Origin of the sequence: Streptomyces sp. NPDC088387, assembly GCF_044753385.1 — a bacterium.
In the GTDB taxonomy this organism is placed as follows: Bacteria; Actinomycetota; Actinomycetes; order Streptomycetales; family Streptomycetaceae; genus Streptomyces.
Genome location: NZ_JBIVNC010000020.1, coordinates 111,288 through 153,773, shown reverse-complemented (window position 1 = coordinate 153,773; position 42,486 = coordinate 111,288). Strand labels below are relative to the sequence as shown.

Sequence of the window (42,486 nt, the reverse complement as noted above, 5' to 3'; positions counted from 1 at the left end):
TACGAGGGCTTCCGCCCGGCACGCCGAGAGCACGCACCGGACGCCGCTCGGCCCGCCCTCCGGGCGGACGACGGGACTTTCGAAACACGCCCTAGACGCCCGCCGCCGTCGTGTCCGGCCGCCGCGCCAGCACCGCCGCCGCCGCTCCCACCAACCCCGCGTCCGTGCCCATCTGAGCCGGTGTCACGGTCAGCCGCTGGACGAAGGAGAGCGTGGCGTAGTCGCTCAGGGCCTTGCGCAGCGGCACAAAGAGCACGTCGCCCGCCTTGCCGACACCGCCTCCTACGACAGCGATGTCGATCTCCACGAGGGTCGCGGTGGCCGCGATACCGGCGGCGAGTGCCTGCGCGGCCCGTTCGAAGGAGGCCACGGCGACCGGGTCGCCCGCACGCGCGGCGGCGGCCACGGCGGCCGCGGAGGTGTCGCCGTCGGGACCCGGCGTCCAGCCGCCCTCCAGGGCGCGCCGGGCGATGTTGGGGCCGCTCGCGATGCGCTCGACGCAGCCGCGCGAACCGCACGGGCACAGATCGCCGTCGAGGTCGACGCTGATGTGGCCGATGTGGCCGGCGTTCCCGGTCGGGCCCGGGTGGAGCCGACCACCGAGGACAAGACCGCCGCCGACGCCGGTGGAGACCACCATGCACAGCGCGTTGTCGTGGCCGCGTGCGGCTCCCTGCCAGTGCTCGGCGGCCGTGATCGCCACACCGTCACCGATCAGCTCCACGGGCAGCCCGCCGGCCGCGTCCCGTACCCGCGCCACCAGCGGGTAGTTCCGCCAGCCCGGTACGTTCACCGGGCTCACGGTGCCCGCGGAGGCGTCCACCGGGCCCGCGCTGCCGATGCCGAGGGCGTCCGCGCGGTCCCACAGCGGCGACAGGGTCAGCTCCCCGACCACCGCCTCGACGGCCCGCATCACGGTGTCGCCGTCCTCCTTCGCGGGCGTCGGACGCTGCGCGCGGGCCAGGATCGTGCCGTGGCCGTCCACCAGCGCTCCGGCGATCTTGGTGCCGCCGATGTCGAGCGCTGCCACGATGTCGGTGTCCATCAGTGTGGGTTCTCCCCGTCAACCAAGTCAGTGCTCCCCGTCGAGCGCGGGGAACGGGCAGGCCGGTCCAGCGGTGGGGCGCAGGGGCCGAAGATTGCGGTGGACAGTCTCTCCCGGTCGTGACAACGTTGTCCAGGCCTTATGCTCGACGCCACATCCTCATACATACCAATGCTCCACGCATCCCCGCGGACCACAGGACAGGACACCACATCGTGCCCGACACGCACCGCCGAGCAGATGGCCACCCCGCGACCCGTTACGGCAGCCGTCCCACCATGAAGGACGTGGCGGCGCGAGCGGGGGTCGGCCTGAAGACGGTCTCCCGTGTCGTCAACGGCGAGGCGGGGGTGACGCCCGAGACGGAGCGCCGTGTCCAGGAGGCCATCGACGCGCTGGGCTTCCGGCGCAACGACAGCGCGCGTGTGCTGCGCAAGGGCCGTACCGCCAGCATCGGCCTGGTCCTGGAGGACCTCGCGGACCCCTTCTACGGGCCCCTCAGCCGGGCGGTGGAGGAGGTGGCCCGCGCCCACGGGGCGCTGCTGATCAACGGTTCCAGCGCCGAGGACCCGGAGCGCGAGCAGGAACTGGCGCTGGCGCTGTGCGCGCGACGCGTGGACGGACTGGTCGTCATCCCGGCCGGAGACGACCACCGCTATCTGGAGCCGGAGATCCGCGCGGGCGTCGCCACGGTCTTCGTGGACCGTCCGGCCGGGAAGATCGACGCCGACGTGGTGCTGTCGGACAGCTACGGCGGCGCCCGGGACGGCGTGGCGCACCTGATCGGGCACGGCCACCGCCGGATCGGCTTCATCGGTGACATGCCGCGCATCCACACCGCCGCCGAGCGTCTGCGCGGCTACCGCGCCGCCATGGAGGACGCCGGTATACCGGTCGCGGACTCCTGGATGTCGCTGGGCGTCACCGACCCGGAGCGGGTGCGCCGGGCGGCCGAGGAGATGCTCGCCGGACCCGACCCGGTCACCGCGATCTTCACCGGCAACAACCGGGTGACGGTCACCGTGATCCGGGTGCTCGCCGAGCAGCCCCGGCGGATCGCCCTCGTCGGCTTCGACGACATCGAGCTCGCCGATCTGCTCCAGCCGGGCGTCACGGTCGTCGCGCAGGACGCCGCGAGCCTCGGCCGCACGGCCGGGGAGCGGCTCTTCCAGCAGCTGGACGGAAGTCTCGTCGCCCCCGAGCGCATCGAGCTGCCGACCCGCCTGATCACCCGCGGCTCCGGCGAGCTGCCGCCCGCGGACTGACGGCCCATGGCCGACGGCTTCCACCGCCCTGGCCCCGGGCACACCCTGGAGGAGCTCGGCCTCGCCGACGCGCCCCGGGACCGCCCGCTGACCTACCCCGGTGCCTGGCCACGGGGATCCGGGCTGCTGTCCGGGGACCGCTGGCTGCCGCTGACGGGTCCGGTGGGCGAGGGCCGGGTCCCGGTGCTGGCCGTCGGCTCCAACGCCTGTCCGGCCCAACTGCGCCTGAAACTGGCCGAGTCCGCGATCACCACACCGGTCCCGATGGTCCGGGTCAGGGTGACCGGCATCGACGTCGGTGTCTCCGCGCACGTCAGCCGGATGGGATACGTCAGCGCCTCCCCGTTCGAAGCGCCGGACACCGTACGGGAGTTGTTTGTCACCTGGCTGGACGCCGAGCAGCTGGCCGTGGTGGACGCGAGCGAGGGTGTGCCGCTGCCGGAGGGCAACTACCGGCGGGCCTGGCTGCCCGCACCACACGTCCGGATCGCGCCGGCGGACGGCGGCGAGCCGCTGCCGGGCGCCTTCGTCTACGTCAACCGGCGTGGTGTCCTGCACGACGGTACGGGTGCGCCCCGCCGCCACGGGGAGCAGCGGGCGCTGCTGACCGAACTGCTCCTCGCCCTGCCCCGGTTGCGGGAGCTGTTCGGGGTGACCCCGGAGGAGTTCTGCGACCGGGTGCGCGCCGATCCGGCGCTCGGCGCACAGGGCACCCGGCTGTTCGCGGAGGAGAAACTGGTGACGGCGTCCGGCCTGGAGCGGTACGTACGTCCTCAGCAGACCGGGAGGCCGGGCAGCGGGGCGTCGTTGTCACCGCCCTGGATGTAGACGTCGCTGACATAGACGTTGACGTTGCCGCTGTCGTCGTCCGTCCTGGCCCACCAGATGTTGGTCCACTCGCCGTAGGTCTCGCGGCGGCCCAGGTTCTGCTGGCAGTAGAAGTAGTTGGTGCCCGCGTTGAGGATGCCGGCCTCGGCTCCGGAGGCGGTGTAGGACTTGGCGGTGCGCCAGACCTGGCAGTTGTACTTGCCGCCGCCGATGGGGTGGCAGACGGGGTCCGGGGAGGACGCGCCGCCGCTGTTGCCGCCGCCGGTCGTGGTGGTGCCGCCGCCGCCCGTGGTCCCGCCCCCGCCGGTGGAACCGCCACCGCCCGTGGAGCTGCCGCCGTCGGAGCCGCCGCCGGTGGATCCCGCGCCGGAGGTCTTGGTCGGGTCGGGGTCGGCGCCGCCGGGGTTCTTCTCGGTCGGTTCGTCCTTGCCGTCGGCACCCTTGCTCGGCCTGCCGTCCGCGGACGGGGACTTCTTCTCGCCGTCCTGGGCGATGGAGTCGGGCCGGTTCGAGAGGTCCGCGTCCGGGGAGCCCGTCACCTCGGAGCCCTCGCCGCCGACGGCGGAGGACGAGGAGCCGCGGTCACCGGCCTCCGCGTCGCCGTTGTCGAGCAGGGCGACGGTCACACCGGTCGCGGCGAGCACCACGGCCACGGCCACGGCGGCGAGCAGGGCGCGGCCCTTGCGCCTACGGGTGGTGGTGGTCGTGACCGGGCCGGTGGGGGTGGCGGTGTGGGGCGCGGGGGCGCCTGTGCCGTACGGGCTCGGGGAGTGCGCCGGGTCCGGGCCGCCGGGTGCGCCGGGTGCGCCGGGTGCGCCGGGTGCGGCTGACGTTCCGTGGGCATCCGGGGTGACGGGTGCGCCGTAGACGCCGTACGCGCCGGAGGCGTTGGTTCCACCGGTGCCGGGGGCCCCGGTGGCAGCGCTCCCACCTGCCGCGCCCTGCTCGGCGGGGCCCTGGGCCGGTGTCCCCGACCCGGCCGGTCCGAAGCCCGGCGGTACCGACGGCACGCTCAGTTCGGTCTCGCTGCGCCCGGAGGTGCTGCCCGCGGCTCCGCGCAGATGGGCGGTCTGCACGTCCGTGGCGCCGCCCGAGACGGACTGGAGCAGGTCACGGGCCTGGTCGGCGTCGGGGCGGGACTCGGGCCGCTTGTCCATCAGGCTGCGCAGCGCCGGCGTGAGCGCTCCGGCCAGGCGCGGCTCGGGCAGCGGCTCGGAGACGATCGCGGTGAGGGTGGAGAAGGTCGACGTACGGCGGAAGGGCGACGCGCCCTCGACCGCGGCGTACAGCGTGGCGCCGAGGGCCCAGATGTCGGAGGCCGGGCCCGGTCCGGCGCCCTGGGCGCGCTCGGGCGCCAGGTAGTCGAGGGAGCCGACGAGTTCGCCGCTGCGGGTGAGGTGGGTGGCCGAGCCGTCGCCCGGGTCGTCCATGGTGGCGATGCCGAAGTCGGTGAGGACCACGCGTCCGGTGCGCTCCAGCAGGATGTTGCCGGGCTTGACGTCGCGGTGCAGCACACCGGCGAGATGGGCGGCGGCCAGCGCGTCGGCGACCTTGGCGCCGATGCCGGCCGCCTCCCCCGGTTCGAGCGTGCCGCGCACCCGCAGCACGTCGTCCAGGGAGGGGCCGTCGACGAGTTCCATGACGATCAGCGGGCGGCCGTCGACCTCGGCGATGTCGTGCACGGCGACGACTCCGGGGTGCCGGACCCTCGCGGCGGCGCGGGCCTCGCGCTGCATCCGCACCCGCAGGTCGGAGAGTTCGGGCCCGTCGGCGTCCGTGTACGTGCGCAGTTCCTTGACGGCGACCTCGCGGCCGAGAACCTCGTCGACGGCTCTCCAGACTACGCCCATGCCGCCCCGGCCGAGCTGGGCCACCACTCGGTAGCGCCCTGCCAGCAGCCGGCCGATCCCGTCCGTCTGTGCGTTCTCCCCCGAAGACACCGCCGCCCCGTTCCTCTGATCATCGTGTGAACCGACTTGGTCGGTCACAGACTACGGGGCCGCAGTGACTGCGGAAGACTCGGTGGACGGCCGTGACAGACCCGCTACTTGGCCGAGGCCGTCAGGTCACCGCGCCGGGGTCCCGCGAAGCTCTCCAGGTCGGCCCGGGTCAGTCCGGTCAGCCGGGCCACCTCGGCGATGTCGAGAGCGCCGCAGTCCAGTCCGCGCAGCAGATATCCGCTGAGGGCCTTGGCGGTGGCGGGCTCGTCCATGACGTCGCCGGCGGTGCGGTTGGCGTAGCGGGCGAGTCGGGCGGCGGCCTGTTCGAAGCCCTCGCGGTAGAAGGCGAACACGGCCGCGTAGCGGGTGGGGATGTGGCCGGGGTGCATGTCCCAGCCCTGGTAGTAGGCGCGGGCCAGGGCACGGCGGGTGAGGCCGTAGTGCAGCCGCCAGGCGTCGTGCACCTTCGCCGTCGTACCGATCGGCAGGACGTTGGTGGAGCCGTCCGAGACGCGTACGCCGGTGCCCGCGGCGGCGACCTGCATGATCGCCTTGGCGTGGTCGGCGGCGGGGTGGTCGCCGGCCTGGTAGGCGGCGGAGACGCCGAGGCAGGCGCTGTAGTCGAAGGTGCCGTAGTGCAGTCCGGTCGCGCGGCCCTCGGCGGCCTGGATCATCCGGGCGACGGTGGCGGTGCCGTCGGCGGCGAGGATGGACTGGCTGGTCTCGATCTGGATCTCGAAGCCGAGCCTTCCGGCCTCGAGCGCGTGGGCCTTCTCGAAGGCCTCCAGGAGCCGGACCATGGCGGTGACCTGCTCGGGGTAGGTCACCTTGGGCAGGGTCAGGACGAGCCCGGCGGGCAGGGGTCCGGCCTCGATCAGACCGGTGAGGAAGACGTCGAGGGTGCGGATGCCGCGGTCGCGGACCGGCGCCTCCATGCACTTCATGCGGATGCCCGTGTACGGGGCCGCGGTGCCGTCCGCGTACGCCTCGTGGACGATCCGGGCCGCGCGGGCGGCCGCCGCGTCCTCCTCGGCGTCGGGGCGGGGGCCGTAGCCGTCCTCGAAGTCGACCCGCAGGTCTTCGATCGGCTCGCGCTCCAGCTTGGCGCGCACGCGCGTGTAGACGGGCTCGGCAAGGTCGTCGTCGAGTCCCAGGACTGCGGCGAACGAGGCGGCGTCCGGGGCGTGCTCGTCGAGGGCGGCGAGCGCCTGGTCGCCCCAGGAGCGGACGGTGCCGGCGTCGAAGGCGTCACCCGGGACGTAGACGGTGTGGACGGGCTGGCGGGTGCCGGGGTCTCCGGGGTAGCGGCGCTCCAGTTCGGCGTCGACCGGTGCGAGGGAGGCGCTGATCTCCTCGCTGACGGTGCCCGCGAGGCTCGTCGCCACCTGCTCCTGCTGACCCTGACCCATTCCACACCCTCCTGTTTTCCGCTCTGCGGAATCAATTATCCGCAGTACGAAGTTATCTGCCGGTCATCCGCAGGTCAACACCCTTCCGAACCCGGCCACTCCCGGATATCGGCATGTTCACGTCCACCTCATACGGCGGTAGAACACTTCGGTACGGAAGACTCGCCCGGCAGTTCCGTCCTCAGTGAAGGAGCCCCTGTGCCGAACGACAGCCGAGTCACCCGCCGCCTCGGCCTGAAGACGGCGCTGGCCGCGTCCGTCGCCGTGCCTCTCTCCAGTACAGCACTGTCCACCCGCGCCGCTTCCACGGTCGCGCGGCAGGGCCGGCGCCTGGAGGTCATGTCGTTCAACGTACGGTTCGCGAGCGATGCCGAGCCCCACAGCTGGGCCGTGCGCAGGCCGGTCATGCGGAAGCTGCTCCGCGACGCCCGCCCGCACGTCCTCGGCATCCAGGAGGGCCTCTACCAGCAGGTGCGCGACATCCGTGGTGATCTCGGGCCGCGCCACGAGTGGATCGGCACGGGCCGCGCGGGCGGCAGCCGCGACGAGTTCATGGCGGTCTTCTTCGACACCGGCCGTCTCACCCCGGTCGAGTACGACCACTTCTGGCTGTCCGACACCCCGGACGTGATCGGCTCCAACACCTGGGCCGGCGGGTGGATCCGCATGGTCACCTGGGTCCGCTTCCGAGACCGCCTCGACGACGACCGCGAGTTCTACTTCCTCAACACCCACCTCGACAACGCCAGTCAGGACGCACGCGCGCGTGCCACCGCCCTGATCATCGAGCGCATCGGCGGCTTCGACCCCACCCTGCCGGTGATCGTCACCGGCGACTTCAACGTCCCCGCACACGGCAACCCGGTCTACGACACACTGCTGGGCGCCGGTCTCACCGACACCTGGGACACGGCCGCCGAGCGCGGTCCGCTGTACGCCACCTACCACGGCTACCGGCCGCTGAGGCCGGACGGCAACCGCATCGACTGGATCCTGGCCACACCCGGCGTGACGGCACACCGCGCGGCGATCAACACCTTCTCCGCCGACGGGCAGTTCCCCAGCGACCATCTGCCGGTCCAGGCGACCCTGACCCTGGGCTGAGCGCCGGACGGTGACACACCGAGGCCCCCGCGACCGCGTACCGGTCACGGGGGCCTCGTACAACAGCCGTGCGGATCAGCCCTTGCGGGTCTTGACCTCGTCGGTCAGCTGCGGGACGACGTCGAAGAGGTCGCCGACGACGCCGTAGTCGACCAGGTCGAAGATCGGGGCCTCGGCGTCCTTGTTGATGGCGACGATGGTCTTCGAGGTCTGCATGCCCGCGCGGTGCTGGATCGCGCCGGAGATACCGGCGGCGACGTACAGCTGCGGCGAGACGGACTTGCCGGTCTGGCCGACCTGGTTGGTGTGCGGGTACCAGCCGGCGTCCACCGCGGCGCGCGAGGCGCCGACGGCCGCGCCGAGGGAGTCGGCGAGCGCCTCGATGACCGCGAAGTTCTCGGCGCCGTTGACGCCACGGCCGCCGGAGACGACGATCGCGGCCTCGGTCAGCTCGGGGCGGCCCGTGGACTCGCGCGGCGTGCGGCCGGTGACCTTGGTGCCGGTCGCCTTGTCGGAGAAGGAGACCGAGAGCGCCTCGACCGCGCCGGCGGCCGGGGCGGCCTCGACGGCGGCCGAGTTCGGCTTGACGGTGATGACCGGGGTGCCCTTGGCGACCCGGGACTTGGTGGTGAAGGCGGCGGCGAACACCGACTGGGTGGCGACCGGACCCGCGTCGCCGGCCTCCAGGTCGATGGCGTCGGTGATGATGCCGGAACCGATGCGCAGCGCCAGACGGGCGCCGATCTCCTTGCCCTCGGCGGAGGACGGGATCAGCACGGCCGCCGGGGAGACGGCCTCGTAGGCGGCCTGAAGGGCCTCGACCTTGGGCACGACCAGGTAGTCGGCGTACTCGGCGGCGTCGTCGGTGAGGACCTTCACCGCGCCGTGCTCGGCCAGGACGGCGGCGGTGTCGGCAGCGCCGGCGCCGAGCGCGACGGCGACCGGGTCGCCGATGCGGCGGGCCAGCGTCAGCAGCTCCAGGGTGGGCTTGCGGACGGCACCGTCCACGTGGTCGACGTAGACGAGAACTTCAGCCATGGGACTTCTTCTCTCCTGCTTGCGAAGGGTGCGGGGGCGGTGGGCGATCGGGCCTCGGAGGAACGTCCGGCCCAGGGAGCCTCGGACGGACTACCGGCCCGGGATGCCTCAGACGAACTTCTGGCTCGCGAGGAACTCCGCGAGCTGCTTGCCGCCCTCGCCCTCGTCCTTGACGATCGTGCCGGCCGTGCGGGCCGGGCGCTCGGTCGCGGTGTCGACCGCGGTCCAGGCGTTCTCCAGGCCGACCTCGTCGGACTCGATGTCCAGGTCGGACAGGTCCCAGGCCTCCACCGGCTTCTTCTTCGCCGCCATGATGCCCTTGAAGGACGGGTAACGGGCCTCGCCCGACTGGTCGGTGACGGACACGACCGCCGGCAGGGAGGCCTCCAGCTGCTCGGAGGCGGCGTCGCCGTCGCGGCGGCCCTTGACCGTGCCGTCCTCGACGGAGACTTCGGAGAGCAGCGTGACCTGCGGGACGCCGAGGCGCTCGGCGACCAGCGCCGGGACGATGCCCATGGTGCCGTCGGTGGACGCCATGCCGGAGACGACCAGGTCGAAGCCGGCCTTCTCGATGGCCTTGGCCAGCACCAGGGAGGTACCGATGGCGTCGGTGCCGTGCAGGTCGTCGTCCTCGACGTGGATCGCCTTGTCGGCGCCCATCGACAGCGCCTTGCGCAGCGCGTCCTTCGCGTCCTCGGGGCCGACCGTCAGCACAGTGACCTCGACGTCGTCGTCCCCGTTCTCCCGCCGGTCTTCAGAGATCTGGAGCGCCTGCTCGACCGCGTACTCGTCCAGTTCGGAGAGCAGACCGTCCACGTCGTCACGGTCGACGGTCAGGTCATCGGCGAAGTGCCGGTCGCCAGTGGCGTCGGGCACGTACTTCACAGTGACAACGATCCTCAAGCTCACGCCGGCTCTCCTACTGCAATCGTCATTTTTCGGCTGCCTCTAGCAGGCAGCATAGGCGCCTCTAGCGGCCGATCCCGGTCGGGGCGGCCCACGCTCCGAACGAAATATTACTCGTCAGTACACCCAGTTCATTCCCACTAAGCAAGCGCTTTGAACTGTGACCTGTGCAACGCAGCGTAACCGGAACTCGACACTCGCGCAGGCGCGCGGGCACGTGATCAATCCCGCAGAGCCGTGAACTGCCCCTGGTGGTACAGAAGTGGGCGGCCGGCGCCCGCGGGGTCGCCGAGCACCACCTCGGCCAGCACGATGCGGTGGTCGCCCGCGGGTACGCGCGTGACGACCCGGCACACCAGCCAGGCGATCACACCGTCGAGGACCGGAACACCCTCGGGTCCCTCGTGCCAGCGCGTGGGTGCGGCGAACCGGTCGGCGCCGCTGCGCGCGAACGTGGCGGCCAGCTCCCGCTGCTGCTCGCCCAGGATGTGCACACCGACATGGTCCGCGCGGGACACGGCCGGCCAGCAGGAGGCGCCCGTACCGATCCCGAAGGACAGCATGGGCGGGTCCGCGGAGACCGAGGCCAGCGACGTCGCGGTGAATCCGACGGGCCGGCCGCCCGGCAGGCCTGTGTCACGGGCGGTGATCACCGCGACTCCGGCCGCGTGCCGCCGGAAGACGGAACGCAGCAGTTCGGGCGAGCCGAGCCGAGTGGTGTCCACCTCGGGCGTGGCCGTCATGGGGCGCTCCTGCACATACGGTCAGACTGACGATAGGTGGTGCTTACAGTCAAGTGCGCCCCCGTCCTTGCGAGATGGGTCACCGTCCGGACGTGACGCATCCGACGGTCCCTCAGACCGCCTCGCCCAGCGCGGCGATGACGTCCGCCTTGCGGGGCTGTCCGGTGGCCCGCCGCACCACGCGTCCGTCCGCGTCGAGCACCAGCACCGTCGGCGTCTTGAGGATCTCCAGTTCGCGGACCAGGTCCAGGTGCGCCTCGGCGTCGATCTCGACGTGCGCGACCCCCGGCACCAGCTCGGCCACCTCGCCCAGGACGCGCCGGGTCGCCCGACAGGGTGCGCAGAAGGCGCTGGAGAACTGCACGAGCGTGGCCCGCTCCCCCAGTTCCGCGCCCAGCCGGTCGGCGCCCAGCCGTTTGTCGTCGTCGCGCCCGCGCACGCGTACTCTCCCGCTCCGCCGCTTGTGCAGCACTCCGTAGGCGCTCGCCATCACGAGCACCGCAAGGCACACCATCAGTCCGGTCATCGGTCGTGTCAGCGTTCACGAGACTGCAAAGATTCCCGGACCGTCGAGCCGGTCCGGGTGCGGAATGCTTGATTCATGGACATCGACGTGCGGGGACCGCGTTTCGGGGCGGCCGTGACGGCCGTGGTCCTGGTGGTCGTGCTGATCACCGGGAGCGCCTGGCTGCTGGCCTGGCAGACACTGGCGTTCGCGCTCGGCGCGGCGGGCGGGGTGGGCAGGGCGCCCTACGGCTGGGTGTTCCGCCGGTTCGTGCGGCCCCGGATCGGGCCGCCGAGCGAGTTCGAGGCGCCGGAGCCGCCCCGCTTCGCGCAGGCCGTCGGGTTCGTCTTCGCGGCGCTCGGCCTGGTCGGCTACACGCTGGGCCCGGACTGGCTGGGACTCGCGGCGACCGGCGCGGCGCTGGCGGCGGCCTTCCTGAACGCGGCGTTCGGGTACTGCCTGGGGTGCGAGATGTATCTGCTCTTTCGGCGGGCCACGGTCCGCTGAAGTAAGAGAACGATAAAAGTGCAGGTCGATCAGCGGGCGGACGTGACGAGGATTACGTCGAGGACGGGCACCAGGGGTGGCTACCCGTCCGTTCTTCGGGCACCATCTGCGAGATGCCGTAAACCTACGGCTGCGTAAGTTCCCCGCCGGGAGTCCCCCTTCCCTGGCAGAGCAGGAAGGGTCCCACACGTCCATGGCAGAGCTTGTGTACCGTCCCGTCATCGGCCTCGCCCGCACGTTGTTCAAGGCGTGGGACCTGAAGATCGAGTGCCAGGGATCGGAGAACATCCCGCGCACGGGCGGTGCCGTTCTGGTCAGCAACCACATCAGCTACCTCGACTTCGTCTTCAACGGCCTCGCGGCGCTGCCGCAGAAGCGGCTGGTGCGCTTCATGGCCAAGGAATCGGTTTTCCGGCACAAGGTGTCCGGTCCGCTGATGCGCGGTATGAAGCACATTCCCGTGGACCGCAAGCAGGGCGAGACGGCCTACGCGCACGCGCTGGAGTCGCTGCGTTCGGGCGAGATCATCGGTGTCTTCCCCGAGGCGACGATCTCGGAGTCGTTCACGCTGAAGAGCTTCAAGACGGGTGCCGCGCGCCTGGCCCAGGACGCCGGTGTGCCGCTGATCCCGATGGCCGTGTGGGGCACCCAGCGGTTGTGGACCAAGGGCCACCCGCGCAACTTCAAGCGCAGCCACATCCCGGTCACCATCCGGGTCGGCGAGGCGCTGGAGGCCACCCGCGACGAGTACGCGGGGGTGATCACCCGCCGGCTGCGCGCACGGGTGGGCGAGCTCCTCGAAGCCGCCCAGCGCGCGTACCCGGTGCGGCCCCGCAACGCCGAGGACACCTGGTGGATGCCGGCCCACCTCGGTGGTACGGCGCCGACCCCCGAGGCGGTCAAGGCCGCCGAGTCCCGCTGACCCCCGCGCTCAGCGGCCCGGAGCGGGCGCGCCCACCACGATGTCCGCTCCCGGGCTGAACTTCCCCAGCAGGCCCGCGAGTTCGTCCGCGGCGGACACCACGTCCGCGACGGGCATCGGCGTGAGGCTCTCCAGCAGGAAGATGCCCGACGTCGTCACCTCCCCGAGCCGGGTACGCGGGCCCTGGCGCCAGTTCCAGCGGCGGCAGGTGACACCGAGGTCGTCCCGCCACACCACCTCGCCGGCGTCCGGGTGCTCCACGGTCTCCTCGCCGCCGGCCACGGTCACGAACTCCTCGTCACCGGCCGCACGTACGAGCCGCATACCACCCTCGATCCGGTCGATGTCCTCTCCCCCGACCGGGATCAGGTGGGCGACGCTGACGGCGTTGTAGACGTCGACCAGGAGGTTGATCCGGGGCAGACCCGCCTCGGTCGGCGCACGCCTGGCCAGCGCCTCCGCGGAGTTGCGGGTCCGTGAGGGCTTGGAGCCGAACGCGGTGTAGGTCTCGCGCCAGGCCGCCATGTGCGGGTCCTCGTGCGGCGCCCGCCCGTCCAGCCGTACGGCGAGCCGCGCGGCGGCCTCGTCCAGCAGCGCCGAACTGGCCTCGGTGCTGGGCCCGTTGACGAGTCCGTGCGCCTCGACGGCGACATGGGTGAAGCCGGGTGCGAGGGCACGCACCTCGTCGGACACGGTCAGGGAGAACGTCATGGTGGGCCTTCAGAGTGCGGTGGGGAGCGTCTGCCAGAGGTGCGATCGATCCCGGGCGGCTTCGAGGGCGCCCAGTACGGCCGGATGCGGTTCAGCGTACAGGACCGGATAGTCCACCTCACTGGACTCCGCACTGACCGGAAACGCGAGCCGCTCACCTTCCAGCGAGAACCGGGCGTCCACACCGGGTTTGTTGCCGCGCGGATCCTGCCGGTGCCAGGCCCCGTTGAACCGCACGGCGACAAGACCATGGACGAGATGGCCGCCGCCGTCGCCGTTCAGCAGCCGCTGGTAGCAGAACGCCGTCGGGATGTCCTCGGCGCGCAGCAGCGCCGCGAGGGCGTGGGACTTGGCGTGACAGATGCCGGTGCGCAGTTCCAGGACGTCGGAGGCGCGCCAGGTGACACGCGGATCGCCGGTGTCGGCGGAGTGCGGGACGCCGTCGCGGACGAGTTCGAAGGCGGCGCGTGCATAGGCATACGAGTCGGACGCACCCTTGGCCAGCCGGGCGGCGGTCTGCCGGACCAGTGGGTGTTCATGGTCGATGACCTCGTCGGCGGCCAGATAGGCGGAGAGGTCATCGGTTTCCTGGATGAGCTGCATGCCTGTGGAGCGTAGAGATCCATGACACTCTTCGTCAATGAATTTACGGATCACAACATACATATGCATCGCCGCCGATCCGAAGCCGACCGGCGGCGATCGTTGTGAACTAGCGCGCCATCTCCTCCTTGAGCGCGGCGACGAACGTGTCGACGTCCTCCTCGGTGGTGTCGAAGGCGCACATCCAGCGGACGTCACCCGCGGCCTCGTCCCAGAAGTAGAAGCGGAACCTCTTCTGGAGCCGGACGGTCACGTCGTGCGGGAGCCGGGCGAAGACGGCGTTGGACTGCACCGGGTGAAGAAGTTCAACACCGTGCACGGCACGGACGCCCTCGGCGAGGCGCTGGGCCATCTCGTTGGAGTGGCGGGCGTTGCGCAGCCACAGGTCGCGGGCGAGCAGCGCCTCCAACTGCACCGACACAAAACGCATCTTGGATGCGAGCTGCATGGACAGCTTGCGCAGATGCTTCATGTGGCTGACGGCGTCCGGGTCGAGCACCACGACGGCCTCGCCGAACAGCGCGCCGTTCTTCGTCCCGCCCAGCGAGAGGAGGTCGACGCCGGCGGCGTTGGTGAAGGCCCGCATCGGGACGTCCAGCGACGCGGCCGCGTTGGCGAGCCGAGAGCCGTCCAGGTGGACCTTCATTCCGTGCCCGTGGGCGTGCTCGCAGATCGCGCGGATCTCGTCGGGTGTGTAGACGGTGCCGAGTTCGGTGCTCTGGGCTATGGAGACGACCTGCGGCATCGCCCGGTGCTCGTCGTCCCAGCCGTACGCCTGCCGGTCGATCAGCTCGGGTGTGAGCTTGCCGTCGGGGGTGGGCACGGTGAGCAGCTTCAGTCCGCCGACCCGCTCCGGCGCCCCGCACTCGTCGACGTGGATGTGCGCGCTCTCGGCGCAGATCACCGCACCCCAGCGGTCGGTGACCGCCTGGAGCGCGACGACGTTGGCGCCGGTGCCGTTGAAGACCGGGAAGGCCTCCGCGCCCGCCCCGAAGTGGCTGCGCACGACCGTCTGGAGATGGTCCGTGTAGTCGTCCTCGCCGTACGCGACCTGGTGTCCGCCGTTGGCCAGGGCCAGGGCGGCCAGCACCTCGGGGTGGGCGCCGGCGTAGTTGTCGCTGGCAAAACCGCGGATCTCCGGGTCGTGGTGGCGGCGTGCGTCGGTCTTCCGGGGATTCACGGCTTCTCGGTCAGCCACAGACGTTGTCCGTTCACTTCGGCGGCGGGCTTGTCCCAGACGCCGACGATGGCCTCGGCGAGGTCCTCGACGTCGGTGAAGCCCGCGAACTTCGCGTTGGGCCGGTCAGCGCGCATCGCCTCGTGGACCAGCGCCTTCACCACCAGGATCGCGGCCGCCGCGTTCGGGCCCTGCTCGCCGCCGGCCTTCTGGAAGTAGTCGGCGAGGGCCAGGGTCCATGCCTCGGCGGCGGCCTTGGCGGCCGAGTAGGCGGCGTTGCCCGCGGTGGGCTTTCCGGCGCCGGCGGCGCTGATCAGCACGTACCGGCCGCGGCCGCTGCGCTCCAGCGCCTCGTGGAAGGCGAGCGAGGTGTGCTGGACCGTGCGGATCAGCAGCAGCTCCAGCAGGTCCCAGTCGTCGAGCCGGGTCTTGGTGAAGGTCTCGCTGCCGCGCCAGCCGCCGACGAGGTGGACCAGGCCGTCGACCCGGCCGAAGTCCTTCTCGATGCGGTTGGCCCAGTCCTGGGCGGCCTGCCGGTCCAGCAGGTCGACGGTGTCGCCGACGACGGTGGCGCCGCCGTGCGCGTAGCTGGCCGCGTCCACGGCCTCGGCCAGCCGCTCCGGGTCGTTGTCCGAGCCGACGACGATCGCGCCGGCCTCGGCCAGCCGGTGCAGCGCCGCGCGTCCGGCGGGTCCGCCCGCGCCGGCCACCGCGATCACCGCACCGCTGAGAGCCCCGTTCCCCATGTTCTTCGCCTCCTGAGCAGCGTTCCGAGCAGCCTTCGTGGTGCGGTCGCTCACGCGGCGACGCGCTCTGCGGTGTCCGCCGTGATGCCCCGGGTCGAGGCAATCACGTTCTTGAGCTTCTTGGACAGCGCCTCATAGAACATGCTCAGCGGAAACTCGTCGGGAAGCACGTCATCGACCAGCTTGCGCGGCGGCTGGGTCAGGTCCAGGGCGTCCGGGCCCTTGGCCCAGCGGGAGCCGGGGTGCGGGGCGAGGTAGGTGGAGACGAGCTCGTACCCCTTGAACCAGTGGACGAGTTTGGGGCGGTCGATGCCCTCGCGGTAGAGGGTCTCGATCTCGGCGCACAGCTGGTTGGTGACCTGCGGCGCGCGCTCCCAGTCGATGGAGAGCCGGTTGTCGGTCCAGCGGACGACGTCGTGCTTGTGCAGGTAGGCGAAGAGCAGCTGGCCGCCGAGGCCGTCGTAGTTGCGGACGCGCTCGCCGGTGACGGGGAAGCGGAACATCCGGTCGAAGAGGACGGCGTACTGCACGTCACGCGCCTGCGGGATGCCGTCCTGCGCCAGCTTCACGGCCTCCCGGAAGGCGGTGAGGTCGCAGCGCAGCTCCTCCAGGCCGTACATCCAGAACGGCTGGCGCTGCTTGATCATAAAGGGGTCGAACGGCAGGTCGCCGTGGCTGTGGGTGCGGTCGTGGACCATGTCCCAGAGCACAAAGGCCTCTTGGCTGCGCTTCTGGTCGTCGACCATCGTGGCGATGTCCGCGGGCAGTTCGAGGCCGAGGATGTCCACGGCGGCGGCGGTGACCCGGCGGAAGCGGGCGGCCTCGCGGTCGCAGAAGATGCCGCCCCAGGAGAACCGCTCGGGGGCCTCGCGCACGGCGATGGTCTCGGGGAAGAGGACGGCGGAGTTGGTGTCGTAGCCGGCCGTGAAGTCCTCGAAGGTGATGCCGCAGAACAGCGGGTTGTCGTAGCGGGTGCGCTCCAGTTCGGCCAGCCAGTCGGGCCAGACCATCCGCAGTACGACCGCCTCGAAGTTGCGGTCGGGGTTGCCGTTCTGCGTGTACATGGGGAAGACGACCAGGTGCTGGAGTCCGTCCCTGCGGTCGGCGGCCGGCTGGAAGGCGAGCAGCGAGTCCAGGAAGTCGGGCACCTCGAAGCCGTCGTCGGCCCAGCGGCGCAGATCGGCCACCAGGGCGGCGTGGTAGGCGGCGTCGTGCGGGAGCAGCGGCGACAGCGTCCGTACGGCGTCGACGAGCCGGTCCACGGCGCGTTCGGCGGCCACGGGCTGCGGGGCGCCGTCCGCGGTGAAGTCGATCGAGCCGTCCTTGGACTGCCAGGGCCTGATCTGCTCCACGGCGTCCTTGAGTGCGGTCCATGCCGAGTGCTCGACCACCCTGGGCACTGAAGGATCCTGCCCCTCGGTCGTCGTCTGCACAAGAATTTCCGTCATGTCCCATCCTCCACGGGAGAACCTCGCGTATGGACACCGTATGCGGACGAGCTTCCTTCCAGCAAGAGGAACCTCGGGAGATTATCCTGCGCCCCCTCATGGTCACCGCACTTTTTCCTGTCGGACAGGTGCACGACGGGCGGGCCGCTGTCAGCGTCGCGTACGGGGGCGCGGGGCCGGCGGGTCAATGTGTCCGGGACTCGCCCACCCCGGGGTGACCCGCCGTGTCCGGACCGCGCAGGTCCGCCGGTCCGGTGGGGCGGATCCCCGGTGTACGTGCGGGTTCATCTCGCGCCCCGGCCATTAGAGTGCGGACCCAGCCGTGCGGACGGCCGCTGTCCGCTCGGCCGACCACCCGTCGACGGAAGCGAGCCGGACCTTGAACTTCCTCACCATCGGTCACCGCGGAATCATGGGCGTCGAGCCCGAGAACACTCTGCGTTCCTTCGTCGCGGCCGAGCACGCCGGCCTCGATGTCATCGAGCTCGATCTCCACCTCAGCAAGGACGGTGCGCTGGTCGTCCTGCACGACGAGGACGTGGACCGCACCACCGACGGCACCGGCCCGGTCGCCGAGATGACCCTCGCCGAGCTGCGCGCGCTGGACGCCGGGCGCGGTGAGCGGATCCCGGTCTTCGAGGAGGTCCTGGACGCCGTACGGTCGCCGCTCCAGGCCGAGATCAAGGACCTGGCGGCGGCCCGTGCCCTGGCCGGGGTGCTGCTGGAGCGGGACCTGGTGGAGCGGGTCGAGGTGTCGTCGTTCCACGACGAGGCGATCACCGAGATCGCCCGGCTGGTGCCGGGGGTACGCACGGCGCTGATCGCCAGCAGGTACGGCACGGACGTCGTGGACCGGGCCGTCGAGGCCGGTGCGAGGACGGTATGCCTGAACATCCGCCGGATCACCCTGGAGGTCGTGGAGCACGCGCGCAAGGCGGATCTGCGCACCATCGGCTGGGTGGTGAACACGCAGGAGCACCTGCGGCTGGTCCGGGCGCTGGAGCTGGACGGCGCGACCACCGACCATCCGGACATCAAGCGCACCGGCCGCTTCACGGCCTGACGGTGGCGCCCCGGCGACGGGACACCACCGCCCGCGCGGCTAGCCGAGCTTCTTGACCAGCAGTTCGAACTGGAGGTCGTCGCGCTGCGGGATGCCGAACCGCTCGTCGCCGTACGGGAACGGGGTCATCCGCCCGGTACGACCGTAGCCGCGCCGCTCGTACCAGGCGATGAGGTCCTCGCGTACGGAGATCACGGTCATGTGCATCTCCGTGGCGTTCCAGGTGTCGCGGGCCTGCCGCTCCGCCTCGGCGATGATCAGCTTGCCCAGGCCCGCGCCCTGGAACTCCGGGTTCACCGCGAACATGCCGAAGTAGGCGTGGTCACCGCGGTGTTCGAGCTGGCAGCAGGCGACGGTCCGGCCGTCCCGCTCCACGACCAGCAGCTTGCCGTCCGTCGCCCTGATGACGTCCCGGACGCCCTCGGGGTCCGTGCGCTGCCCCTCCAGGATGTCCGCCTCCGTCGTCCACCCGGTACGGCTGGAGTCCCCGCGGTACGCCGACTCGATCAGCGCGACGAGGTCGTCCACGTCGGCGTCGGTGGCGTCGCGGTACGTCAGTTCCGGGGTGACGGGTCTGGCTTCCATGGGGCGTTTCTCCATCTGGCACGGGTGGCTCGGCTCGGCTCCGTCGAGCCTAACGCGTGGCCGATCTCCGCCGCCGGGCCCGTCCGCGCTCCTACGCTCGTCCCATGGTCCACGTACTGAGCAGCCGTGTCCTTCTGCACCCCACCGACCCGGAGCGGTCCCGCGCCTTCTACGGCGGGCAGCTGGGGCTCTCGGTCTACCGCGAGTTCGGGACGGGCCCGGACCGCGGCACCGTCTACTTCCTCGGTGGCGGATTCCTAGAGGTCTCCGGCCGGGCCGAGGGGCCGCCGGCCGGCCATGTGCGGCTGTGGATCCAGGTCCCGGACGCGGCCGCCGCCCAGCAGGAACTGATCGCCAACGGTGTCGAGATCGTGCGGGCGCCGGTGCGCGAGCCCTGGGGTCTGATCGAGATGTGGATCGCGGACCCGGACGGCACACCGGTGGTGCTGGTGGAGGTGCCGGCGGACCATCCGATCCGGTACCGGCCGGGCATCTAGGCCCGGCCGGTACCGGGACGGGGCCGGTCCCCTGTCTCGCGCCGCCCGGTCATCGGTCGCACGCTGTTGGTGAGGACTGACCGAGCGGACCGCGGGTCCGCGCTGCGGAAGGAACGCCATGGAGTGCGAACGGCCGGTGACCGGCGGACCCTGCTGGACGGAACTCGGCACCAGCGACCTCGAGGCCGCCAAGGCGTTCTACACCGAGCTGTTCGGCTGGCGCCCGGAGGCCGATTCGCGCCAGACGGCCGGCGCCTACGCGATGGCCTACCTCGGCGAGGCCCCGATCGCCACGCTGACCCCGCTCTACCACGACTCGCAGCCCGTGGCCTGGAGCGTGTCGTTCTCGGTCGCCCACGCGGACACGGCCGGCCGCGCGGTGACGGAGGCCGGCGGCACGGTCGTGGTCGGCCCGACCGAGGTGTTCGACTACGGCCGTTTCGCGGTGGCCGCCGATCCGTCCGGCGCCACGTTCCAGCTGTGGCAGCCGCGCACCTTCGAGGGCGCGGGACTCCTCAACGCGCCCGGCACACTGGGCTGGGTGGAGCTGCTGACCCGGGATCCCGAGCGGGCCAGGGCGTTCTACCGGGACGTATTCGGCTGGACCGTGTCCGACTCGGCGCGCTACCCGCGGTGGGGCGTCGCGGGCGGCGAGTTCGGCGGCATGATGACGATGGACGACAAGTTCCCGCCGGAGGTGCCGCCGCACTGGCTGCCGTACTTCGTGGTCACCGACGTCGACGCCTCGGCGGCCGTCGCGGCGGACGCGGGCGGCGTGGTCCTGATGGCGCCCACCACCGTCCCGGACGGCCCGCGGATCGCGGTGCTGCGGGACCCGCAGGGCGCGATGTTCGGTGTGTACGTCCGCGACGGCAGGGGCTGAACCTCTCCCAGGGGCTTGACCTCTTCCACCCAACCCGCGCCCCGCGCACGGGACTTCGGGCGGGTCAGGCCCGCAACCCGCCCAGCCGACCCTCCAGCCGGCTCAGCAACTCGCCCAGCAGCCCGGCGAGTTCGCCCTGGGCGTCCGGGTCCAGGACGGACAGGACGGCGGTCTCGTAGGCGAGTTGCTCGGGCATGATCCCGTCGACCAGTTCGCGTCCTGCGTCGGTGAGGCTGAGGTGGGCGACGCGGCGGTCGCGGTCGTCCCCCCGGCGTCCGACGAAGCCGCGTTCGGTGAGGTGCTTGAGGCGTTTGGTGACGGCGGCGCCCGACGAGAACGTCTCGCGGGCCAGTTCGCCGGGGGTCAGCTCGTGTCCGGTGCGGCGCAGCGCGCCGAGCAGCTCGAACTCCGGGCGGCTGAGTCCGGCCCGCCGCAGCGGGGCGTCCTCGGCCTGCTGGAGGAGCGCGGCGCAGCGGTTGACCCGGCCGATGATCTCCATGGGTCCGGTGTCGAGCCCCGGGTGGACCGACGCCCACTGCCGGACCACCGCCGCGACCGTGTCGCCCCCGTTCACCGGCTGCCCGTCCGCTGCCGTCATGGCCGTACGTCCTCCGTCGTGTCGTCGGCGCCGCGGTCCGGTCCCGCGGACAGTCCCTGGCGCCGTACCGTCGCCGCGAGCGTACGGTGTCCCGTCCGCTCGGCCGACACGACCCGCTCGTACGGCAGGGCGCGCTGCCACCACTCGCCGGACGCGGCGTCGGCGGTGGCGCGCAGGTCGGCCAGTGCCGCGGCGAGCGTACGCCGGGCCGCCGCCAGCTCCGCGGGCGCGGTCCGGGGGCCGGCCAGCAGACGGGCGGTGTGTTCGCGGGCACGCTCGGCGGCGCTCAGCGCATGTGCGAGGTGGTCGCCGGCGCGGCGGTTGGTGACGGCGATCGCGGCCACGAACCCCACGAGCGCGCCGATGACCGTGTCCGTCGCCCGCTCGGTCATCAGCACACCCGGGTCCTTCAGGCCGGGGAACTCGACGACGAGCAGTGCCATCGGGGTCACGCAGAGGCTGCCGAGCCAGTAGTTGCGGCTCATCAGCGCCTCGGCGCCGAAGTTCAGGGCGAGGCAGCACAGCACGAGGGCGAGCCGTCCGGCATGCGCGAGGGGCACCAGGGCGGCGAAGACCAGCACACCGCCGAGATTGCCGACGACGCGCTGCACACCCCGGCTCCAGGTGAGGGTGACGTTGGCCTGGTAGAGGGCGGCGGCGGTGACCAGGGCCCAGTAGGGACGTCCGACGCCCACGGCGAGCGAGGCGTATCCGGCGAGGGCGCAGCCCAGTGCCGTGCGGGTGGCGATCGGGGCCAGGGCGGTGATCGTGCGGCGCAACGGGGGTCGCGGGGCGGCGAGTTCGACGTCGACGCCGAGCAGTTCGCGGGTGGCGGCGGTGTGCTCTCCCTCGGGTACGGGGACCGGTCCGGTGCCGCGCAGGGCGCGGGCCCAGGTGCGCAGCCGGGCCGGGTCGGTGTCGGCGGGGGCGGCCAGGGCGACCTCGGCGCGGACGACGAGGAGTTCGAGGGCACTGCGGGTGGTGGAGCGGGCGCCGGCGGTCAGGACGGTCCCCCAGGCGGCCTGTACGGCGGCTGCCGCAGCGGCGCGGGCGTGGGTCCCGTCGCCCGCCGCGGCCGCCTCGACGTGGGCGGCCGCGGCCGTGAGGGCCTGTGCGGTGGCGCGCCGCTCGGGTCCGTGCGGCCGGACCAGTGCCGGCGCCATGCCGACGAGCCACGCCCAGGCGCCCGCGGCCAGGCAGAGCGCGAGGTGGCCGGGGACCCGGCCGGCGGTCTGGGGCGCGAAGAGGGCGGCCGAACTGACGAAGGTGAGCACGACGTTGCCCGGCGGGCCGATCCGGGTGGCGTCGCACAGGGCCTTCTGTACGGCGGCCAGGAGCGCGCCGACGGCCACGAGCAGCAGGGCGTTGGTGGTCAGGGACGCCGTGAGCAGGGCGACGGCGAGACCGCCGAGCATGCCGAGCACCACCAGGGCGAGCACGCCGGCCCGTGCGCGGTAGGGCCGGTTGTGGGCGTACAGGGCGCACAGGGATCCGGCCATCGTGTACATCGCGAGGTCGAGCCGGTCGAGGGCGACCAGGGTGAGGTTGGGCGGCGCGACGGCCACCAGACCGCTCAGCGCGGGCTTGAACCAGATGTCGGAGGGACGCCCCGCCCGCAGGACGCCGGAGAGCGGGAGCGGACGTGTGCGGCGGGTCGGGGAGGCGGGTGTCGTACTGCTCACGAACCTGCTGATGAACCTGCTGATGAACCTGCTCACGAACCTACTCATGGGCAGATACGTTAGCGGGTGTTTTACCTGCAAACAATAATTCCGGTACCGCGCTCACCTGCCGTGCTCCGGCGAATGCTCCCCGTGTACGCCCATGCGCTCGCGTGCGCGCCGCGCGGCTCGGGCATCGCATTCGTGGACAGCGTGTCGAGGAGCGAGCGGGGAGGGGCGTGTGCACGGACCGGCTTCGCTCGGCTGGCTGCTGGTCGCCCTGTGCGCGGCGACTGGCGCCTACTGCGTGCTGCGGATGCGCAGTGGGGTCGAGGAGCAGCGGCGGGCCGCGGGCGACGAGGCGGTGATGGGGTTCGGCATGGCCGCGATGGCCGTACCGGCGGCCGTGTTCACCCCGCCGTCGTGGACGTGGGCCGGCTACGCCGCGCTCTTCGGCGCGGTCGGGCTGCGCGCACTGTGGACGGCCCGTACCGGCGCACACCATCTGCATCACGCGGTCGGCGCGCTGGCGATGGTGTACGTCGCGGTCGCCATGACCGTCTCCGCGGGCCCCGGCGCCGGCCACGCGCACGGTGGCTCCGGACTGCCGCCGGTGACGGGGGTGTTCCTGCTCTACTTCACGGGATACGTCCTGCTGTCGGGCCCCCGGCTGGTGCCGCTGCCCGGCATGGTGGGAGCAGCGGCCACCGCACCCGTCCCCTGGGGCGACCGACCGGAGCTGGCGCGGGCGTGCCGGCTGTCGATGGGCATCGCCATGGTGGCGATGCTGCTGCCCATGTGAGGCACGGACGGGCTCGGTCCGGGCTCCCGCGGGGGCAGATCGCGCCGGGCCGGGCTCCTGCCGGGGCGGAGCACACTGGTCCAGGCTCCCGCGGGGACGGATCGCGCCGGGCCGGAGGCGCTACCCTCAGTACCATGAAAAGAAGTAGCAGTTCCAGCACCATCGCGGCGACCCTCCGCCAGGAGCTCGAACGCTACGCCCCGGGCGAGCGGCTTCCGTCCAGCCGCTCCCTCGTCGAGCGCTTCGCGGTCAGCCCGGTCACCGTCTCCCGCGCGCTGGCCGCGCTCGCCGCCGAAGGACTCGTGATCACGCGGCCCGGAGCCGGCGCCTACCGCGCGCACCACGGCGTCGTCGACACACAGGCCGTCGACACCTCCTGGCAGCAGATCGCGCTGACCGCCGAGGACCAGCAACACGCCGATCCGGCCCCGCGGATCGTCGACGCAGCCTGCGTCTTCGCCAGTCTCGCAGTTCCCCCGGCCGGGATGATCGCCTTCAACGGCGGCTATCTGCACCCCTCCCTCCAGCCCCAGCAGGCCCTGAGCGCCGCCTTCGCCCGCGCGGTCCGGCGTCCGGACGCGTGGGAGCGGCCACCCCTGGACGGCCTGGCCGGGCTGCGCTCCTGGTTCGCCCGCGAGGTGGGCGGGCCCGGCGGCGGCGTCATCCCCTCCCAGGTGCTCGTCACCGGCGGCGGCCAGGCCGCGCTGACCACCTCCCTCCAGGCGCTCGCTCCCCCGGGCTCGCCGGTGCTCGTGGAGTCACCCACCTATCCCGGCCTGCTGGCCGCCGCCCGAGCCGCCGGGCTGCGCCCGGTGCCGGTGCCCGTGGACGACGGCGGTGTGCGCGTCGACCTCCTGGCCGACGCCTTCGCCACCACCGGGGCCCGTGTCTTCTACTGCCAGCCGTTGTTCCACAACCCCACGGGAGTGGTCCTCGCTCCCGACCGGCGCCGCCGCGTCACCGAGATCGCGCACGCCGCGGGCGCCTTCGTCGTCGAGGACGACTTCGCGCGCCGCCTGGGTCACGGCGGTCAGCTCCCGCCGCCGCTGGTGGCGGACGACGCGTACGGCGCCGTTGTGCACATCAGCTCGCTCACCAAACCGGCCTCGCCCAATCTGCGGGTGGGCGCGCTGGTGGCCCGCGGGCCGGTGATGGAGCGGCTGCGGGCCATCCAGGTGGTCGACAGTTTCTTCGTACCGCGACCGCTCCAGGAGGCCGCTCTCGAGCTCGTCGGCACTCCGGTCTGGCCCCGCCATCTGCGCACCATCGCCTCGGCCCTGGAGGAGCGCCGCGAGGCCATGCTCGCCGCGCTGCGTCGCTACCTGCCGGACGTCGCGGCCACCGTGCGCGCTCCCGCCGGCGGCTACCACCTGTGGCTCCGCCTGCCCGACGGCGCCGACGAGACCGCGCTCACCGCCGCACTGCTGCGCGCCGACGTGGCCGTGTCGCCCGGCCGTCCCTACTTCGCCGCCGAGGCACCGGCCCCGCACATCCGGCTCAGCTTCGCCGACATCGCGGGCACGGACGAGATCACCGAGGGCATCCACCGCATCGCCACGGTGTTCCACACCGCGGGCCTGGCGACGGCCCTCTGACCGGGCGGCCACGTATCGCTATCCAGAATAATCGATAGCGCTACCGCTTATTGCGCTATTTGACAGTAGCGATTCTCTCGCCGAGACTGTGGATACGTGGTTACCCGCGAGTAGACCCGTCTTCGCGGACCGACGCTGAGGAGAATCCCCGTTGACCCCGACCACCGTTTCCGGCGAGTGCTACTACCAGCGCATGGGGGAGCATCTCTACAAGCCCACGGCCCATGCGGGAGGCGCGTGGAACGCCGGGGAGCACCATTTCGGCCCCCTGGCCGGCCTCGTCGCCCACGCCGTCGACCGGTATCGCGCCGCCCGCCCCGCCGACGGGCTGGTCCTGGCCCGGATCAGCTACGACATCCTCGGTTTCCTCCCCCTCGACGAGTGCGAGGTCACCGTGGAGACCATCCGTCCGGGCCGCACGGTCGAACTGCTGGAGGCCGTTGTCACCGTGGCGGGCCGTCCGGTGATCCGTGCCCGCGCATGGCTGCTCACGGCACTCGACACCGCTGCCGTGGCCGACACTCCCTTCGCGCGGCTGGCACCGCCCGAGACCTTCCCCGGCTGGCCGATGCACGAGGAGTGGGACTGCGGGTACGCCCGCTCCCTCGAAGTGCGCCGGCGGACCTCCGGCCGCGGTCGCGCCGCCGCGTGGGTGGCCACCGACGTGGGCCTAGTCGCCGACGAACCGGCCGGCGCGCTCGCGTCCTTCGTCGCCCGCGTGGACGTCGTCAACGGCATGGCCGTACAGCAGCACCGCACGAAGTGGACGTATCCCAACATGGACATGACCCTGCACTTCCACCGCCAACCCGAGGGAAGGTGGACCGGACTGGACACCACCGTCAGCTTCGGCCCCACCGGACACGGCCTCACCAGTGCCGTTCTGCACGACGCCGGGGGCCCGGTCGGACACGTCCAGCAGATCCTCACCGTCCGGCCGACGGAAGGCGGCCGACCGTGAGCGCGACCGTCCTTCAGTTGCTGCGCGAGCGCGGGCGGCAGGGAAGCACACCCGGACACCGCCGTGACGACGCGCGACTTGTCCTCCTCATCGAAGGGGGAAGCTCGCGCGGCGCCTACTCCAGCGGTATGGCCGTCGCCATCGAACAGCTGGGCCTCCTGCCCCTGTTCGACGCCGTCTACGGCAGTTCCGCGGGAGCGCTCAACGCGGCCTGGCTGCTGTGCGGGCGCGCCGAGCGCACCATGCACGCGTGGTGGGACGAGACCATCATGGGAACGACCATCGATCCCCGACGGGCACTGAGCCGCCGGCCGGTCGTGGACACCCGCTTCCTGGTCCACACCGTGTACACCGAGATCATGCCGATGGGGTTCGAGGAAATCCTCGGCAGCACCGTCGAGTTCCACCCCCTCGCCACGGACGCCCTCACCGGCCGGTCGACCGATCTGCACGAGCAGATCACCGACCGGGCGAGCCTCCAGGCCGCACTCCGCGCGTCAACCGCCATGCCACTGCTCGCGGGCGACCCCGTCAGGATCAACGGGCGATCGTTCGTCGACGCGGGTGTCAGCGAGGCCGTCCCGGTACGAACGGCCCTGGCGCAGCAGGCCACCCACATCGTCGCGCTCCGGACACGACGCGCGGACGAGACCCCGTCCGCTCCCTCGCTCGGCCAACGCCTCGTGATGTCACGCTGGTTCGCCCGCCGCGCCCCGGGAGCCCTGACGCCGTGGCTGCAACGCGCGGTCATCAGGGGCGAGGAGGAACATCTCCTGGCGTCGCACACCGCGACCTTCCAGATCCGCCCGCCGCTCGGGAGCACACCGATCGGCCACACCGAGCGACGCCCGGGGCCGCTGCGTGCGGCCGTCCACACCGGCCGGCAGGCGGTGTGGGACGTACTCGCGGAATGCCGTGAGGAGCCACTGCCGACGGGTTAGTCCCCGGTGACGGAGAGGGACGTCACGGCAGAAACCGTGGCCTGCGTCACTTTGCGGCCGCGGGCCGTATCACCGGACCACCGCGCGCTCATAGGGTGCTGCGCATGATGGTCCCCGCGGCACTGCTGCTGCTCGGCGCGCTGACCGCCCTCCTCGGCCCCCGGCTGCTGGCACGGGCCGACTGGACGGACCGCGAGCCGGTGGTCGCGCTGTGGGTCTGGCAGTGCGTGGTGGCGGCCGTACTGCTGTGCTGCGCGCTGTCGATGACGCTCAGCGCGGCGGCGGCCTGGCAGGCCGTGCGCGGGCATGTGTTCGCCCCGGCGCCGCGCGGGGTCGTGGAGGCGTACGCGCTCGGTGCGGCCGGTCCCTGGGCGGCGGCGACCGCGGTGACGCTCGCGCTCGGCGGCCTGTGGAGCGGCGCGATGCTGGTCCGCGAGATCGTACGGGCCCGTACCCGGCGTCGGCTGCACCGGGCCGAACTCCTCGTCCGCAGCCCGCGGTTGCCCGGCGAGGAGCCCGGCACGGGCCGGCTGGTGGTGCTGGAGGGCGAGCGGCCGGACGCGTGGTGGCTGCCGGGCACGCCGCCCCGGATGGTGGTGACGACGGCCGCGCTGCGCCGGCTGAAGGGCCGGCAGCTGGACGCGGTGCTGGCGCACGAGCAGGGGCACGCCCAGGCCCGGCACGACTGGCTGCGGCACTGCTCGGCCGCGCTCGCGGTCGGGTTCCCGCAGGTGCCGGTGTTCGCCGCGTTCCGGGACGAGATGCACCGGCTGGTGGAGCTGGCCGCGGACGACATGGCGTCCCGCAGGTTCGGGCGGCTGACGACGGCGCTGGCACTGGTCGAACTCAACGAGGACCGTGGGGTGTTCGGGCCGACCCCGACGTCCCAGGCGCATGTTCCGCAGCGTGTGCACCGCCTGCTCACTCCCCCGGACCGGCTCACCGCGGCCCGCAGGCTGCGGCTGACGGCGGCGGCCTCGCTGGTGCCGGTCGTCCCGGTGCTGGTGGCGTTCGTACCGAGCCTGAGGGCACTGGGCTGACGCGGCACCCGCGCGCACCGGATCGACTCGGCGCCCGGGACCACTGGGTCGACTCGGCGTCCTGGGGCACCTGGTCAGTACGGCGGGCGGGTGGCCCGGACGACAGATCCCGGCCAACGTACTGTCCCGCCGGTGGCCCGAGACCCCACACGTCGGCAAGGATCGCAGTATGCACATCTCGCCCGTCGCCCACCCGCCCCCGCCGACGCGGAGCCCCGTCGCCGGCCGTGCGGCGCTCTCCCTGGCGCTCGTCTCACTCCTGCTGCTGACCCTGGTGGCCGGCGAGTGGGGCCCGCTGATCGCACTGGACGAGGGGATCGCCCGCACCACACACCGCTGGGCGGTCGAGGATCCCGGCACGACGCACTTCTTCCGGATCCTGACCGACTGGGTGTGGGATCCGTTGACCCTGCGCATTCTGTGCGCCGTGGTGATCGTGTGGTTGGTGTGGCGGCAGTCGGCCTGGTTCACCGCCTGGTGGCTGCTGGTCACGGTCGCGATCGGCACGCTGGTGCAGCAGGGCCTGAAGGCCGCCGTCGGCCGTGAGCGCCCCGTCTGGCCCGACCCCGTGGACTCGGCCCACTACGCCGCCTTCCCGTCCGGGCACGCCATGACGGCCACGGTGATCTGCGGACTCCTGTTCTGGCTGCTTCGGCAGTACGGCGCCCCCGCCGGTGTGCTGCGCACGGCCGCGACGGTGGCCGTCGTGTCCGTGATCGGCGTCGGCCTGACCCGCATCTGGCTGGGCGTCCACTGGTTCACGGACGTCGTCGGCGGCTGGCTCCTCGGGGCGATGCTGGTGACCGCCGCGATCGCCGTCCACAACCGCCGGCGGTCCGTCGCCGCCGAAGCGGTGGAGCCGGCGGCCGAGCCGGACCGATCCTCCGGCTCGCGTCCCTGAGCGGCATGGCCCGGCACGGCCTCCGGGTCTCCGGGCCTCCGCGGCGCCGGTGGCGCCGATCAGGCCGGGCGCGTGCCTGGTGAGAGCGCCGCTCCCCGCAGTAGTAGCCTCAGCACACCATCCCGGGACAGAAAACCGCCTGCCTCGGACGATCCCCCGTGTCGCCCGAGACAGACGGCAGCCGAACCAGGCCCTGACAGAAGCCGGTCCGGACTCCCCTGAGTATAGTTGGCTGGCAGCCAGTCAACGCAGGAGTTACAGCATGTCCCCGCGCAGCGCCCAGGTCAATGAAGAGCTGCGCCGCCGTTCGCGGGAGCGGCTGCTCCAAGCGGCGATCGAGCTGGTCAGCGAGCGGGGCTACCAGGCGACGACTTTGGGCGACATCGCGGATCGGGCCGGTTCGGCCCGCGGACTGGTGTCGTACTACTTCCCGGGCAAGCGCCAGCTGGTGCAGTCGGCCGTGCACCGGCTGATGCACCGGACCCTCGAAGAGGGTGTGGAACGCGAGCCGCGCACCGACGACGGCCGGGAGCGGATGGCCCGGGGTATCGACGCGATTCTCGGGCTCGCCCTGCACCAGACCGTGCTGATGCGCCAGCACATGGCGGGGCTGCTCCAGGCCGAGGGGTTTGTGCAGTGCCCGGAGCAGCGGCGCCTCGCCGAGCTGCTGCGGGAGCTGGTGGCGCGGCGCGGCTCGGGGGACGTCGACTTCGACTACCCGATGCTGCGCGCGCAGCTGATGGGCTCCGTCTACGCGATGGTGCTGCCGAACGTGCCGATGCCGGTCGCCCCGCTGCGCGCCGAGCTGTTCCGGCGCTACGGGCTCGACTGGGACATGGGTGTCCCGCCGGACACCGAGGCGCCCGGCGGGACGTTGGAGCAGGATCTCTCACGGTTCTTCACGCCGGACGAGTCGCCCGGCGGGGAACCGACGGCAGGTCAGTCGAAGTAGTCCGGCTGGGTCTGCACGTTGAGCTCGTCCACGTGGACCCGGCGGGCCGGATCGGTGCGGCGGTCGTTGATCTTCAGAACGTCAAGGCCCTTGGCGATGTCGTTCGAGTAGATGTAGCCGTTGTAGTAGTACGCCGACCAGGGACCGGCCGTCGTGAGCTGGTTGACGTTCACCGGCCCGCGCTCGAAGTAGGCGATCTCCTTCGGGTTCGAGGAGTTGGTGAAGTCCCAGACGGAGACACCGCCCTGGTACCAGGCCTGGACCATGATGTCCTTGCCCTTGACCGGGATCAGCGAGCCGTTGTGCGCCACGCAGACCTCGGTGGCCGCCTGGTGACGCGGGATCTTGAAGTAGCTGCGGAAGACGAGCTGACGCTTGTCGCCCTTGCCGACGATGTCGTAGATCCCGTCGGCGCCGCGGTTCGGGCCGATCTCCGCGTTGCAGGTGGCCGCGCCGCCGCCACCGAGCTCGTCGGTGAAGACGACCTTGTCGGCGTCCTGGTTGAAGGTCGCCGAGTGCCAGAACGCGAAGTTCACGTTGTCCTGCACCTGGTCGATGACCTTCGGGTGCTCCGGGTCCTTGATGGAGAACAGGATGCCGTCGCCCATGCAGGCGCCCGCCGCGAGGTCCTTGGAGGGCAGCACGGTGATGTCGTGGCAGCCGGTGGTCTTGGACACGCCCGGGTTGGTGGGACCGCCCGGGTTGCCACCGCCGTCCGGACCCTCACCGGGGAACAGCACCGGGAAGCCCACGACCGCCGCCTTGTGCGGGGCCTTCACCGGCACCTTGATGACCGTGATGCCGTCGTGCGGCGGCTGGCAGTCGGGGTACGCGGAGTTCGGCGAGTACGAGGAGACGTACACGTAGATGTTCTTGCGCTCGGGCACCAGCGTGTGGGTGTGCGAGCCACAGGCGGTCTCGACGGCGGCGACGTACCGGGGGTTGCGCTTGTCGCTGATGTCGAAGACCTTCATGCCCTCCCAGGAGGACTTCTCGGTCGCCGGCTGCGTGGTGCTGTTGCAACTGCTGTCGCTGCGCGAGGAGTCGGTCGACAGGAACAGCAGGTCACCGGAGACGGAGATGTCGTTCTGCGAGCCGGGGCACAGCACCTGCGCGACGGTCTTCGGCGCCTTCGGGTTCTTGATGTCGAAGATGCGGAAGCCGTCGTAGTTGCCGGCGAACGCGTACCTGCCCTGGAAGGCGATGTCCGTGTTCGTCCCCGCCAGTACGTCCTTGGGGATGTTCGTGACATGGCTGATGTTGGCCGTGTGCACGATCTCGTCCTGGCCGGGTATCTCACCGGCGGCTATCGCCGCACGCGCCTCGGCCTGGTCGCTCTGCGAGACTTGCTGCTTCCCGGCCGGTGTGTCGCCCGGGTCGGGCGTGGCGGCGGCCTCTTGAGCCGTCAGAAGTGCGGCAAGAAGTCCGGCCGCGGCTGCGGCGACTCCCAGCCGTCTGTGCCGCGTCCTGGATCTTTTGAACAGGGTCACTGCGTCCTCCCTTTAAGTCCGTTGGCGAGGAAACCGCTTCACGGATCTTCGAAGTATCGTCTGGGTCATGCACAGATCAACAGGGTGCAACGGACTTGTAATGCAGTTTTTTGATCGGTCGAGTGTGGAAGCGTGCTAGGACAGTCATCGGCGCTCACAAGGCGCGCTCCACACGGCAATTGCCGTCCCACCTGCAACAGGAGGTCGCTGTGCCCTTCCGCCGCACTTCCCGCGTGTCCGTCGCAACCGCCTCTTTGGCCGCGCTGGCAGTACTGGTACTGGGTGCCTGCGACTCAGGGTCCGACGACGAGCCCAAGTCGGCCTCGGGCAGCGGGCCCTCGGTGCTGGCCCCGGGCATGCCCGGCGAGGAGAACCAGACACTGTCCGCGCAGGACGCCAAGGAGCACCGCGCGGAGGACGACACCCCCAACTCGGCCGACGTCTCGTACGCCCGCATGATGATCGAGCACCACACGCAGGCGCTGGAGATGACCGAACTCGCCGCGAAGCAGGCCGAGTCGACTTCGGTGAAGGGGCTCGCCGACCGGATCGCCGCCTCGCAGAAGCCCGAGATCGGCACCATGCAGGCCTGGTTGAAGGCGCACGGCGAGGACGAGAAGGCGGGCGACAGCGGGGGCCACGACCACGCGCCGATGCCGGGGATGGCCACCGAGGGCCAGTTGAAGAATCTGCGGGCGGCGCGCGGGAAGGCCTTCGACCAGCTGTTCCTGACGCTGATGATCACCCATCACGAGGGTGCGATCACCATGGCCACGGACGTGAAGGGCGAGGGCAACAACATCCAGATCGAGGAGATGGCCGACGACGTCATCGCCCAGCAGTCTGCCGAGATCTCGCGCATGCGGGAGATGGACTGACGGTCTGGGTCAGCGGCGGGCGTGACGTGGGGTCAGGAAACCCGCGTCACGCGCCTGCGAGATCAGCCTGAGCGACTTGCGGCGGCTGTGCCCGGTCGCGCACATCACCGCGAGCACCGGGTCGACACCGTCCGTCTGCGCCGCCCGGTACTCCTGCGCGACGAGCCACCGCCCCTCGATCCCACGCGGCCAGGCGGGCCGGGCCCGGCGGGAGGCGAGGGGGTCGTCGCCGTCCTGGAGGAGGGGGGCGGGCTCGTACTCGCCGGTGTCGTCGGGAAGTTCGCCTGCGCGGTCGGGAAGTTCGCTTGTGCGGTCCGGATGTTCGGGTGCGCGGTCTGGAAGTTCGGGTGCGCGGTCCGGAAGTTCGGGTGCGCGGTCGGGAAGTTCGGGTGCGCGGTCCGGAAGTTCGGGTGCGCGGTCTGGAAGTTCGGGTGCGCGGTCCGGAAGTTCGGGTGCGTGAGAAGGCAGTTCGGGCACGTCGGAGGGCAGTTCGGGCGTGTCCTCGGGCGCGGCAGCGCGCCGCACCGGCACTTCCCTTCCGCACGCCCTGAACAGCGGGGCCTCGATCCAGTCGGCGAGGCCCGCGAGGTCGCGCGGCGACAGCGCGGGCCGGGCGCGGACGTCCTCGAACGACACGCCCCCGTCGGCGACGACGGCGAGGGCCTCCACCCGGGCGCCGTCCGCGAAGGCCAGCCGCACGGTAAACCACGACGTGGTGCCGCCGCTCTCCCGCACTTCCCACGCGGGCCACACGGACACCGCGCCGTCCTCGCGACGGCGATCGGAAAGATTAAGAAAGGATGCTTCAAGCACATACGCAACGTAACCGCATGATCACATTCCATACGAACGGACACGCACACCGGGCACCCCGTCGGCGCAGCGCCGCGCCCCTCCCCCTCTCGCCGAGGCGGTGCGATGCTGGATCCATCAGCGACCTCCTGCCAATCGCCGGGTGACCGGACAAGACGGACAAGGAGAGTTCCGCCGTGCTGCGTGTCGCCGTCATCGGTTCCGGGCCCAGTGGGGTCTACACCGCCCAGAGCCTGGTCCAGCTCGATCCCGAGGTCCGCGTCGACGTACTGGACCGGCTGCCGTGCCCGTACGGACTGGTGCGTTACGGCGTGGCGCCGGACCACGAGAAGATCAAGTCGCTTCAGAACAACCTGCGGACGGTCCTCGAACACGACCGGGTGCGTTTCCTGGGCGGTGTGGAGATCGGTCCGGGCGGGCTGTCCGCCGGGCGGCTGCGGGAGTGCTACGACGCCGTGGTGTACTGCGTCGGCGCCGCGACCGACCGGCGCCTGGGCATCCCGGGCGAGGATCTGCCCGGGAGTTGGTCCGCGACGCAGTTCGTGTCCTGGTACAGCGCGCATCCGGACGCCACGGAGGACGGTTTCGTACGGGGCGCCCGGTCGGCCGTGGTGATCGGTGTCGGGAACGTCGCGGTCGACGTGACCCGGATCCTGGCGCGCGGCGCGGCGGAGCTGAGCCCCACCGACATACCCCAGGCGGCCTTGGGCGCGCTGGCCGAGAGCCGGGTGACCGACGTCCACATGGTCGGGCGGCGCGGCCCGTCCCAGGCCCGCTTCACCACGAAGGAGCTGCGCGAGCTGGGCGGTCTGCCGGACGCCGAAGTACTGGTGGAAGCCGAGGAGTTGGGCCTGGACCCGGACTACGTCGATCCGTCCGGGCTGACGGGCACCCTGCGGCGGAACGTCGAGACGCTGAGGGGCTGGGCGGAGCGGCCGGCCAGGGGCGCCGCGCGCCGTGTCCACGCGCGCTTCTTCCTGCGCCCGGTCGCCCTTCTCGCCGACGCCGAGGGCGCGCATGTGGCGGCGGTGCGGTTCGAACGTACGCTGCCGGACGGTCGGGGCGGAGTGACCGGCACGGGCCAACACGAGGACATCGAGGCGCAGTTGGTGCTGCGTTCGGTCGGTTATCGCGGAGTGCCGCTGGAGGGGCTGCCGTTCGACGCGAGCAGCGGGACGGTGCCGCATCTGGCGGGACGGGTACTGCGGGAGGGGGCGGTGGCGCCGGGCGAGTACGTGGCCGGGTGGATCAAGCGCGGGCCGACGGGGGTGATCGGCACCAACCGCCCGTGCGCGAAGGAGACGGTGACGTCACTGCTGCTGGACGCGCCCGCCCTCGTAGGGGAACGGCCAGGTGAGGATCCGCTGGGGGCGCTGCGGGCGAGGGGGGTCGCGCCGGTGGAGTGGGCGGGCTGGCAGTCGATCGAGCGGGCGGAGGCGGCGCTGGGCGCCTCGCTGGGCCGCAACGTGGTCAAACTCCCGGACTGGCAGTCCCTGATGACCGCCGCACACCACAGCGCCGGCTGAGAGGCACGGGGAACTGCGCGCCCGGCCGGCGGCGGCCCGCACTCGGCACAGGGCGACCGAAGGCGGGTTCAGACCTCCCCGAGACGGGCGGACTGCCGGGCGGCGGCGGTGAGCAGCGCGTCGAGCAGCCCGGGGAACAGACCGTCCAGGTCGTCGCGGCGCAGGCCGTTGAGCTTGGCCGTGCCGCGGTAGACCTGCTGGATCACACCGCTCTCGCGCAGCACCCGGAAGTGATGGGTGGTCGTGGACTTGGTGACCGGCAGGTCGAAGTGCGAACAGGACAACTCGTCACCGGCCCCGGCGGCCAGCTCGCGCACGATCCGCAGCCGCATCGGGTCGGACAGCGCGTGGAGCACGGCCTCCAGCCGGATCTCCTCGCGCGCGGGGTGCGGCAGCTCGCGGCTGCCCGCGGCGGCGGTGCTGGTCACGGTGGCTCCACTTCGTCGGGGGCGCCCACGCCGGGCGGTCCCATGGCCCGTACGGGTCCACCCATCGTACGAGAACCATCGTAGTTTGACATCCGCCGTACTACGAGGGCTATCGTACGAGGACATCGCCCGCTCCGACGAACGGAGGCGCCGTGAGCGCACTCTTCGAGCCCCTGACCCTGCGCGCAGTGACGATCCCGAACCGCGTGTGGATGCCCCCGATGTGCCAGTACTCGGCCGCACCGGACGGGCCGGAGGCCGGTGCGCCCACGGACTGGCACTTCGCCCACTACGCGGCCCGCGCGGCCGGCGGCACCGGCCTGGTGATCGTCGAGGCGACCGGCGTGAGCCCCGAGGGCCGGATCTCCCCGTGGGACCTCGGCATCTGGAACGACACCCAGGTCGAGGCGCTGCGCCGGATCACCCGCTTCCTGGTCTCGCAGGGCACGGTGCCGGCCATTCAGCTCGCCCATGCCGGACGCAAGGCGTCCACGGGCCGCCCCTGGGAGGGTGGCGGGCCCGTCGGCGCCGACACCGTGGGGTGGCAGCCGGTGGCGCCGAGCCCGGTCGCCTTCGACGAGGCGCACCAGACGCCGGACGAGCTGACCGTCGGGCAGATCCAGGAGATCGTGGGGCAGTTCGCCGACGCGGCCCGCCGGGCGCTCGCCGCCGGGTTCGAGATCGTCGAGGTCCACGGCGCGCACGGCTACCTGATCAACGAGTTCCTGTCGCCGCACTCCAACCACCGCACTGACGCCTATGGCGGCTCGTACGAGAACCGCACCCGGTTCGCCCTGGAGGTCGTCGACGCGGTCCGCGCGGTGTGGCCCGAGGACAAGCCGGTCTTCTTCCGCGTCTCCGCCACCGAGTGGCTGGACGGACCGGGCTGGACCGCCGACGAGACGGTCCGTCTGGCGGCCGACCTGCACGCTCACGGGGTCGATCTCCTCGACGTCTCCACCGGCGGCAACGCCTCCGGTGTCCGTATCCCGACGGGCCCCGGCTACCAGGTGCCGTTCGCCGCGCGGGTGAAGGCCGAGACGCCGATGCCGGTGGCCGCCGTTGGTCTGATCACCGACGCCGAGCAGGCGGAGAAGATCGTCTCCAACGGGGAGGCGGACGCGGTCCTGCTGGGCCGCGAGCTCCTCCGCAACCCGTCCTGGGCCCGGCACGCGGCACGGGAACTGGGCGGTTCCGTACGGGTCCCCGACCAGTACCACCGATCCGTCTGAGCGGGCGCCGTGGGGCGGCGTCTCACGCTCCGTGGACCTGCCCCGTGACCTCTCGCCGGTAGTCCGCGTACGCGGCCCGCAAGGGCTCGCCCGGCCAGTCGGCGGGGAGGAGTTCGGGCGGGAGGACCGGGTCCGCGAGCAGGTGCCGTACGACGGCCGCGAAGGCGGTGAAGCGGTCCGCCCGGACCCGAGCCTCCCCCACGTGGGCGAGCAGGGTCCGGGCCGTGGCGGACCAGCCCTCCAGCGGCCACAGGCGCGCCGCGAGATCGCGGGCGGGCTGCTCCGGGCGGGCCGTGTAGTGCTGGGCCACCTCGGCGAGGTCGGCCGGGAGCGGGCGCAGCAGGTTGGCCGGGCGCAGCCAGACGCCCTCGCGGAGTTCGGCGAGCCGCAGGGCCGTCAGCCGGGCGCGCAGGTCCGCGCGTTCGGCGGGGCCGCGGCCGGTGGCAGTGATGACGGCCATCTCCCAGTCGCCGCCCCACGCGCGCGTGCGGGGCTCCACCGCCGCGTCCTGGCGGCGCTGACGTTCCAGGAGCCGGTCGCTGAGGCCGTACACCCCGTCCGTGCGTCTCAGGTCTCCGGCCGCGACCATCCGGCTCAGGGCGGCCCGCAGGGTGGATCCGGCGACACCGAACGCCTCGACCGCGCCCACCAGGTCCTTCACGTGCAGTTCGGGAGGGTGCACACCCAGGAGCAGACTCAGCACGACCGACCGCGCGGACAGTGGCCGCAACTCGGCGCCGGGCGCGGCGGAGCGGACGGGGTGATTCATGGGCGTACCTTACGCGGGAGATGTTGTTACGCTATTGCTGCGACTGTAGAGATAGTGCAACACTCGCGTATGGCCATCCTCCCCGCGTACGCGTACGACACCGTCCCGGCGGACGAGCAGCACGTCACCCATGACGTCACCAACCAGCCCCCGCCCCTGGCGCCCTACGACGCCTCCGACGACGTCGCCCTGCTGGAAGGGGTGCGGCGTGAGGGTGCCGGATGGGCCGAGGCAGACCTGCGGCGGCTCGGAGCGCGGGCCGGCGGGGCCGAGGCGCAGGAGTGGGGCGAGCTGGCCAATCGCCACGAGCCCGAGCTGCGCACCCACGACCGGTTCGGCAACCGGATCGACGAGGTCGACTTCCATCCGAGCTGGCACCAGCTGATGCGGGTGGCGGTCGAGGAGGGCCTCGCGGGCGCGCCCTGGGCGGACGACCGTCCCGGCGCCCATGTCGCCCGTACCGCGGGCGGGCTCGTGTGGGGCCACAGCGAGGCCGGGCACGGCTGTCCGACATCGATGACGTATGCCGCCGTGCCCGCGCTGCGCCGCCAGCCGGAGCTGGCCAAGGTCTACGAACCGCTGCTGACCGCCCGCGCGTACGACCCGGGACTGCGCGTGCCGACCGAGAAGCGCGGGCTGCTCGCCGGGATGGGGATGACGGAGAAGCAGGGCGGATCCGACGTCCGTACGAACACCACGGCCGCCACGCCGACGGCCGAGCCCGGCGTGTACACCCTGCGCGGGCACAAGTGGTTCACCTCGGCGCCGATGTGCGACCTGTTCCTGGTCCTGGCGCAGGCACCGGGCGGCCTCTCGTGTTTCCTCGTGCCGCGTGTGCTGCCCGACGGCAGCCGCAACCCGTTCCGTATCCAGCGGCTGAAGGACAAGCTCGGCAACCGCTCCAACGCCTCCTCCGAGCCGGAGTTCGACGGCACCGTCGCCTGGCTGGTGGGGCCGGAGGGGCAGGGGGTGAAGACCATCATCGAGATGGTCAACTGCACCCGCCTGGACTGTGTGATGGCCTCGGCGACCCTGATGCGCAGGACGCTCGTCGAGGCGGGCCACCACGTCCGGCACCGCAGCGCGTTCGGCGCCCGGCTGCTGGACCAGCCCCTCATGCGCAACGTACTGGCCGATCTGGCGCTGGAGTCCGAGGCCGCCACGACGCTCACGCTGCGGCTTGCGGGGGCGGCCGACCGGGTCTCCCGGGGCGACACCGCCGAGCAGGGCTTCCGGCGCCTCGCCACCGCCGTGGGCAAGTACTGGGTGACCAAGCGGGGTCCGGCCTTCACCGCGGAGGCGCTGGAGTGCCTCGGCGGCAACGGCTACGTCGAGGACTCGGGCATGCCGCGCCACTACCGGGAGGCACCCCTGCTGTCGATCTGGGAGGGCTCGGGCAACGTCAACGCGCTCGACGTCCTGCGTGCTCTGGGCCGCGAACCCGGCACGGCGGACGCCCTGTTCGCCGAACTCGGCCTCGCGCGCGGGGCGGACGCACGCCTGGACGCCGCCGTGACCCGCCTCAAGGGGCTGCTCACCGGCGCGTCGCCGGCCGGCGCCCGACGGCTGGTCGAGCAACTCGCCCTCACCCTCCAGGCATCCCTCCTCGTCCGGCACGCGCCGCCCGCCGTCGCCGACGCGTTCTGCGCGACCCGGCTGGGCGGTGACTGGGGGCACTCCTTCGGCACGCTGCCGGAGAACGCGGGTGTGGACGCGATCCTGGAGCGGGCGCTGCCGGGCGGAGAGTGAGCGGCCGGGTGACGGCCGCCCTGGGCCGAACGCCCGCCCGCCCGGGGACAGGTGACTCGTGTCCGACTGCACACGCGCTCCGAGCCGGCCGTCCCGGACCGTCTGCACGCGTCGGCCGAAGCAGCCGTCGCCGGCCGCCCGCGCGGCCCCAAAATGCCCTTCCCGGCTGCCCGTGCGGGCACGTGTCACAGATCCCGCGGGCACGCGGCCGGATTCCGGTTCGTTGTCAGTGCCGTGGTGCAGACTCCTGATCGGAAGGCAGTGCGACCACTGCGCCCGGGGGAGGGACGGCGTGTTCACGGGGATCGACGACATCGACTGGGCGTCGCTGCGGCATGCGTACGGCAGCGCGCGGGACGTGCCCGGACTGGTCCGGGGGCTCGCCTCGGACGATCCCGCCGAGCGGGAGACCGCGCTCGACGGGATGTACGGCACGGTGCACGACCAGGGCCGGGTGTACGACTCGACGCTCGCCTGCGTTCCGTTTCTGCTCGCGCTGGCGGCGCGGGAGGAGGGCCGGGACCGGGCCGGGATCGTCGAGTTGCTGGTGAGCATCGGGAGCGGATCCGGGGCCCGGGACGCCGGCACCGGCGCCCACGAGGACGAGGCCGGCGCCCCGGAGGAACAGGCCGGGGATCTGTACGGGCTTGCCCGCGCGGCGGTCCGGGCCGGTGCGCCGGTCTTCGTCCGGCTCGCCGGCGACGCCGACGCGGGAGTGCGCCGCGCGGTGCCGCCCGCGCTGGTCGGCTTTCTCGACGAGCCCGCGCATGTGCTCGGTGTGTTGCGGGAGCGGATCCGGGTGGAGCGGGACGACCGCGTGCTGATCACGCTGACCGAGGGGCTCGGGACGTTCGCGCGCCGCCATCCGCCCTACTCCGGCCCGGCACTGGATCTCCTCGCCGTGCACAGCGCCCCGCCGAACGGGCCTGTACTGCGGCTGGCCGCACTCGGTCAGCTCGCCGCCCACGGGCCCGAGCGGCTGCCGGACGATCTGGTGCCGACGGCCGTACGCCTGCTCAGGGAGCGGTCGCAGGGGCGGTGTGCCGAGCGGTGTCGCCCGGTGAAGGACACGCTGTCCCGGCACGTTCGCCGGCTGCGGCCGTCGGACGAGGAGGGCGCGCGGCTCCTCGGCACCCTGCACTCGGCGCTCGACGATCGAATACCGGACCGCAGGGCGCTGCTGAACGGGCAGTTGAGCAGCCCGAGCGCGTCGGACCGCTGCAACGCCGTGCGGATGGCGGCGGGCCTGCTGCGAGAGTGGCGGGGCGACCACACCGAGTCGGTCAGGTTGATCGGTGCCCAACTGGCCGCCGAGGAGAGCGGACTGCGCGACGCCGCCGTCTCCGTCCTGGTTGATCTCTTCGAGCCGGCCGCGCCCGCCGCGGACGCGCTCCATGAACTGGCGGCCGCCCGCCCCGACCTGTGGGTCCGGGCCTGGGGACGCGGGAGGCCGGTTCTCGGCGGCCCGCTCAAGGCGTTGGCACGCACCGGCGACCGCCGCGCGACACCGCTGCTCGCCAAGGTCCTGGCCGGGCCCGTCGTCCCCGACGACCTGGGTCTCGTACTCGCCCCTCTGGGCCGGGAAGCGGCCCCGCTCGCACCGGCCCTGCGGCGCGAACTGGCCGTCGCGACCCCGGACTCCCCCACCACGGCCGCCCGGATCGCACCCCTCCTGACCGCCCTCACGGACCTCGGCGACGAGGCCGCCGTCTCCGAGGCAGTACGGCTGTTAGAGGACTCCGGCGCGGAGCCGACGGAGCCGGTCGCGCGGGCTGCGATACGGGCCCTGGGGGCGTTCGGTCCCGCGGCGGGTGCGGGGGTGCCGGTGCTGCGCGGGTTGCTGGACGGCGAGTTCGGCGCGGTGGCCGCGGGCGCACTGTGGTCGGTTCAGGGCGACGCGTCGGCCGTACTGCCCGTGCTGCTGCGGGAGTTGGCGGCGGGCGATCTACGGCGGCGCACGGCCGCCGCCGAAGAGGTGGCGCGGCTGGGCCCGTCGGCCCTTCCCGCGCTGTCCGTACTGCGCGACACGATGGATATGGCGGGGGCCGGGGCAGTCCGGGAGCGCGTCGCGGCGGCGTACGCCCTGTGGCGGATCGGCGAGGACGCGGAGCCGGCGCTTCCGGTACTGCGGGCGGCATGGACGCGGAGCCCGTCCGTGCGGGTCAGGATCGCCGAGTGCCTGCGGGAGATGGCTCCCGCAGGGGCGCCCCTGCGGGACCTGGTCGCGGCCGAACGGGCCGCACCGCGACGGCACTTGGCGGGTGTGGACGGCCGCGCCGGTGACGGCGTTCCCGAGGACGAGCGGTTGTTGCGGTTGTGCCGGGAGCTGCTGGAGGGGACGTAGGCCTCACCCCGTCTGCCGTCCCCGTAGGGCGTCGAAGTGGGCCCAGTCCGTGTCCCACTGGTCCAGGCGGCGGCGTTCCATCCTGGCGCGGACCATACCGCCCGCGGCGATCGGCAGCATGGCCGCGCTGAGACCGGCCAGGCAGCCGATCGCCGACGAGCGGACCCTGGCCTGGGCGGCACTGGCGGGCTCGGTGACGAGGCGGCCGTTGGGGTCGGTCCAGACGGTGACCGCGCTGCCCTCACCGCTGCCCGGCACGACCCGGGCCTGTCCGCTGCGGGCGCTGCCGTCCGGCGCGGTCCAGCCGACCTCGGCCCACACCCGGTCGACGCCCGACGAGCCGCGCGCGGTGCCGGGCGCGTCCCCCGTGAGCCGGGCCGTCACCGGCCGCCACTCCGCACGCTCGCGTGCCAGCGAGTGCTCGACGGACCCGGCGGTGGCCAGTCCGCCCAGCGCGCCGACCAGGACGGTGAGTGCCCAGGTGGCGAGCACGACCCAGGCCTCCGTCCGGTCCGAAGGGCGTCTGAGGGGATTGCTCCGCCAGCGCCACAGCCACTTCTGCCGACCCCGGAACGCCATCGAGGGCTTCCCTCCTCTGTCCGATCCGCGCGTGGGCGTGCGCGACCGCCTTTCCACGCGACCGTCCTTCCATACGGGTGCCGGCGGCCGGGTGCTCACGGCGGTCCGAGGTGTGGCGCGTTCCATACGGTCCGCGCCGGCCCTCGCCCCCTCCCCCGGGGGCCGGTTCATCCCGCGCTCCCGCCGGTGCAGCGGCCCGGCAACACGGCGCTGACCTGCGCCGAAGTGACTTCCAGGGGTGACTGTCAGTGGCGGGGTGCAGACTGGCGGGTGTCTGGGACAAAGGCGTCGCGGAGGTGACCGGCATGACCGAGGTACTACTGGCCGTGGGCACGCGCAAAGGTCTGTTCATCGGGCGGCGGCGCGGTGGCTCGTGGGAGTTCGACGAGAGCCCGTACTTCAACGCGCAGGCCGTGTACTCGGTCGCGATCGACACCCGTGGTGACAGGCCTCGGCTGCTGGCGGGCGGCGACAGCGCGCACTGGGGGCCGTCGGTGTTCCACTCCGACGACCTGGGCCGCACCTGGACCGAACCGGCCAGGCCCGCGGTCAGGTTCCCCAAGGAGACGGAGGCCTCGCTGGAGCGGGTGTGGCAGCTGCACCCGGCGGCGGCCGAGCCGGACGTGGTGTACGCGGGCACGGAACCCGCGGCGCTGTACCGCTCGGAGGACAGGGGCGAGACGTTCGATCTGGTCCGCCCGCTGTGGGAGCACCCGACGCGCTCGAAGTGGGTGCCGGGCGGCGGTGGCGAGGGGCTGCACACGGTGATCACGGACGCCCGCGACCCGCGGACGGTGACGGTCGCGGTGTCGACGGCCGGTGTGTTCCGCACGACCGACGGCGGGGCCAGCTGGGCGCCGGCCAACTCGGGTGTCTCCGCGGTGTTCCTGCCGGACCCGAACCCGGAGTTCGGGCAGTGCGTGCACAAAATCGCAAAAGATTCGGCCAATCCCGACCGGATGTATCTACAGAACCACTGGGGTGTCTACCGCACGGACGACGCGGGCGCGCACTGGATCGACATCGGCGAGGGGCTGCCGTCCACCTTCGGGTTCGCGGCAGCGACGCATCCCGCGCGCGGGGACACGGCGTATGTCTTCCCGATCAACGCGGACGCGGACCGGGTGCCCGCCGACCGTCGCTGCCGGGTGTTCCGCACGGCGGACGCCGGGAAGAGCTGGGAGCCGCTGACGGCGGGGCTGCCGCAGGGTGACCACTACGGCACGGTGCTGCGCGACGCCCTGTGCACGGACGACGCCGATCCGGCGGGCGTGTACTTCGGCAACCGCAACGGCGAGGTGT

At 72.2% G+C, this 42,486-nt stretch carries 41 protein-coding genes (1 of these 41 cut by a window edge); 21 read left to right on the top strand and 20 right to left on the bottom strand.

Annotated elements, in window-relative coordinates; translation table 11 throughout:
* Positions 1 to 91: 91 nt before the first annotated feature.
* Complete coding sequence (locus ACIQAC_RS37250; protein WP_402199363.1) at positions 92 to 1,045, bottom strand: ROK family protein; 954 nt, start codon at positions 1,043 to 1,045, stop codon at positions 92 to 94.
* 215 nt (positions 1,046 to 1,260) lie between these two features.
* On the opposite strand from ACIQAC_RS37250, the gene ACIQAC_RS37245 reads away from it, so the two are divergent.
* Together ACIQAC_RS37245 and ACIQAC_RS37240 are read left to right on the top strand one after the other, a co-directional pair.
* Positions 1,261 to 2,310, top strand: coding sequence for a LacI family DNA-binding transcriptional regulator (locus ACIQAC_RS37245; protein ID WP_402199362.1), 1,050 nt, complete (start codon positions 1,261 to 1,263; stop codon positions 2,308 to 2,310).
* 6 nt (positions 2,311 to 2,316) lie between these two features.
* Complete coding sequence (locus tag ACIQAC_RS37240; protein ID WP_402199361.1) at positions 2,317 to 3,138, top strand: hypothetical protein; 822 nt, start codon at positions 2,317 to 2,319, stop codon at positions 3,136 to 3,138.
* Here ACIQAC_RS37240 and ACIQAC_RS37235 read toward each other — a convergent pair.
* Positions 3,084 to 5,078 carry a serine/threonine-protein kinase gene (locus tag ACIQAC_RS37235; RefSeq protein WP_402199359.1) on the bottom strand — a complete coding sequence of 665 codons (1,995 nt, stop codon included), beginning with the start codon at positions 5,076 to 5,078 and terminating at the stop codon, positions 3,084 to 3,086. The genes ACIQAC_RS37240 and ACIQAC_RS37235 overlap by 55 nt on opposite strands.
* 104 nt (positions 5,079 to 5,182) lie before the next feature.
* Positions 5,183 to 6,487: a DUF6986 family protein gene (locus ACIQAC_RS37230; RefSeq protein WP_402199356.1), complete on the bottom strand. Its 1,305-nt coding sequence runs from the start codon at positions 6,485 to 6,487 to the stop codon at positions 5,183 to 5,185.
* Positions 6,488 to 6,685: 198 nt separating this feature from the next.
* Here ACIQAC_RS37230 and ACIQAC_RS37225 point away from each other — a divergent pair, with 198 nt between their 5' ends.
* Positions 6,686 to 7,591 (top strand): endonuclease/exonuclease/phosphatase family protein, encoded by a 906-nt coding sequence (locus ACIQAC_RS37225; protein ID WP_402199354.1) that lies wholly within the window; start codon positions 6,686 to 6,688, stop codon positions 7,589 to 7,591.
* 75 nt (positions 7,592 to 7,666) lie between these two features.
* On the opposite strand, the gene ACIQAC_RS37220 is transcribed toward ACIQAC_RS37225, so the two are convergent.
* The 4 genes from ACIQAC_RS37220 to ACIQAC_RS37205 form a co-directional block, all read right to left on the bottom strand.
* Positions 7,667 to 8,629, bottom strand: coding sequence for an electron transfer flavoprotein subunit alpha/FixB family protein (locus ACIQAC_RS37220; RefSeq protein WP_402199352.1), 963 nt, complete (start codon positions 8,627 to 8,629; stop codon positions 7,667 to 7,669).
* Positions 8,630 to 8,737: 108 nt separating this feature from the next.
* Positions 8,738 to 9,538, bottom strand: a complete 801-nt coding sequence (locus ACIQAC_RS37215; RefSeq protein WP_402199349.1) for an electron transfer flavoprotein subunit beta/FixA family protein — start codon at positions 9,536 to 9,538, stop codon at positions 8,738 to 8,740.
* Positions 9,539 to 9,756: 218 nt separating this feature from the next.
* Positions 9,757 to 10,278, bottom strand: a complete 522-nt coding sequence (locus ACIQAC_RS37210; RefSeq protein WP_402199348.1) for a flavin reductase family protein — start codon at positions 10,276 to 10,278, stop codon at positions 9,757 to 9,759.
* Between the two features lie 112 nt (positions 10,279 to 10,390).
* Positions 10,391 to 10,804, bottom strand: coding sequence for a thioredoxin family protein (locus ACIQAC_RS37205; RefSeq protein WP_402199346.1), 414 nt, complete (start codon positions 10,802 to 10,804; stop codon positions 10,391 to 10,393).
* Positions 10,805 to 10,879: 75 nt separating this feature from the next.
* Between ACIQAC_RS37205 and ACIQAC_RS37200 the strand changes: the two genes are divergently transcribed.
* Together ACIQAC_RS37200 and ACIQAC_RS37195 are read left to right on the top strand one after the other, a co-directional pair.
* Entirely contained in the window at positions 10,880 to 11,290 is a 411-nt protein-coding gene (locus tag ACIQAC_RS37200) for a DUF4395 domain-containing protein (RefSeq protein WP_402199343.1), read from the top strand.
* A gap of 193 nt (positions 11,291 to 11,483) precedes the next feature.
* A complete protein-coding gene (locus tag ACIQAC_RS37195; RefSeq protein ID WP_402199341.1) occupies positions 11,484 to 12,212 on the top strand; it encodes a lysophospholipid acyltransferase family protein in 729 nt (242 codons plus the stop codon).
* Between the two features lie 9 nt (positions 12,213 to 12,221).
* Here the strand turns inward: ACIQAC_RS37195 and ACIQAC_RS37190 are convergent, their stop codons facing one another.
* The 5 genes from ACIQAC_RS37190 to ACIQAC_RS37170 all read right to left on the bottom strand — a co-directional run bounded on the left by ACIQAC_RS37190 (position 12,222) and on the right by ACIQAC_RS37170 (position 16,897).
* Complete coding sequence (locus tag ACIQAC_RS37190) at positions 12,222 to 12,923, bottom strand: B3/4 domain-containing protein (protein ID WP_402199339.1); 702 nt, start codon at positions 12,921 to 12,923, stop codon at positions 12,222 to 12,224.
* A 9-nt stretch (positions 12,924 to 12,932) separates the two neighbouring features.
* Complete coding sequence (locus tag ACIQAC_RS37185; protein WP_402199337.1) at positions 12,933 to 13,526, bottom strand: transglutaminase family protein; 594 nt, start codon at positions 13,524 to 13,526, stop codon at positions 12,933 to 12,935.
* Positions 13,527 to 13,635: 109 nt separating this feature from the next.
* On the bottom strand, positions 13,636 to 14,706 hold the full coding sequence (locus ACIQAC_RS37180; RefSeq protein ID WP_402199334.1) for a threonine aldolase family protein: 1,071 nt from the start codon (positions 14,704 to 14,706) through the stop codon (positions 13,636 to 13,638).
* A complete protein-coding gene (locus ACIQAC_RS37175; protein ID WP_402199333.1) occupies positions 14,703 to 15,449 on the bottom strand; it encodes an SDR family NAD(P)-dependent oxidoreductase in 747 nt (248 codons plus the stop codon). The genes ACIQAC_RS37180 and ACIQAC_RS37175 overlap by 4 nt, the downstream gene beginning before the upstream one ends.
* Positions 15,450 to 15,499: 50 nt before the next feature.
* On the bottom strand, positions 15,500 to 16,897 hold the full coding sequence (locus ACIQAC_RS37170; RefSeq protein ID WP_402199330.1) for a DUF6421 family protein: 1,398 nt from the start codon (positions 16,895 to 16,897) through the stop codon (positions 15,500 to 15,502).
* Positions 16,898 to 17,276: 379 nt separating this feature from the next.
* Here ACIQAC_RS37170 and ACIQAC_RS37165 point away from each other — a divergent pair, with 379 nt between their 5' ends.
* Positions 17,277 to 17,960: a glycerophosphodiester phosphodiesterase gene (locus ACIQAC_RS37165; RefSeq protein WP_402199380.1), complete on the top strand. Its 684-nt coding sequence runs from the start codon at positions 17,277 to 17,279 to the stop codon at positions 17,958 to 17,960.
* 39 nt (positions 17,961 to 17,999) lie between these two features.
* Here ACIQAC_RS37165 and ACIQAC_RS37160 read toward each other — a convergent pair whose 3' ends face one another.
* Positions 18,000 to 18,545 (bottom strand): GNAT family N-acetyltransferase, encoded by a 546-nt coding sequence (locus ACIQAC_RS37160; RefSeq protein ID WP_402199328.1) that lies wholly within the window; start codon positions 18,543 to 18,545, stop codon positions 18,000 to 18,002.
* A gap of 104 nt (positions 18,546 to 18,649) precedes the next feature.
* Between ACIQAC_RS37160 and ACIQAC_RS37155 the strand changes: the two genes are divergently transcribed.
* Both ACIQAC_RS37155 and ACIQAC_RS37150 read left to right on the top strand, forming a co-directional pair.
* The gene (locus ACIQAC_RS37155) at positions 18,650 to 19,042 is read left to right on the top strand and encodes a VOC family protein (RefSeq protein WP_402199325.1); all 393 of its coding nucleotides are present in this window, start codon (positions 18,650 to 18,652) and stop codon (positions 19,040 to 19,042) included.
* 118 nt (positions 19,043 to 19,160) lie between these two features.
* Positions 19,161 to 19,925, top strand: a complete 765-nt coding sequence (locus ACIQAC_RS37150) for a VOC family protein (RefSeq protein ID WP_402199322.1) — start codon at positions 19,161 to 19,163, stop codon at positions 19,923 to 19,925.
* A gap of 64 nt (positions 19,926 to 19,989) precedes the next feature.
* On the opposite strand, the gene ACIQAC_RS37145 is transcribed toward ACIQAC_RS37150, so the two are convergent.
* Both ACIQAC_RS37145 and ACIQAC_RS37140 read right to left on the bottom strand, forming a co-directional pair.
* Positions 19,990 to 20,523: a MarR family winged helix-turn-helix transcriptional regulator gene (locus tag ACIQAC_RS37145; protein WP_402199320.1), complete on the bottom strand. Its 534-nt coding sequence runs from the start codon at positions 20,521 to 20,523 to the stop codon at positions 19,990 to 19,992.
* Entirely contained in the window at positions 20,520 to 22,253 is a 1,734-nt protein-coding gene (locus ACIQAC_RS37140; RefSeq protein WP_402199318.1) for an FUSC family protein, read from the bottom strand. Before ACIQAC_RS37140 ends, ACIQAC_RS37145 begins: the two co-directional genes overlap by 4 nt.
* A 172-nt stretch (positions 22,254 to 22,425) precedes the next feature.
* Between ACIQAC_RS37140 and ACIQAC_RS37135 the strand changes: the two genes are divergently transcribed.
* The 7 genes from ACIQAC_RS37135 to ACIQAC_RS37105 all read left to right on the top strand — a co-directional run bounded on the left by ACIQAC_RS37135 (position 22,426) and on the right by ACIQAC_RS37105 (position 29,376).
* Positions 22,426 to 22,986 carry a DUF5134 domain-containing protein gene (locus ACIQAC_RS37135; protein WP_402199316.1) on the top strand — a complete coding sequence of 187 codons (561 nt, stop codon included), beginning with the start codon at positions 22,426 to 22,428 and terminating at the stop codon, positions 22,984 to 22,986.
* A gap of 134 nt (positions 22,987 to 23,120) precedes the next feature.
* On the top strand, positions 23,121 to 24,581 hold the full coding sequence (locus ACIQAC_RS37130) for a PLP-dependent aminotransferase family protein (protein ID WP_402199313.1): 1,461 nt from the start codon (positions 23,121 to 23,123) through the stop codon (positions 24,579 to 24,581).
* Positions 24,582 to 24,732: 151 nt separating this feature from the next.
* The gene (locus ACIQAC_RS37125) at positions 24,733 to 25,542 is read left to right on the top strand and encodes a thioesterase family protein (RefSeq protein ID WP_402199310.1); all 810 of its coding nucleotides are present in this window, start codon (positions 24,733 to 24,735) and stop codon (positions 25,540 to 25,542) included.
* On the top strand, positions 25,539 to 26,483 hold the full coding sequence (locus ACIQAC_RS37120) for a patatin family protein (protein ID WP_402199309.1): 945 nt from the start codon (positions 25,539 to 25,541) through the stop codon (positions 26,481 to 26,483). Before ACIQAC_RS37125 ends, ACIQAC_RS37120 begins: the two co-directional genes overlap by 4 nt.
* Before the next feature lie 104 nt (positions 26,484 to 26,587).
* Positions 26,588 to 27,523: a M56 family metallopeptidase gene (locus ACIQAC_RS37115; protein WP_402199306.1), complete on the top strand. Its 936-nt coding sequence runs from the start codon at positions 26,588 to 26,590 to the stop codon at positions 27,521 to 27,523.
* Positions 27,524 to 27,692: 169 nt separating this feature from the next.
* Positions 27,693 to 28,424, top strand: a complete 732-nt coding sequence (locus tag ACIQAC_RS37110) for a phosphatase PAP2 family protein (protein WP_402199304.1) — start codon at positions 27,693 to 27,695, stop codon at positions 28,422 to 28,424.
* Between the two features lie 262 nt (positions 28,425 to 28,686).
* A complete protein-coding gene (locus tag ACIQAC_RS37105; protein WP_402199302.1) occupies positions 28,687 to 29,376 on the top strand; it encodes a TetR/AcrR family transcriptional regulator in 690 nt (229 codons plus the stop codon).
* Here ACIQAC_RS37105 and ACIQAC_RS37100 read toward each other — a convergent pair.
* Complete coding sequence (locus ACIQAC_RS37100) at positions 29,364 to 30,866, bottom strand: LVIVD repeat-containing protein (protein WP_402199299.1); 1,503 nt, start codon at positions 30,864 to 30,866, stop codon at positions 29,364 to 29,366. The genes ACIQAC_RS37105 and ACIQAC_RS37100 overlap by 13 nt on opposite strands.
* Positions 30,867 to 31,099: 233 nt before the next feature.
* On the opposite strand from ACIQAC_RS37100, the gene ACIQAC_RS37095 reads away from it, so the two are divergent.
* Complete coding sequence (locus tag ACIQAC_RS37095; protein ID WP_402199296.1) at positions 31,100 to 31,744, top strand: DUF305 domain-containing protein; 645 nt, start codon at positions 31,100 to 31,102, stop codon at positions 31,742 to 31,744.
* Between the two features lie 9 nt (positions 31,745 to 31,753).
* Here the strand turns inward: ACIQAC_RS37095 and ACIQAC_RS37090 are convergent, their stop codons facing one another.
* Entirely contained in the window at positions 31,754 to 32,443 is a 690-nt protein-coding gene (locus ACIQAC_RS37090; RefSeq protein WP_402199378.1) for a DUF6214 family protein, read from the bottom strand.
* A gap of 290 nt (positions 32,444 to 32,733) precedes the next feature.
* On the opposite strand from ACIQAC_RS37090, the gene ACIQAC_RS37085 reads away from it, so the two are divergent.
* Positions 32,734 to 34,083: an FAD-dependent oxidoreductase gene (locus ACIQAC_RS37085; RefSeq protein WP_402199293.1), complete on the top strand. Its 1,350-nt coding sequence runs from the start codon at positions 32,734 to 32,736 to the stop codon at positions 34,081 to 34,083.
* A 68-nt stretch (positions 34,084 to 34,151) separates the two neighbouring features.
* On the opposite strand, the gene ACIQAC_RS37080 is transcribed toward ACIQAC_RS37085, so the two are convergent.
* Positions 34,152 to 34,511 (bottom strand): ArsR/SmtB family transcription factor, encoded by a 360-nt coding sequence (locus ACIQAC_RS37080; protein ID WP_402199291.1) that lies wholly within the window; start codon positions 34,509 to 34,511, stop codon positions 34,152 to 34,154.
* Positions 34,512 to 34,663: 152 nt separating this feature from the next.
* On the opposite strand from ACIQAC_RS37080, the gene ACIQAC_RS37075 reads away from it, so the two are divergent.
* Positions 34,664 to 35,743, top strand: coding sequence for an NADH:flavin oxidoreductase/NADH oxidase (locus ACIQAC_RS37075; RefSeq protein WP_402199288.1), 1,080 nt, complete (start codon positions 34,664 to 34,666; stop codon positions 35,741 to 35,743).
* A 22-nt stretch (positions 35,744 to 35,765) separates the two neighbouring features.
* Here the strand turns inward: ACIQAC_RS37075 and ACIQAC_RS37070 are convergent, their stop codons facing one another.
* On the bottom strand, positions 35,766 to 36,512 hold the full coding sequence (locus tag ACIQAC_RS37070) for a PaaX family transcriptional regulator C-terminal domain-containing protein (RefSeq protein ID WP_402199287.1): 747 nt from the start codon (positions 36,510 to 36,512) through the stop codon (positions 35,766 to 35,768).
* 69 nt (positions 36,513 to 36,581) lie between these two features.
* Between ACIQAC_RS37070 and ACIQAC_RS37065 the strand changes: the two genes are divergently transcribed.
* Both ACIQAC_RS37065 and ACIQAC_RS37060 read left to right on the top strand, forming a co-directional pair.
* The gene (locus tag ACIQAC_RS37065) at positions 36,582 to 38,261 is read left to right on the top strand and encodes an acyl-CoA dehydrogenase family protein (RefSeq protein ID WP_402199285.1); all 1,680 of its coding nucleotides are present in this window, start codon (positions 36,582 to 36,584) and stop codon (positions 38,259 to 38,261) included.
* A 292-nt stretch (positions 38,262 to 38,553) separates the two neighbouring features.
* A complete protein-coding gene (locus tag ACIQAC_RS37060; RefSeq protein WP_402199283.1) occupies positions 38,554 to 40,605 on the top strand; it encodes a HEAT repeat domain-containing protein in 2,052 nt (683 codons plus the stop codon).
* Between the two features lie 3 nt (positions 40,606 to 40,608).
* Here the strand turns inward: ACIQAC_RS37060 and ACIQAC_RS37055 are convergent, their stop codons facing one another.
* Positions 40,609 to 41,184, bottom strand: coding sequence for a hypothetical protein (locus tag ACIQAC_RS37055; protein WP_402199280.1), 576 nt, complete (start codon positions 41,182 to 41,184; stop codon positions 40,609 to 40,611).
* Between the two features lie 305 nt (positions 41,185 to 41,489).
* On the opposite strand from ACIQAC_RS37055, the gene ACIQAC_RS37050 reads away from it, so the two are divergent.
* Positions 41,490 to 42,486, top strand: partial view of a WD40/YVTN/BNR-like repeat-containing protein gene (locus ACIQAC_RS37050; protein WP_402199278.1) — the 5' portion only. The gene runs 89 nt beyond the window's last position; only the first 997 of its 1,086 coding nucleotides appear in the window; the start codon lies at positions 41,490 to 41,492; its stop codon lies off the right edge, out of view.

Bases quoted from the DNA above. Each gene is read 5' to 3' on its own strand.
- ACIQAC_RS37250 (WP_402199363.1), bottom strand. From the start codon at position 1,045: ATGGACACCGACATCGTGGCAGCGCTCGACATCGGCGGCACCAAGATC.
- ACIQAC_RS37240 (WP_402199361.1), top strand. From the start codon at position 2,317: ATGGCCGACGGCTTCCACCGCCCTGGCCCCGGGCACACCCTGGAGGAG.
- ACIQAC_RS37230 (WP_402199356.1), bottom strand. From the start codon at position 6,487: ATGGGTCAGGGTCAGCAGGAGCAGGTGGCGACGAGCCTCGCGGGCACC.
- ACIQAC_RS37220 (WP_402199352.1), bottom strand. From the start codon at position 8,629: ATGGCTGAAGTTCTCGTCTACGTCGACCACGTGGACGGTGCCGTCCGC.
- ACIQAC_RS37210 (WP_402199348.1), bottom strand. From the start codon at position 10,278: ATGACGGCCACGCCCGAGGTGGACACCACTCGGCTCGGCTCGCCCGAA.
- ACIQAC_RS37205 (WP_402199346.1), bottom strand. From the start codon at position 10,804: ATGACCGGACTGATGGTGTGCCTTGCGGTGCTCGTGATGGCGAGCGCC.
- ACIQAC_RS37200 (WP_402199343.1), top strand. From the start codon at position 10,880: ATGGACATCGACGTGCGGGGACCGCGTTTCGGGGCGGCCGTGACGGCC.
- ACIQAC_RS37195 (WP_402199341.1), top strand. From the start codon at position 11,484: ATGGCAGAGCTTGTGTACCGTCCCGTCATCGGCCTCGCCCGCACGTTG.
- ACIQAC_RS37190 (WP_402199339.1), bottom strand. From the start codon at position 12,923: ATGACGTTCTCCCTGACCGTGTCCGACGAGGTGCGTGCCCTCGCACCC.
- ACIQAC_RS37185 (WP_402199337.1), bottom strand. From the start codon at position 13,526: ATGCAGCTCATCCAGGAAACCGATGACCTCTCCGCCTATCTGGCCGCC.
- ACIQAC_RS37175 (WP_402199333.1), bottom strand. From the start codon at position 15,449: ATGGGGAACGGGGCTCTCAGCGGTGCGGTGATCGCGGTGGCCGGCGCG.
- ACIQAC_RS37170 (WP_402199330.1), bottom strand. From the start codon at position 16,897: ATGACGGAAATTCTTGTGCAGACGACGACCGAGGGGCAGGATCCTTCA.
- ACIQAC_RS37160 (WP_402199328.1), bottom strand. From the start codon at position 18,545: ATGGAAGCCAGACCCGTCACCCCGGAACTGACGTACCGCGACGCCACC.
- ACIQAC_RS37155 (WP_402199325.1), top strand. From the start codon at position 18,650: ATGGTCCACGTACTGAGCAGCCGTGTCCTTCTGCACCCCACCGACCCG.
- ACIQAC_RS37150 (WP_402199322.1), top strand. From the start codon at position 19,161: ATGGAGTGCGAACGGCCGGTGACCGGCGGACCCTGCTGGACGGAACTC.
- ACIQAC_RS37145 (WP_402199320.1), bottom strand. From the start codon at position 20,523: ATGACGGCAGCGGACGGGCAGCCGGTGAACGGGGGCGACACGGTCGCG.
- ACIQAC_RS37140 (WP_402199318.1), bottom strand. From the start codon at position 22,253: ATGAGTAGGTTCGTGAGCAGGTTCATCAGCAGGTTCATCAGCAGGTTC.
- ACIQAC_RS37130 (WP_402199313.1), top strand. From the start codon at position 23,121: ATGAAAAGAAGTAGCAGTTCCAGCACCATCGCGGCGACCCTCCGCCAG.
- ACIQAC_RS37115 (WP_402199306.1), top strand. From the start codon at position 26,588: ATGATGGTCCCCGCGGCACTGCTGCTGCTCGGCGCGCTGACCGCCCTC.
- ACIQAC_RS37110 (WP_402199304.1), top strand. From the start codon at position 27,693: ATGCACATCTCGCCCGTCGCCCACCCGCCCCCGCCGACGCGGAGCCCC.
- ACIQAC_RS37105 (WP_402199302.1), top strand. From the start codon at position 28,687: ATGTCCCCGCGCAGCGCCCAGGTCAATGAAGAGCTGCGCCGCCGTTCG.
- ACIQAC_RS37070 (WP_402199287.1), bottom strand. From the start codon at position 36,512: ATGAATCACCCCGTCCGCTCCGCCGCGCCCGGCGCCGAGTTGCGGCCA.
- ACIQAC_RS37065 (WP_402199285.1), top strand. From the start codon at position 36,582: ATGGCCATCCTCCCCGCGTACGCGTACGACACCGTCCCGGCGGACGAG.
- ACIQAC_RS37055 (WP_402199280.1), bottom strand. From the start codon at position 41,184: ATGGCGTTCCGGGGTCGGCAGAAGTGGCTGTGGCGCTGGCGGAGCAAT.